The organism is Streptomyces sp. NPDC003379 (assembly GCF_053589195.1).
Genome location: NZ_JBSFRK010000001.1, coordinates 551,043 through 608,713, shown reverse-complemented (window position 1 = coordinate 608,713; position 57,671 = coordinate 551,043). Strand labels below are relative to the sequence as shown.

49 protein-coding genes (2 of these 49 cut by a window edge) are annotated in these 57,671 nt (G+C 70.8%); 31 read left to right on the top strand and 18 right to left on the bottom strand.

The window, feature by feature from the left end; genetic code table 11:
• The 9 genes from ACWDVB_RS02480 to ACWDVB_RS02440 all read left to right on the top strand — a co-directional run.
• On the top strand, nt 1–62 hold the 3' portion of the coding sequence (locus ACWDVB_RS02480; protein ID WP_451518388.1) for a response regulator. The gene continues 622 nt to the left of window position 1, outside the view; only the last 62 of its 684 coding nucleotides appear in the window; its start codon lies beyond the left edge, outside the window; the stop codon is at nt 60–62.
• A 125-nt stretch (nt 63–187) separates the two neighbouring features.
• Complete coding sequence (locus tag ACWDVB_RS02475; RefSeq protein WP_451518387.1) at nt 188–2,956, top strand: DNA translocase FtsK; 2,769 nt, start codon at nt 188–190, stop codon at nt 2,954–2,956.
• Between the two features lie 186 nt (nt 2,957–3,142).
• The gene (locus tag ACWDVB_RS02470) at nt 3,143–4,045 is read left to right on the top strand and encodes a helix-turn-helix domain-containing protein (protein WP_451518386.1); all 903 of its coding nucleotides are present in this window, start codon (nt 3,143–3,145) and stop codon (nt 4,043–4,045) included.
• A 138-nt stretch (nt 4,046–4,183) separates the two neighbouring features.
• Complete coding sequence (rimO, locus tag ACWDVB_RS02465; protein ID WP_451518385.1) at nt 4,184–5,656, top strand: 30S ribosomal protein S12 methylthiotransferase RimO; 1,473 nt, start codon at nt 4,184–4,186, stop codon at nt 5,654–5,656.
• Nucleotides 5,653–6,354, top strand: coding sequence for a CDP-diacylglycerol--glycerol-3-phosphate 3-phosphatidyltransferase (gene pgsA / locus ACWDVB_RS02460; protein ID WP_451518384.1), 702 nt, complete (start codon nt 5,653–5,655; stop codon nt 6,352–6,354). The genes rimO and pgsA overlap by 4 nt, the downstream gene beginning before the upstream one ends.
• Nucleotides 6,355–6,401: 47 nt before the next feature.
• Entirely contained in the window at nt 6,402–6,950 is a 549-nt protein-coding gene (locus ACWDVB_RS02455; RefSeq protein WP_451518395.1) for a CinA family protein, read from the top strand.
• A gap of 109 nt (nt 6,951–7,059) precedes the next feature.
• A complete protein-coding gene (locus ACWDVB_RS02450) occupies nt 7,060–7,443 on the top strand; it encodes a helix-turn-helix domain-containing protein (protein WP_451518383.1) in 384 nt (127 codons plus the stop codon).
• A 245-nt stretch (nt 7,444–7,688) separates the two neighbouring features.
• Nucleotides 7,689–8,159 (top strand): Dps family protein, encoded by a 471-nt coding sequence (locus ACWDVB_RS02445; protein ID WP_451518394.1) that lies wholly within the window; start codon nt 7,689–7,691, stop codon nt 8,157–8,159.
• Between the two features lie 168 nt (nt 8,160–8,327).
• Nucleotides 8,328–8,627, top strand: coding sequence for a hypothetical protein (locus tag ACWDVB_RS02440; RefSeq protein ID WP_451518393.1), 300 nt, complete (start codon nt 8,328–8,330; stop codon nt 8,625–8,627).
• On the opposite strand, the gene ACWDVB_RS02435 is transcribed toward ACWDVB_RS02440, so the two are convergent.
• From ACWDVB_RS02435 to ACWDVB_RS02425, 3 genes are all read right to left on the bottom strand, one after another.
• Entirely contained in the window at nt 8,575–9,408 is an 834-nt protein-coding gene (locus ACWDVB_RS02435; protein ID WP_451518382.1) for an SDR family NAD(P)-dependent oxidoreductase, read from the bottom strand. The genes ACWDVB_RS02440 and ACWDVB_RS02435 overlap by 53 nt on opposite strands.
• A 92-nt stretch (nt 9,409–9,500) precedes the next feature.
• A complete protein-coding gene (locus tag ACWDVB_RS02430; protein WP_451518381.1) occupies nt 9,501–10,301 on the bottom strand; it encodes an Fpg/Nei family DNA glycosylase in 801 nt (266 codons plus the stop codon).
• Between the two features lie 78 nt (nt 10,302–10,379).
• On the bottom strand, nt 10,380–15,056 hold the full coding sequence (locus ACWDVB_RS02425; RefSeq protein ID WP_451518380.1) for an ATP-dependent helicase: 4,677 nt from the start codon (nt 15,054–15,056) through the stop codon (nt 10,380–10,382).
• Between the two features lie 155 nt (nt 15,057–15,211).
• Between ACWDVB_RS02425 and ACWDVB_RS02420 the strand changes: the two genes are divergently transcribed.
• Entirely contained in the window at nt 15,212–15,487 is a 276-nt protein-coding gene (locus ACWDVB_RS02420) for a hypothetical protein (protein WP_451518379.1), read from the top strand.
• Here the strand turns inward: ACWDVB_RS02420 and ACWDVB_RS02415 are convergent.
• Nucleotides 15,458–16,417 carry a hypothetical protein gene (locus ACWDVB_RS02415; protein WP_451518378.1) on the bottom strand — a complete coding sequence of 320 codons (960 nt, stop codon included), beginning with the start codon at nt 16,415–16,417 and terminating at the stop codon, nt 15,458–15,460. The genes ACWDVB_RS02420 and ACWDVB_RS02415 overlap by 30 nt on opposite strands.
• 79 nt (nt 16,418–16,496) lie before the next feature.
• Between ACWDVB_RS02415 and ACWDVB_RS02410 the strand changes: the two genes are divergently transcribed.
• Entirely contained in the window at nt 16,497–16,691 is a 195-nt protein-coding gene (locus ACWDVB_RS02410; protein WP_451518377.1) for a DUF3046 domain-containing protein, read from the top strand.
• Between the two features lie 173 nt (nt 16,692–16,864).
• The gene (locus ACWDVB_RS02405) at nt 16,865–18,139 is read left to right on the top strand and encodes an AI-2E family transporter (RefSeq protein WP_451518376.1); all 1,275 of its coding nucleotides are present in this window, start codon (nt 16,865–16,867) and stop codon (nt 18,137–18,139) included.
• Nucleotides 18,140–18,179: 40 nt separating this feature from the next.
• Here ACWDVB_RS02405 and ACWDVB_RS02400 read toward each other — a convergent pair whose 3' ends face one another.
• Entirely contained in the window at nt 18,180–19,328 is a 1,149-nt protein-coding gene (locus tag ACWDVB_RS02400) for a winged helix DNA-binding domain-containing protein (protein ID WP_451518375.1), read from the bottom strand.
• Nucleotides 19,329–19,625: 297 nt separating this feature from the next.
• On the opposite strand from ACWDVB_RS02400, the gene recA reads away from it, so the two are divergent.
• The 4 genes from recA (at nt 19,626) to ACWDVB_RS02380 (ending at nt 25,217) form a co-directional block, all read left to right on the top strand.
• Nucleotides 19,626–20,750: a recombinase RecA gene (recA, locus tag ACWDVB_RS02395; RefSeq protein WP_451518374.1), complete on the top strand. Its 1,125-nt coding sequence runs from the start codon at nt 19,626–19,628 to the stop codon at nt 20,748–20,750.
• Between the two features lie 3 nt (nt 20,751–20,753).
• Complete coding sequence (recX, locus tag ACWDVB_RS02390; protein ID WP_451518373.1) at nt 20,754–21,536, top strand: recombination regulator RecX; 783 nt, start codon at nt 20,754–20,756, stop codon at nt 21,534–21,536.
• Between the two features lie 517 nt (nt 21,537–22,053).
• The gene (locus tag ACWDVB_RS02385; protein WP_451518372.1) at nt 22,054–22,674 is read left to right on the top strand and encodes an ArsR/SmtB family transcription factor; all 621 of its coding nucleotides are present in this window, start codon (nt 22,054–22,056) and stop codon (nt 22,672–22,674) included.
• Complete coding sequence (locus ACWDVB_RS02380; RefSeq protein ID WP_451518371.1) at nt 22,671–25,217, top strand: FtsX-like permease family protein; 2,547 nt, start codon at nt 22,671–22,673, stop codon at nt 25,215–25,217. Before ACWDVB_RS02385 ends, ACWDVB_RS02380 begins: the two co-directional genes overlap by 4 nt.
• Before the next feature lie 82 nt (nt 25,218–25,299).
• On the opposite strand, the gene ACWDVB_RS02375 is transcribed toward ACWDVB_RS02380, so the two are convergent.
• From ACWDVB_RS02375 to ACWDVB_RS02340, 8 genes are all read right to left on the bottom strand, one after another.
• Nucleotides 25,300–25,695 (bottom strand): rhodanese-like domain-containing protein, encoded by a 396-nt coding sequence (locus ACWDVB_RS02375; protein WP_451518392.1) that lies wholly within the window; start codon nt 25,693–25,695, stop codon nt 25,300–25,302.
• Nucleotides 25,686–26,237 carry a cysteine dioxygenase gene (locus ACWDVB_RS02370; protein WP_451518370.1) on the bottom strand — a complete coding sequence of 184 codons (552 nt, stop codon included), beginning with the start codon at nt 26,235–26,237 and terminating at the stop codon, nt 25,686–25,688. Before ACWDVB_RS02370 ends, ACWDVB_RS02375 begins: the two co-directional genes overlap by 10 nt.
• A gap of 79 nt (nt 26,238–26,316) precedes the next feature.
• On the bottom strand, nt 26,317–26,364 hold the full coding sequence (locus ACWDVB_RS02365; protein WP_317987190.1) for a hypothetical protein: 48 nt from the start codon (nt 26,362–26,364) through the stop codon (nt 26,317–26,319).
• Between the two features lie 673 nt (nt 26,365–27,037).
• Nucleotides 27,038–28,711, bottom strand: coding sequence for an FAD-dependent monooxygenase (locus ACWDVB_RS02360; RefSeq protein ID WP_451518369.1), 1,674 nt, complete (start codon nt 28,709–28,711; stop codon nt 27,038–27,040).
• A 266-nt stretch (nt 28,712–28,977) separates the two neighbouring features.
• Complete coding sequence (locus tag ACWDVB_RS02355) at nt 28,978–30,000, bottom strand: amino acid ABC transporter permease (protein WP_451518368.1); 1,023 nt, start codon at nt 29,998–30,000, stop codon at nt 28,978–28,980.
• Nucleotides 29,997–30,644 (bottom strand): amino acid ABC transporter permease, encoded by a 648-nt coding sequence (locus ACWDVB_RS02350; protein ID WP_451518367.1) that lies wholly within the window; start codon nt 30,642–30,644, stop codon nt 29,997–29,999. Before ACWDVB_RS02350 ends, ACWDVB_RS02355 begins: the two co-directional genes overlap by 4 nt.
• A gap of 95 nt (nt 30,645–30,739) precedes the next feature.
• On the bottom strand, nt 30,740–31,660 hold the full coding sequence (locus ACWDVB_RS02345) for a glutamate ABC transporter substrate-binding protein (RefSeq protein WP_451518366.1): 921 nt from the start codon (nt 31,658–31,660) through the stop codon (nt 30,740–30,742).
• A 46-nt stretch (nt 31,661–31,706) separates the two neighbouring features.
• Entirely contained in the window at nt 31,707–32,486 is a 780-nt protein-coding gene (locus ACWDVB_RS02340; protein WP_451518365.1) for an amino acid ABC transporter ATP-binding protein, read from the bottom strand.
• Nucleotides 32,487–32,760: 274 nt separating this feature from the next.
• On the opposite strand from ACWDVB_RS02340, the gene ACWDVB_RS02335 reads away from it, so the two are divergent.
• Both ACWDVB_RS02335 and ACWDVB_RS02330 read left to right on the top strand, forming a co-directional pair.
• Nucleotides 32,761–33,450: a response regulator transcription factor gene (locus tag ACWDVB_RS02335; protein WP_451518364.1), complete on the top strand. Its 690-nt coding sequence runs from the start codon at nt 32,761–32,763 to the stop codon at nt 33,448–33,450.
• Nucleotides 33,451–33,465: 15 nt separating this feature from the next.
• On the top strand, nt 33,466–34,881 hold the full coding sequence (locus ACWDVB_RS02330) for a HAMP domain-containing sensor histidine kinase (protein WP_451518363.1): 1,416 nt from the start codon (nt 33,466–33,468) through the stop codon (nt 34,879–34,881).
• Between the two features lie 43 nt (nt 34,882–34,924).
• Here the strand turns inward: ACWDVB_RS02330 and ACWDVB_RS02325 are convergent, their stop codons facing one another.
• Nucleotides 34,925–35,920, bottom strand: coding sequence for a TAXI family TRAP transporter solute-binding subunit (locus ACWDVB_RS02325; RefSeq protein WP_451518362.1), 996 nt, complete (start codon nt 35,918–35,920; stop codon nt 34,925–34,927).
• 139 nt (nt 35,921–36,059) lie between these two features.
• Between ACWDVB_RS02325 and miaB the strand changes: the two genes are divergently transcribed.
• On the top strand, nt 36,060–37,550 hold the full coding sequence (gene miaB / locus ACWDVB_RS02320) for a tRNA (N6-isopentenyl adenosine(37)-C2)-methylthiotransferase MiaB (protein WP_451518361.1): 1,491 nt from the start codon (nt 36,060–36,062) through the stop codon (nt 37,548–37,550).
• 73 nt (nt 37,551–37,623) lie between these two features.
• Entirely contained in the window at nt 37,624–38,367 is a 744-nt protein-coding gene (locus tag ACWDVB_RS02315) for a class III extradiol dioxygenase subunit B-like domain-containing protein (RefSeq protein WP_451518360.1), read from the top strand.
• A 90-nt stretch (nt 38,368–38,457) separates the two neighbouring features.
• On the opposite strand, the gene ACWDVB_RS02310 is transcribed toward ACWDVB_RS02315, so the two are convergent.
• Nucleotides 38,458–38,742 carry an antitoxin gene (locus ACWDVB_RS02310; RefSeq protein WP_451518359.1) on the bottom strand — a complete coding sequence of 95 codons (285 nt, stop codon included), beginning with the start codon at nt 38,740–38,742 and terminating at the stop codon, nt 38,458–38,460.
• Between the two features lie 25 nt (nt 38,743–38,767).
• A complete protein-coding gene (locus ACWDVB_RS02305; RefSeq protein ID WP_451518358.1) occupies nt 38,768–39,079 on the bottom strand; it encodes a hypothetical protein in 312 nt (103 codons plus the stop codon).
• A 182-nt stretch (nt 39,080–39,261) separates the two neighbouring features.
• On the opposite strand from ACWDVB_RS02305, the gene miaA reads away from it, so the two are divergent.
• The 6 genes from miaA to hflX all read left to right on the top strand — a co-directional run bounded on the left by miaA (nt 39,262) and on the right by hflX (nt 47,410).
• Nucleotides 39,262–40,200 carry a tRNA (adenosine(37)-N6)-dimethylallyltransferase MiaA gene (gene miaA, locus ACWDVB_RS02300; protein WP_451518357.1) on the top strand — a complete coding sequence of 313 codons (939 nt, stop codon included), beginning with the start codon at nt 39,262–39,264 and terminating at the stop codon, nt 40,198–40,200.
• 107 nt (nt 40,201–40,307) lie between these two features.
• Entirely contained in the window at nt 40,308–40,769 is a 462-nt protein-coding gene (locus tag ACWDVB_RS02295) for a hypothetical protein (protein ID WP_451518391.1), read from the top strand.
• A gap of 73 nt (nt 40,770–40,842) precedes the next feature.
• Nucleotides 40,843–41,721: a diaminopimelate epimerase gene (gene dapF, locus ACWDVB_RS02290; protein ID WP_451518356.1), complete on the top strand. Its 879-nt coding sequence runs from the start codon at nt 40,843–40,845 to the stop codon at nt 41,719–41,721.
• 142 nt (nt 41,722–41,863) lie between these two features.
• Entirely contained in the window at nt 41,864–44,011 is a 2,148-nt protein-coding gene (locus tag ACWDVB_RS02285; RefSeq protein WP_451518355.1) for a RelA/SpoT family protein, read from the top strand.
• A 135-nt stretch (nt 44,012–44,146) separates the two neighbouring features.
• Complete coding sequence (locus tag ACWDVB_RS02280; protein ID WP_451518354.1) at nt 44,147–45,646, top strand: M1 family metallopeptidase; 1,500 nt, start codon at nt 44,147–44,149, stop codon at nt 45,644–45,646.
• 273 nt (nt 45,647–45,919) lie between these two features.
• Nucleotides 45,920–47,410 carry a GTPase HflX gene (hflX, locus tag ACWDVB_RS02275; RefSeq protein ID WP_451518353.1) on the top strand — a complete coding sequence of 497 codons (1,491 nt, stop codon included), beginning with the start codon at nt 45,920–45,922 and terminating at the stop codon, nt 47,408–47,410.
• 111 nt (nt 47,411–47,521) lie between these two features.
• On the opposite strand, the gene ACWDVB_RS02270 is transcribed toward hflX, so the two are convergent.
• Both ACWDVB_RS02270 and ACWDVB_RS02265 read right to left on the bottom strand, forming a co-directional pair.
• Nucleotides 47,522–48,754 (bottom strand): trypsin-like serine peptidase, encoded by a 1,233-nt coding sequence (locus ACWDVB_RS02270; RefSeq protein WP_451515403.1) that lies wholly within the window; start codon nt 48,752–48,754, stop codon nt 47,522–47,524.
• A gap of 191 nt (nt 48,755–48,945) precedes the next feature.
• Nucleotides 48,946–50,190: a trypsin-like serine peptidase gene (locus ACWDVB_RS02265; protein ID WP_451515404.1), complete on the bottom strand. Its 1,245-nt coding sequence runs from the start codon at nt 50,188–50,190 to the stop codon at nt 48,946–48,948.
• 625 nt (nt 50,191–50,815) lie between these two features.
• On the opposite strand from ACWDVB_RS02265, the gene ACWDVB_RS02260 reads away from it, so the two are divergent.
• The 5 genes from ACWDVB_RS02260 to ACWDVB_RS02240 form a co-directional block, all read left to right on the top strand.
• Nucleotides 50,816–52,357, top strand: a complete 1,542-nt coding sequence (locus ACWDVB_RS02260) for a diaminobutyrate--2-oxoglutarate transaminase family protein (RefSeq protein ID WP_451515536.1) — start codon at nt 50,816–50,818, stop codon at nt 52,355–52,357.
• 98 nt (nt 52,358–52,455) lie between these two features.
• On the top strand, nt 52,456–54,441 hold the full coding sequence (locus ACWDVB_RS02255) for an IucA/IucC family protein (RefSeq protein WP_451515405.1): 1,986 nt from the start codon (nt 52,456–52,458) through the stop codon (nt 54,439–54,441).
• Nucleotides 54,442–54,477: 36 nt separating this feature from the next.
• Nucleotides 54,478–55,272 (top strand): GNAT family N-acetyltransferase, encoded by a 795-nt coding sequence (locus ACWDVB_RS02250; RefSeq protein ID WP_451515406.1) that lies wholly within the window; start codon nt 54,478–54,480, stop codon nt 55,270–55,272.
• Nucleotides 55,273–55,330: 58 nt separating this feature from the next.
• Nucleotides 55,331–57,307: an IucA/IucC family protein gene (locus ACWDVB_RS02245; protein WP_451515407.1), complete on the top strand. Its 1,977-nt coding sequence runs from the start codon at nt 55,331–55,333 to the stop codon at nt 57,305–57,307.
• Between the two features lie 40 nt (nt 57,308–57,347).
• Nucleotides 57,348–57,671, top strand: the beginning of a protein-coding gene (locus ACWDVB_RS02240; RefSeq protein WP_451515408.1) for an ATP-dependent DNA helicase. 1,647 nt of this gene lie beyond the right edge of the window; the window shows 324 of its 1,971 coding nt (coding positions 1–324); its start codon is at nt 57,348–57,350; its stop codon lies beyond the right edge, outside the window.

Sequence of the window (57,671 nt, the reverse complement as noted above, 5' to 3'; positions counted from 1 at the left end):
CTCTTGACGCCCTGGAACCGGGCACCGGCAGCGGCGCCACATCGGTCCCCTCGCAGAACTGACGCGGTACGTCGCCCCGCGGACCCGGTGAGTTCCCGTCAGTTCACCGTCTCCGCAAGGGCGACACGGACGGGTGAAGCAGTGGGCACACGTGTCCGCAGTGGTCGACAACGGTAACCTCACACCCATGGCCTCACGTCAGCCCGCAGCCAAGAAGACGCCCGCGAAGAAGGCGGCCGCGCCGACGAAGGCTCCGGTGAAGAAGGCCGCTGCCAAACCGCCCGCGAAGAAGACCGCGGCGAAGAAGGCGCCCGCGAAGAGGGCACCGGCCAAGAAGGCCGCGGTGCAGAAGCCCGCGTCGGCGCCCAGTCCCACCGGCGGCGTGTACCGCCTGGTGCGTGCCGTCTGGCTCGGCGTCGCGCACGCGGTCGGCGCCACGTTCCGCGGCATAGGGCGCGGCGCGAAGGGCCTGGACCCGGCGCACCGCAAGGACGGCCTCGCCCTGCTGCTGCTCGGCACCGCCCTGATCGTCGCGGCGGGCACCTGGTCGAATCTGCGGGGCCCCGTCGGCGACCTCGTCGAGGCCCTGGTGACCGGCGCCTTCGGCCGCCTCGACCTGCTCGTGCCGCTGCTGCTCGGCACCATCGCCGTACGCCTCATCCGCCACCCGGAGAGGCCCGAGGCGAACGGCCGCATCGTGATCGGCCTGTCCGCCCTGGTCATCGGCGTCCTCGGCCAGGTCCACGTGGCGTGCGGCTCACCGGCCCGCAGCGACGGCATGCAGGCGATAAGGGACGCAGGCGGCCTGATCGGCTGGGGCGCCTCCACGCCGCTGATCTACACCATGGGCGAGATCCTCGCGGTGCCGCTGCTGGTGCTGCTCACCGTCTTCGGGCTCCTCGTCGTCACGGCGACGCCCGTCAACGCCATCCCGCAGCGGCTGCGGCTGCTCGGCATCAAGCTCGGCGTGATCCAGCCGGATCCCGAGGTCGACGAGTTCGGCGGCGACGACGAGCGCTACGACGAGCAGTGGCGCGAGGCGCTGCCCGCCCGGTCCTCGCGCCGGCGCACCGCCGCCCCCGACGCGTACGCCCCCGACCCCGCCGAGGAGGAGGCGCTCACCAAGCGCCGCAGGCCGCGCAGGACCCCCGTACAGCCGGACATGGGCCGGCCGATGGACGCCGTGGACGTGGCGGCCGCCGCGGCCGCAGACCTGGACGGCGCCGTCCTGCACGGCATGCCGCCCTCGCCGCTGGTCGCCGATCTGACGCAGGGGGTCTCGGGGGAGCGCGAAGAGCGCGAGGAGCGGGCACGTACGGCCCCCGTGCCGCCCGCGCGCGCCCAGAACGCGCCGGTGCCCGGCAAGCTCAGGAAGAAGCCGCAGGAGGCCGCTGAGGGCGTCGTTCCGGACCTCACCAAGTCCGCGCCCGACACCCCCCGCGACCTGCCGCCACGCGCCGAGCAGCTCCAGCTCGCCGGCGACATCACGTACGCGCTGCCCTCGCTCGACCTCCTGGAGCGCGGCGGCCCCGGCAAGACCCGCAGCGCCGCCAACGACGCGGTCGTGGCCTCACTGACGAACGTGTTCACGGAGTTCAAGGTCGACGCGCTCGTCACCGGCTTCACGCGCGGCCCGACGGTCACGCGCTACGAGATCGAGCTCGGCCCCGCCGTGAAGGTCGAGAAGATCACGGCGCTGGCCAAGAACATCGCGTACGCGGTCGCCTCCCCGGACGTGCGGATCATCTCGCCGATCCCCGGCAAGTCCGCGGTCGGCATCGAGATCCCCAACACCGACCGCGAGATGGTCAACGTCGGCGACGTGCTGCGCCTCGCGGACGCCGCCGAGGACGACCACCCGATGCTCGTCGCGCTCGGCAAGGACGTCGAGGGCGGCTATGTCATGGCCAACATGGCGAAGATGCCGCACATCCTGGTCGCCGGAGCCACCGGCTCCGGCAAGTCGTCCTGCATCAACTGTCTGATCACCTCGATCATGATGCGGGCGACCCCCGAGGACGTACGGATGGTCCTCGTCGACCCCAAGCGCGTCGAGCTCACCGCGTACGAGGGCATCCCGCACCTGATCACGCCGATCATCACCAACCCCAAGCGGGCCGCCGAGGCACTCCAGTGGGTCGTGCGCGAGATGGATCTGCGCTACGACGACCTGGCGGCGTTCGGCTACCGGCACATCGACGACTTCAACCGGGCCGTCCGCGAGGGCAAGCTCAAGACGCCCGAGGGCAGCGAGCGGGAGCTGCAGGCCTACCCGTATCTGCTGGTGATCGTCGACGAGCTCGCCGACCTGATGATGGTCGCGCCGCGCGACGTCGAGGACTCGATCGTGCGCATCACGCAGCTCGCGCGCGCGGCCGGCATCCACCTGGTGCTCGCCACGCAGCGGCCCTCCGTGGACGTCGTGACCGGTCTGATCAAGGCGAACGTCCCTTCGCGGCTCGCCTTCGCGACCTCCTCGCTCGCGGACAGCCGCGTCATTCTCGACCAACCGGGTGCAGAGAAACTCATCGGAAAGGGTGATGGTCTCTTCCTGCCGATGGGGGCGAACAAGCCCACCCGAATGCAGGGCGCCTTCGTCACCGAGGACGAGATCCACGCGGTGGTCCAGCACTGCAAGGACCAGATGGCGCCCGTCTTCCGCGACGACGTGACCGTCGGCACCAAGCAGAAGAAGGAGATCGACGAGGACATCGGCGATGACCTCGATCTGCTGTGCCAGGCCGCTGAACTGGTCGTTTCCACCCAGTTCGGGTCCACGTCGATGCTCCAGCGCAAGCTGCGCGTGGGCTTCGCCAAGGCCGGACGGCTGATGGACCTCATGGAGTCGCGCTCCATCGTGGGCCCGAGCGAGGGCTCCAAGGCGCGGGACGTTCTCGTGAAACCCGATGAGCTGGACGGCGTGCTCGCCGTGATCCGCGGGGAGGCTCACCCGTAAGAATCGTGAGGCAACCGTTTCCCTTCGGCATACGTCAAGTTGAGCGAGGGACAGGAGAATGTCCACCATCGGGATGTCCGGCCATTCCGATGGCGTACAAAGACCGTCCGTCCGGTTGCCCCACTCTTTCGCGGCCCCCCTAAACTGAACCTCCGGCAGGTGGCTACACGCTCGAAAGGCGCCCCCGTGTCCATCGGCAAATCCCCTGAAGACGACCGACCTTCAGACGACCGCCTCGACCGAACCGCCGGCCCGGCCGACGAGAGCCCGGCCGACGAGAGCCAGGCAAGTGACCGCCCGGCCGACGACCGGCCCTCGATCGGCCACGTCCTGCGGCAGGCGCGCGTCGACGTCGGCCTGACCGTCGACGAGGTCAGCACGTCCACCCGGGTGCGCATCCCCATCGTGCACGCGATCGAGCAGGACGACTTCTCGCGGTGCGGCGGCGACGTGTACGCCCGTGGCCACATCAGGACGCTGGCGCGCGCCGTCGGGCTCGATCCGGTCCCGCTGCTCGCGCGGTACGACGAGGGGCGCGGCGGACGTCCGCCCGGGCCCACGCCGGCGGCGCCCCTCTTCGAGGCCGAACGCATCCGCTCCGACGCGCGCCGGCCGAACTGGACCGCCGCCATGGTCGCAGCGATCGTCGCGGTGATCGGCTTCGTCGGCTTCACCGCTTTCAACGGCGGGGACGACGGTGCCGGGCCGAACGCGGTCGCCGAGGGCTCCGAGCCCGCCACCACCAAGCCCGCCCAGAAGCCCAAGCCCAACAAGCCCGCCGACCCCAAACCCGACCCGTCGGACAGCGCCATCGCCGGTGTGCCGGGCGACAAGGTCACGGTCAAGGTCGCCGCCGCGGACGGCCGCAGCTGGATCTCGGCCAAGGATCACAACGGCCGCACGCTCTTCGACGGCGTCCTGGAGCAGGGCCAGGACAAGACGTTCCAGGACAAGAAGAAGATCGACCTCGTCCTCGGCGACGCGGGCGCGATCCATCTGTACGTGAACGGCAAGCAGGTCGAGAACGAATTCGAGCCCGGTCAAGTGGAGCGCCTCACTTACACCAAGGGTGACCCGGAAGTCGGCTGACCGACGCCCGCGGGGCGGCTGACCTGCGACGCGGCCCGGACCGCGGTGACGTCGGGATGACGTGCCGACGACCGCGGACCGACGGCCGGGTAACCCTGGCGGCCGGGGCCGATCCATGGACGAAGTAGTCTTGAGACCATGCCCGAACGCCGCACCGTCGCCCTTGTCACTCTTGGCTGCGCCCGTAACGAGGTGGACTCGGAGGAGCTCGCAGGCCGCTTGGAGGCGGATGGCTGGCAGCTCGTCGAGGACGCCGAGGACGCGGACGTCGCCGTCGTCAACACCTGCGGCTTCGTCGAAGCCGCCAAGAAGGACTCCGTCGACGCCCTCCTCGAAGCCAATGACCTCAAGGGCCACGGCAAGACCCGGGCCGTCGTCGCGGTCGGCTGCATGGCCGAGCGGTACGGCAAGGAACTCGCCGACGCGCTGCCCGAGGCCGACGGCGTGCTCGGATTCGACGACTACTCCGACATCTCCAACCGGCTGCAGACCATCCTGAGCGGTGGCAGCGTCGAGGCGCACACCCCGCGTGACCGGCGCAAGCTCCTGCCGATCAGCCCCGCGGAGCGGCAGGACGCCGGCGCCGGGATCGCCCTGCCAGGGCACGCACCCGTAGAGCCCCCCAAGGACCTGCCCGAGGGCGTCGCGCCCGCTTCGGGGCCGCGCGCCCCGCTGCGCCGCCGCCTCGGCAGCAACCCCGTCGCCTCCGTGAAGCTGGCCTCCGGCTGCGACCGGCGCTGCTCGTTCTGCGCCATCCCGTCCTTCCGCGGCTCCTTCATCTCGCGCCGGCCCTCCGACGTCCTCGGCGAGACCCGCTGGCTCGCCGAGCAGGGCGTCAAGGAGGTCATGCTCGTCTCCGAGAACAACACCTCCTACGGCAAGGACCTCGGCGACATCCGCCTCCTGGAGACGCTCCTTCCCGAGCTGGCCGCCGTCGACGGAATCGAGCGGGTGCGGGTCAGCTACCTGCAGCCCGCCGAGATGCGGCCCGGACTCATCGACGTACTCACGTCGACGGAGAAGGTCGCCCCTTACTTCGACCTGTCCTTCCAGCACTCCGCGCCCGGCGTGCTGCGCGCGATGCGGCGCTTCGGCGACACCGACCGCTTCCTGGAGCTCCTGGAGACCATCCGGGCCAAGGCGCCGCAGGCCGGTGTCCGGTCCAACTTCATCGTCGGCTTCCCCGGCGAGAGCGAGGGCGACCTCGCCGAGCTTGAGCGCTTCCTGACCGGCGCGCGGCTGGATGCCATCGGCGTCTTCGGGTACTCCGACGAGGAGGGCACCGAGGCGGCGACGTACGACGAGAAGCTGCACCAGGACGTCGTCGACGAGCGGCTCGCGCACATCGCTCGGCTCGCCGAGGAGCTCACCTCGCAGCGCGCGGACGAGCGGCTCGGGGAGACCGTCGAGGTCCTCGTCGAGTCCCTGGACGAGGAGGAGGGCCCGCTCGGCCGCGCCGCGCACCAGGCCCCGGAGACGGACGGCCAGATCCGTCTGACGGGCACCATCGGTGGGGACGGCCTGCAGGTCGGCCGTATGGTCGTGGCAAAGGTCGTCGGCACGGAGGGCGTGGACTTGGTGGCTGAGTGTCTCGAGGAGGCCGGCAGATGACCGGAGTCCCGGCATCCGCGTCAGGCGGTTCCGGCACGCAAGGCGCTCCGGGCGCCAAGCCGGTGCGTGGCGGGAAGCTGGGTGCTGCGGCCGTCAATCAGGCCAGCCTGTGGAACGTCGCCAACCTGCTCACCATGGTCAGGCTGCTGCTCGTACCGGGCTTTGTGATGCTGCTGCTCGGCAACGGCGGTGACGACCCGGCCTGGCGGTCCTTCGCTTGGGCCGCCTTCGCCGTCGCCATGATCACCGACCTCTTCGACGGACACCTGGCACGCACATACAACCTGGTCACGGACTTCGGGAAGATCGCCGACCCCATCGCCGACAAGGCGATCATGGGCGCCGCGCTGATCTGTCTGTCCTGGCTCGGCGACCTGCCCTGGTGGGTGACCGGAGTGATTCTCGGGCGCGAGCTCGGCATCACGCTGCTGCGGTTCTGGGTGATCCGCTATGGCGTCATTCCGGCCAGTCGCGGCGGCAAGATGAAGACGCTCGCGCAGGGCACGGCGGTCGGCATGTACGTTCTCGCCCTGACGGGACCGCTCGCGACACTGCGGTTCTGGATGATGGCGGTCGCCGTCGTACTGACGGTGGTGACCGGACTGGACTATGTGAAGCAGGCCGTTGTACTGCGCAAGCAGGGCATGGCCGAGGAGCGTACGGCGGCGTCGGAGTCCGCCCGGGAGGCCGCGAAGTGACATCCCCCGGACTGTCGGCGGCCGCGGTGTCGGCGAGCGGGCGCGCGGTGTCGGCGAGGGTGCTGCGGCTCCTGGCCGCGCGCGGCGAGACGCTCGCTGTCGCCGAGTCGCTGACGGGGGGACTGGTGGCCTCCGAGATCACGGCGGTGCCCGGGGCCTCGACGGTCTTCCGGGGGTCCGTGACGGCGTACGCCACTGATCTGAAGCGGGACGTGCTCGGGGTCGACGGCACCCTGTTGGACGAACGCGGAGCGGTGGACGCCGAGGTGGCACGGCAGATGGCGGTCGGCGTGCGGAAGGCGCTGGGCACCGACTGGGGGATCGCGACCACCGGTGTCGCGGGGCCCGAGGCCCAGGACGGCAAGCCCGTCGGGACCGTCTTCGTGGCGGTCGCGGGGCCCGGTACGGACAGCGTGCGTGGTTACGCCCGTGGCGGAGCCGAGGGGAAAGTGGCCGCTCTGCGGTTGAACGGCGACCGCTCGGAAATCCGTATGGAGAGTGTACGGAGCGTGCTCACGCTGCTGGTGGAGCAGCTGGCAGGCGAACCTGCCGGGAACGGGCGGGCACAGGATACGGAACAGAACGGGGGGAATTGATGTTTGCAGCCCTGAGTGAACACGACATCGCTCCCCGCACGGCCGCCGCACGAGGCGGTACGGTGGGGCGTGAAGGATGCGGCTACGCGGTCCGAGGAGGGAGCCACCGATGATTCTGCTCCGTCGCCTGCTGGGTGACGTGCTGCGTCGGCAGCGCCAGCGCCAGGGCCGTACTCTGCGCGAAGTCTCCTCGTCCGCCCGAGTCTCGCTCGGCTATCTCTCCGAGGTGGAGCGGGGGCAGAAGGAGGCATCCTCCGAGCTGCTTTCCGCGATCTGCGACGCGCTTGACGTACGGATGTCCGAGCTGATGCGGGAAGTGAGTGACGAACTGTCGCTCGCCGAGCTGGCCGAGTCTGCAGCAGCAGTCACGGAACCGGTGCGTGCGCCGGTTCGCCCGATGCTCAATTCCGTCTCCGTCTCCGTGGCCGGTGTGCCACCGGAACGGGTGACGATCAAGGCGCCCGCCGAGGCGGTGGACGTCGTCGCGGCGTGACGGCCCTTCTTGGCTGAGAGCGCCGCCCATGCGTGTGAAGGTCCCGACCGGGTACTCGGTCGGGACCTTTTGCGTTTCCGGAAAGGACAGATGCCTTGTGACGGGCGTTCTGTGACGGACGTCCTGTGTAGGAGTACTCAGAGGGGATAGAAGAGCCCTTAAGTCAGCTTAATCAGCCGTATCGGGCTATTTATGCCATGGTTGATGAGGGTTTCTCTCGTTCGTCGATGAGTTGGAGGAGACAGATGTACGTCGCCAAGAGCCCCCTGTCCGACGCGGACCAGAAGACGGTCTCGGAGGCGCTGCAGGGCGCGCTGGTGGACCTGGTCGACCTGTCGCTGGTGGCCAAGCAGGTCCACTGGAACGTCGTCGGACCGCGTTTCCGTTCCGTACATCTGCAGCTCGACGAGGTCGTCGACACCGCGAGGCAGCACTCCGACACGGTGGCGGAGCGCGCCTCCACGCTCGGTGTCTCGCCCGACGGGCGCGCGGCGACCGTGGCGCAGAGCAGCGGCATCGGCAAGGTCCCTGAGGGCTGGATCAGGGACTCGGACGCGATCGGGGTACTCGTGGACGCGCTCGGCGCGGTGATCACGCGCTTCCGTGAGCGGATCGACACGACCGGTGAGGCGGACCCGGTCAGCCAGGACATCTTCATCGGGATCACGGCTGACCTCGAGAAGCATCACTGGATGTTCCAGGCCGAGAACGGCTGAGTCGACCTTTGCCGTTGCCGTCTGTGGCCCCTTTTGGCGCGCCGCAGCGCGCCCCCGTAGTGCTTCCGATGCTGGTGGTGCGCCCTCCCGGCGGGTGAACCCGGGCGTTTAGCGTCGATCTCGCGTCGACGGGAGGTGACAGCCGTGACAACCGTGAACGTGACAGCCGTGACGTGGCGGGTGGTGCGGTGGGCGCCTGTCGTCGGGATCGGCGCGGTGTGGTGGTGGGGTGTGCTGCGGCTGGCTTTCGCGCCCGACGCGGGGGCCCTGGAAGGGGCGGTCGCCGCCGGGGGGTGGGGGCTGAGTCTGCTTCCTGTGCACTGCGTGCCGAAGTCGCGGGCTGTGGGGGCGGCGAGGGCCCGGCGGTCAGGGGGTGAGCTTGAGAGGCGGGCACGAGGGGTGGGGCGGGGGCTGGCTACCAAGGCATGGCGACGCCGCCGTTGGGGCGGAGGATCTGGCCCGTCGTGAAGGACGAGGCGTCGGACGCGAGGTGCAGCACGGCGTGTGCGATGTCATCCGGTTCGCCGACGCGGCGCAGGGGAGACATGCGCGTCATGATCTCTTCGGTGTGGGCTGGGGCTCGGGCCGTGGTTTGGGCTTGGGCTTGGCCTTGGATTTCGGCGGGCGTTTCTTGTGTGTCGTGGCGGGCCGTCATGGGCGTGCGGATCCAGCCCGGCGCCACGGCGTTGACCCGGATGCCGTGCGGGCCGACTTCCGTGGCCAGGGTTTTGGTGAGCTGCACGACGGCGGCCTTCGAGGCGCCGTAGCAGAGGAGGCCGGGGCCGCCGGTGTCCACCGCTCCTGAGGCCATGGTGATGATGCTGCCGCCCTTACGGGCGTCGATCATGGCGCGGGCTGCCGCCTGGCAGGCGTAGAGAACGCCTTTGAAGTTGATGTCCAGGACGCGGTCGAGGTCTTCGTCGCGGGTCTCCAGGACCGAGCTGCTGTGCATGACTCCGGCGATGGCGGCCATGATGTCGAGTCGGCCGTGGGGTGCGGTGGTTGTGGCGGTTGTGACGGCCTGGTCTATCTGTTCCTTGTCGGCGACGTCGAGTCGGTGGGTGTGGGCCGCGCCGCCGGCCGCCTTGATGAGCGTCGCTGTCTCGTGGAGGCCCTGGGTGTCGCGGTCGGCGCAGTGGACGGTGGCTCCGGCCTCGGCCAGGAGCAGGGCCGATGCGCGGCCGATGCCGCTGGCGGCGCCGGTGACGAATGCGGTGCGTCCGGTGAGGTCGTACGCCTTGACGGGCATGACGGGACGGTACGGCCGGACCTGACGGGGCGTCAACTGGTTGGTGTGGACGCGGGGCCCGCCGTGGTGCGGGCGTGGCGGAGGCAGCCGTGTCAGGGGGTCGGGCCCTGCTGGCAGGTGGGGCACCAGTAGGTGGGGCGGCTGCGGGAGCCGTCTCCCTGCTCCGCCACGCGGATCGAGGTGCCGCAGCGCAGGCAGGGGCGGGGCGCGCGGCCGTACACGTACAGGCGCTGGCCGGTGCGGGGGCGGCCGGTGGTGGTGCGGGAAGGCCGGTCGCGGTTGGCTTCCAGGAGCTTCTTGGCGAACGCGGGGAGGCGGGTCGCCGTCTCCTCGGGCAGTTCGCCCACGGGGAGCCAGGGGGTGACGCCCAGGAGGAAGCAGAGCTCGCTCTTGTAGATGTTGCCGATGCCCGCGAGGTTGCGCTGGTCCAGCAGGGCTTCGCCGAGGGGGCGGTCGGGTGTCGCCCGGAGGTTGCCCAACGCGCGCTCGGGGTCCCAGTCGGGGCCGAGGAGGTCCGGGCCCAGGTGGCCCACGGCCTTGCTCTCGTCGGCGGTGCGGAGCAGTTCGAGGACGGGCAGGCGGTACCCGACGGCGGTCTGCTCGGCGGTGCCGAGGATGGCCCGGATCTGGTGTGCCGGGCCGCCGCGCCAGGGCTCGCCGGAGGCGTACACCCGCCAAGCGCCGTCCATGCGGAGGTGGGAGTGCAGGGTGAGGCCGCCCTCGATGCGGGTGAGGAGGTGCTTGCCGCGCGGGGTCACGTCCAGGACGGTGCGCCCGGTGAGGTCGACCGTCGCGAGCTTGGGCACGCGAAGGTCGGAACGCGTGAGGGCATGCCCGGCGAGAGCGCTGTGCAGCCGCCGGGCCGCCTGGTGGACGGTGTCTCCTTCGGGCATGGGTCCAGGGTGGCATGGAGGGGGGTGGGGCGGGGGCACGCGTGTGGGCACGTTGCCCAGCGCCCGGGGCGGGCACCGTTACACGCGCAGTCGCAGGCCCCGTGGGGTGGCGTGGAAACCGGCTCCTTCCAGGAGGGGGGCGAAGGGGGAGGTCAGGGCGGCGGCGCCGTTGACGCGCTCCACGGTGACCGTGCCGAGGGAGCCCGCTCGGGCGGCTGCGGCCAGGGCCCCGGCGGCCGCGTGCAGGCGGGGATCCTCGGTGACCGGTTCCTCGGGAACGCCGGGCCAGGCGAGGAGTGTCTTGCCGCCGCGCTCCATGTACAGCGTCAGTTCGCCGTCGACCAGGACGACGAGGGAGCCCGCCTTGCGGCCGGGCTTGTGGCTCGCGCCGGTCGGGGGCTCGGGCCAGGGCAACGCGGCGCCGTACGCGTTGGCGGGGTCGGCGGCGGCGAGGACGACGGTGGCCTGGGCGTCGGAGGGGCGTGAAGTGCCCGTACGCTCCCGCGTGTTCGCCGTGGCGCGCAGGCGGTCCACCGCGCCGTCCATCGCGAACTGGGCCGCGCCGAGCCCTTCCACCACGTAGCCCCGCCGGGCCTGGCCGCTGTCCTCGAAGACGGACAGGACACGGTACGTCGCCGAGAAGCCGCCCTCGACACCTTCGGCCGCCACCGCACCACGGGTGACCACACCGTGCCGGTCCAGGAGGGAGCGGGCCAGGGCGTGCGCGCGCACCGTCAGGTCGGACTCGCGCGGCGGAAGCAGCGACCAGCGGCCCGCGACCGTCGGCGGGCCGCTGCGGGAGGCGGTACGGGCGGCGGCGGTCAGCGTGCCGTAGCGCCCGCGCGGGATGCCCCGCTTGGCGCGGTGGGCCGTGGCGCCCGCGGTGCGGCCCGAGCCGAGGAGCGAGCGCATCGGGCTGAGCGTGTCGTTCGTGAGCCGTCCCGACCAGGCCAGCTCCCAGATGGAGTCGGCCAGTTGGGGGTCGGAGGCTTCGGGGTGGGTGGTGGCGCGGACCTGGTCGGCGATCTGGCGGAAGAAGAGGCCGTACCCCCCGGAGAGGGTGTCCAGGACGGACTGGTGCAGGGCGGTGAGTTCCAGGGGATGCGGGGGCGGCAGGAGCAGGGGTGCAGTGTCCGCCAGGTAGAGGGAGACCCAGCCGTCCTTTCCCGGCAGGGATCCGGCGCCGGCCCAGACCACCTCGCCGGCCGCGGTCAGCTCGTCGAGCATGGCGGGGGTGTAGCCGGAGACCCGCGACGGCAGGACGAGCTTTTCGAGCGCGGATGCCGGGACGGTCGCCCCCTGCAACTGCTCGACGGCGCGCGCCAGGCCGTCGATGCCTCGCAGGCCATGGCCGTCCAGGTGCTGCCACTGGGGCAGGAACTGGGCGAGCGCGGACGGTGGCACCGGCTCCAGCTCGTGCCGCAGGGCCGCCAGGGATCGGCGGCGCAGGCGGCGAAGGACCGCGGCGTCACACCACTCCTGGCCGATGCCCGCCGGGTGGAACTCTCCCTGTACGACGCGGCCGTTCCCCGCGAGGCGTTGCAGCGCGCCCTCCGTGACCGCCGCTCCGAGGCCGAAGCGGGCGGCCGCGGTGGCGGACGTGAACGGGCCGTGCGTGCGCGCGAAGCGGGCCAGGAGGTCGCCGAGGGGGTCCTTGACCGGCTCGGTGAACGCCTCGGGGACGCCCACCGGCAGGGCCGTGCCGAGGGCGTCCCGCAGGCGTCCCGCGTCCTCGATCGCCGCCCAGTGCTCGGCCCCGGCGATCCGGACCCGGATGGCGCGGCGGGCGGACGCCAGCTCAGCGGCCCACTCGGGCTCCGCACCGCGCTCGGCCAACTCGGCCTCGGTGAGGGGTCCAAGGAGGCGCAGCAGGTCGGCGACGCCTTCGGAGTCCTTGATCCGACGGTCCTCCGTGCGCCACTGGAGCTCCTGCTCCAGCTCGGCGAGGACGTCCGCGTCGAGCAGTTCGCGCAGCTCCGCCTGGCCGAGGAGCTCCGCGAGCAGATGGGAGTCCAGGGAGAGGGCCGCCGCGCGCCGCTCGGCCAGCGGCGAGTCACCCTCGTACAGGAACTGGGCCACGTACCCGAACAGGAGCGAGCGGGCGAAGGGAGAGGGCTCCGGAGTGGTGACCTCGACGAGGCGGACGCTGCGGGACTCGATGTCGCCCATCAGTTCCGTGAGGCCCGGTACGTCGAAGACGTCCTGGAGGCACTCCCTGACGGCCTCAAGGACGATCGGGAACGATCCGTACTCGCTCGCCACTTCGAGCAGTTGCGCGGCGCGCTGGCGCTGCTGCCACAGGGGGGTGCGCTTGCCGGGACTGCGGCGCGGCAGCAGCAGGGCGCGGGCGGCGCATTCCCGGAAGCGGGAGGCGAACAGGGCCGAGCCGCCCACCTGGTCGGTGACGATCTGGTTGACCTCGCCCTTGTCGAAGGCGACATCGGCGGCCCCGATGGGGGCCTTCTCGGCGTCGTACTCCATGGCGGGCTCGGCGGGGTCCTGGTCGAGCAGGTCCAGGCCCATCAGGTCGGCGTCGGGCAAGCGCAGCACGATACCGTCGTCGGCGTGCATGACCTGCGCGTCCATGCCGTACCGCTCGGTCAGACGGGCACCCAGGGCGAGGGCCCACGGCGCGTGCACCTGCGCTCCGAAGGGCGAGTGCACGACGATCCGCCAGTCGCCCAGCTCGTCGCGGAACCGCTCCACCACGATCGTGCGGTCGTCCGGGATGTGACCGCAGGCCTCGCGCTGCTCCGCGAGGTACGTCAGGACATTGTCGGCGGCCCAGGAGTCGAGCCCCGCGGCGAGCAACCGCACGCGCGCGTCCTCCCGCGAGAGCGCGCCGACCTCCCGGAGGAACGCACCGAGCGCACGGCCCAGTTCAAGCGGGCGCCCCAGCTGGTCGCCCTTCCAGAACGGCAGGCGGCCGGGGACACCGGGAGCGGGGGAGACGAGGACACGGTCACGGGTGATGTCCTCGATGCGCCAGGAGCTCGTGCCGAGCGTGAAGACGTCACCGATCCGGGACTCGTACACCATCTCCTCGTCGAGCTCTCCGACGCGGCCGCCGCCCTTCTTCGGGTCGGCGCCGGCGAGGAAGACCCCGAAGAGTCCGCGGTCGGGAATCGTGCCTCCGGAGGTGACCGCGAGGCGCTGTGCGCCCGGCCGCCCGGTGACCGTGCCCGCCACGCGGTCCCAGACCACGCGGGGGCGCAGCTCCGCGAAGGCGTCGGAGGGATAGCGGCCCGCGAGCATGTCCAGGACGGCCGTGAACGCGGACTCCGGGAGCGAGGCGAAGGAGGCGGCCCTGCGGACCACCGTGAGGAGGTCGTCGACCTGCCAGGTGTCGAGCGCGACCATCGCCACCAGCTGCTGGGCCAGCACGTCCAGAGGATTGGCCGGGACGCGCAGAGACTCGATGGCGCCGGTCCGCATCCGCTCCGTGACGACGGCCGCCTGGACCAGGTCGCCTCGGTACTTGGGGAAGACGACTCCGGTGGAGACCGCGCCCACCTGGTGGCCCGCGCGGCCCACACGCTGCAGACCGGAGGCGACGGACGGCGGCGACTCGACCTGCACGACCAGGTCGACCGCGCCCATGTCGATGCCCAGCTCCAGACTGGAGGTGGCGACCACGGCCGGCAACCGGCCTGCCTTCAGATCCTCCTCGACCAGCGCGCGCTGCTCCTTGGAGACCGAGCCGTGGTGGGCGCGGGCCAGGACCGGTGGAGCGCCCTTGGCGGCGCCGGACTCTGCCATCATCTCCGCGGGCGAGTGGTGCTCGGGGAGGGCCTCACCGGTCGCTCGTTCGTACGCGATCTCGTTGAGGCGGTTGCACAGGCGCTCGGCCAGGCGGCGGGAGTTGGCGAAGACGATCGTCGAGCGGTGCGCCTGGACGAGATCGGTGATGCGCTCCTCGACGTGCGGCCAGATCGACGGGCGCTCGGCTGCCGCGCCCGTGCCGTCTCCGGAGTCGGCGACCGGGGAGCCGCCCAACTCACCGAGGTCCTCGACGGGGACGACCACCGAAAGGTCGAACACCTTGTCGGACGGCGGCTGGACGATCTCCACCTTGCGCTTGGGGGAGAGATAGCGCGCCACCTCGTCCACCGGCCGCACCGTCGCCGACAGGCCGATGCGGCGCGCGGGCTTCGGCAGCAGCTCGTCGAGCCGCTCCAGGGACAGCGCGAGATGGGCGCCGCGCTTGGTGCCCGCGACGGCGTGCACCTCGTCGAGGATCACCGTCTCGATGCCGGTGAGCGCGTCCCGGGTGGCCGAGGTGAGCATCAGGAAGAGCGACTCGGGGGTGGTGATCAGGATGTCCGGCGGGCGGGTGGAGAGGGCGCGGCGCTCGGCGGGCGGAGTGTCGCCCGAACGGATGCCGACGCGCACCTCCGGCTCGGGCAGGCCGAGGCGCACGGCTTCCTGGCGGATGCCGGTCAAGGGGCTGCGCAGATTGCGCTCCACGTCGACCGCGAGGGCCTTCAGCGGTGATACGTACAGCACCCGGCAGCGCTTCTTCGGGTCCGCGGGCGGCGGCGTCGAGGCCAGCTGGTCGAGCGCGGCCAAGAACGCGGCCAGCGTCTTGCCGGAACCCGTCGGCGCGACGACCAGCACGTCGGCACCCTCGGAGATCGCCCGCCACGCACCGGCCTGGGCGGGGGTGGGCGCGGAAAAGGCCCCCGTGAACCAGTCGCGGGTCGCGGGGGAGAACTCGTCGAGGGCGCTGTGGGCACCGGACGCGGAGCTGACCATGACCCCATCGTGCACCCCGCCACTGACAACGGCGTCGACCTGCGGAAATGGCATTGCGCGCAGGTCGCAGAATGGAGGCATGGCGGGTTCGGCGGAGCGGGCCTGGCACCGGCGGCACGGCGAGCTGCCCGGCGTCGACCTGTTGCGGCCCCGCTGTGTCCGCCCGCTGTGTCGGCGAGACGCTCGCGGCCGACACCCTCCTGCGGGTGGGGGTGACCCGGCTGCTGCGGGCGGCGATGACCCGGCTGCCGCGGTGGAACGGCGGGCGGCTGCCGGAGCGCGCCGCCCTTGGGGAGCGCCTCGCCGATCCGCCGAGCCTGGAACGGCTCACCGCCGCCGCGGGGGCCGGTCACGGCCGGGCTGCGGGCGCTGACGGGCTGGGCCGGCGACTGCCGGACCCGTCAGGTGATGGGCCGCCCGTAAGCCCGTAGCGTGCGCAGCGCCTCGATGGTCACGATCGGACGCGACTCAAGGGCCGTACCCGGTGCCCACTGGCGCCACCGGACGGGCCAGCCGCCGTCCTCCTGCTGTTCCCGCGCCAGGAGGTCCAGCGAGCGCCCCATCTCGGCATCGGTGAACCACGCGCGCGCGAGTGACTCGGGGGTCTTCGCGAAGTCGTGCGCGAAGTGGTGCTCACCCGGCGCGTATCCCGGGGACACCGGATACGCGTCCAGGTCGTCCGGGTCCAGCGCCGCCAGACGCTGCTCCCGCACGAGGCGTCCGAGGCGGTCGGCGGCGGCCTGCGCGCGGGAGCGGTCGGGCGCGCCGTCGAGGAAGGCGACGGCTGCCTGTACCTCGTACGGATGCGACTTCCCGAGCGATTCGACGGCCGCCCAGCAGAAATCCGTGGCCCGGAAGAGCCAGGCGTGCCACACCCCGTTGCGGTGCAGCAGCCCGACCACGGGCCCAGTGGCCAGCAGATCACTGGGCGGATTGTCAAGGATCGGCACGAACGGCGCCGAAGGGTAGCCGCGCTGGCTTGGATGGACCGCCGGGAGGGCGCCCTCGGGCGTCGACACCGACGTCAGATAGCGGCACACGCGCTCCATCCGCTGCCCGCCGCAGCGCCGGATCGAGTCCAGGATCCGCAGCGCGTGCCCGATGTGCAGCGGCTGGGCCACAGGGCCGCGCAGATCGGGTTCGAGTGCGTACCCGTACCCGCCGTCCGCGGTGACGTATGCGGCAAGGGCGGTCTCCACAGCGTCCGCGGCCCGGTCGCCGCCATCGAGGAAGTGGTACGCGAACCGCCGCTGCTCGAGGACGCGCGCGGTGAGCCAGACGAAGTGCTCGGCGCGGGCGACCGGGGAGGACGCCGCGTCGGGGGAGGGCACTGGGTCGGGGGATGCTCCGGTTTCGGCCATGTTCCGACCGTAGGACGGAAAGCGTTCTCGACAAGCCCCCTGCGCCCGGCTGCACTCTCAGGGGCGCGATACTGGAGGCATGCGGTTGACGGTCTTCTGGCAGCGAATGGCGGCTCACTTCGGAGCGGGGTACGCCGACTCCTTCGCGCGCGATCACGTGATGACGGAGCTGGGCGGCCGTACGGTCCACGAAGCGCTGGACGCGGGCTGGGAAGCCAAGGACGTCTGGCGCGCGGTCTGCGCGGCCATGGACGTACCGGCCGAAAAGCGCTGATTGCGGACTGCCCTACGGGCCGCTCTGCAGCGGGCTCTACGGGTCGCTCTACGGGCGGCTTGTTGTCGTCGGAGGGCGCCACGCGCGCGTAGGCCGCCGCAAGATTGTGCGCAGCCCGTCCCAAGATGCGGGGTCGGCGACCGATTGTCGGCGGCGTGGGTGAGACTGACCCCGTGGCACCCACAGACGAGACCGCGCAGGTCACCCAGGACATCGCTCCACTCGGCACGACGCCGCCCGCGCGGCCCCCCGCCGGGGCCGAGGCAGGGCACGGCGCCCGCATGCCGCGCTGGCTGCCGCGTGCCATGGTGCTCGCCCTCGCGCTCATCGCCTGCTTTCAGCTCGGCAGTTGGGCCTTCCACCAGCTGACCGGGCTGCTGATCAATGTCCTGATCGCGTTCTTCCTGGCGCTCGCGGTCGAGCCGGCGGTGAGCTGGATGGCCGCGCGCGGGCTGCGCAGGGGCTTCGCCACGTTCATCGTCTTCATGGGCGTCGTGATCGCGAGCGCGGGCTTCGTCACGCTGATGGGGTCGATGCTCGCGGGCCAGATCGTGGACATGGTGGAGGACTTCCCCGACTACCTCGACAAGGTCATCAGCTGGATCAACCAGACCTTCCACACGGAGCTCTCCCGCGTCGAGGTGCAGGACAGCCTGGTCCACTCCGACTGGCTGCGGAAGTACGTGCAGAACAGCGCCAGCGGCGTCCTGGACGTCTCCGCGCAGGTCCTCGGCGGTCTCTTCCAGCTCCTGACGATCCTGCTGTTCTCGTTCTACTTCGCGGCCGACGGCCCGCGGCTGCGTCGCGCGCTGTGCTCGGTGCTGCCGCCCGCCAAGCAGGCCGAGGTGCTGCGCGCCTGGGAGATCGCGGTCGACAAGACCGGCGGCTATCTGTACTCGCGCGGGCTGATGGCACTCATCTCCGGGGTCGCCCACTACGTCCTGCTCCAGGCGCTCGATGTCCCCTACGCGCCCGTGCTCGCCGTGTGGGTGGGCCTGGTCTCCCAGTTCATCCCCACCATCGGCACGTATCTGGCGGGCGCCCTGCCGATGCTGATCGCCTTCACGGTCGATCCCTGGTACGCGCTCTGGGTGCTGATCTTCGTAGTGATCTACCAGCAGTTCGAGAACTACGTGCTGCAGCCCAAGCTCACCGCCAAGAGCGTGGACATCCACCCCGCGGTCGCCTTCGGGTCGGTCATCGCGGGGACGGCACTCCTCGGCGCGGTCGGAGCGCTCATCGCCATCCCGGCCGTCGCGACCCTGCAGGCCTTCCTCGGGGCGTACGTGAAGAGGTACGACGTCACGGACGACCCCCGGGTGCACGGGCACCGGCGCCGGGTCGGACCATCCCTCCTCGCGCGCGTGCGACGCGCGTTGCGCGGGCCGAACCACCCGGGGGCGGCGGCGGAGTCAGAGACACGGCCGAAGCCGGACGAGCGCCGGTAGGACCGGACGGGCGCCGGTAGGACCGGACGGGCGCGTCTGTTCAGAGCGGCAACAGCGGCAGCAGTCGAACCTCGGCCTCGGGGAGCTTGGCCCACCAGTAATGGTGGCGGCTGTACACCTTCGTCTCGCGGCCGGCGAGGAGCGCGGTGAGGGAGCGGGCCTCCGCCGCGAGCCCGTCCCAGGTCTCGGGCGACAGGGAGTGGAAGGCCGTGGCCTCGATCGCGCCGTCCACCTGCCGCCACACCCCGGCGACATGGCCGTCCACCAGCAGGGTGGGCAGCACGTCGCCGTTGTTCCGGATCACCAGGGGGCGGTAGGCCGGGGGTATCACGCGGCTGCGGTCGGCGTAGGCCAGCAGAACGCTGTCCCACATCGCCATGAGCCGGGGTGGTGCGGGGGTGTCCGCGGCCGGGCGGGAGGCGCCCGGAAGGTCGAACAGCGTGCTTCCGTCCGGCCCCTGGAGCTGCTCGACAACGCCGTCCAGAGCGCGCAGCGCCTCACGTACGGGAGCCCGCTGCACCATGGAGAACTGAGCCACGTCTGCCACGGACGCGGGGCCGAACCCCTCCAGATAGCGCAGGACCAGGGCCCGCAGTGCGTCCGGTACCGCCGCTCGCCCCGCGAGCAGGGGCCCGGCCCCGGCCGCCACGAAAGACGGCCGGACGCCGAACGACCACGGCGCGTCGGTCGGCGCGTGGTGCAGCGGCGCATACGCCTTCAGCCCCCACCACGCCCCGCCCGCCTTCTCGGCGCCGAGCCGCTCCGCGACCCATGCCCGCAACTCGGCCGAGGTTCGCGGCCGGGCGGCGAAGGCCAGCAGCTCCGGCACCATCTCCTCGGCGTCCGCGGGCGTCAGGCCCGCGGCGGCGAAGCGGTTGCCGAGCCGGGAGCCGTACAGGGTCGGCTGCATCGCCCCGCGGAAGTCCTGGTAGTCCTCGGCGTGTACGGCGTGCAGGGTGATCCGCATGAGGGTCGCCTTGACCAGCGTGCGCTTGGCGAAGGCGGTGTCGAGCTCGGCAGGAGCGAAGCTCTTGAGTCGGTTCCAGAGCGCGAGATACGGCGAGGCCGGGTGCTGCGCCTGCAGCGCGACCACGCGTCGTATCCCGTCCTGGACGGTCAGCGGCTCACGCTCCAGCAGCATCTGACGGCTGAGGGTGGCCCGGTTGAGTTCGCCCGCGGTGATCTTCACAGCGCAGGATTCTGCCCCGCTCCACCTCGCCCCAGCCAGTGCTTGGGCTGTCCCGGTCTCCGCCGCCCCGAGGGCGGTGTCGAGCTTGACACTGAAATCGAACATCCATTCTTATGGGGTGTCCGGCGGTGATTTTCCGGGGGTGCGGGAGGTGATCCCTGGCACGCTTCGGCGGATTTCGGTGAGGGATGGCCTCGAGTTATCCACAGGCTGGACGGGCGTCGGGGCGGATTGTCAGTGGCAGGCGTTAGCGTCTTTGACGTGAAGCGATCGACTCAAGCAAATCGGGTGGAACCCATGGCAGGAACCGACCGCGAGAAGGCGCTCGACGCCGCGCTCGCACAGATTGAACGGCAATTCGGCAAGGGCGCAGTGATGCGCATGGGCGAGCGGCCGAACGAGCCCATCGAGGTCATCCCCACCGGGTCGACCGCGCTCGACGTCGCGCTCGGCGTCGGCGGCATCCCGCGCGGCCGTGTGGTGGAGGTGTACGGGCCGGAGTCCTCCGGTAAGACGACCCTCACGCTGCACGCCGTGGCCAACGCCCAGCGGGCAGGCGGCGCGGTGGCCTTCATCGACGCGGAGCACGCCCTCGACCCCGAGTACGCGAAGAAGCTCGGCGTCGACATCGACAACCTCATCCTGTCCCAGCCGGACAACGGTGAGCAGGCTCTCGAGATCGTCGACATGCTGGTCCGCTCCGGCGCCCTCGACCTCATCGTCATCGACTCCGTCGCCGCCCTGGTGCCGCGCGCGGAGATCGAGGGCGAGATGGGTGACTCGCACGTGGGTCTCCAGGCCCGTCTGATGAGCCAGGCGCTCCGGAAGATCACCAGTGCGCTCAACCAGTCCAAGACCACCGCGATCTTCATCAACCAGCTCCGCGAGAAGATCGGTGTGATGTTCGGCTCCCCGGAGACCACGACCGGTGGCCGGGCGCTGAAGTTCTACGCCTCGGTGCGGCTCGACATCCGCCGTATCGAGACCCTGAAGGACGGCACGGACGCGGTGGGCAACCGCACCCGCGTCAAGGTCGTCAAGAACAAGGTCGCGCCGCCCTTCAAGCAGGCCGAGTTCGACATCCTCTACGGCCATGGCATCAGCCGTGAGGGCGGCCTGATCGACATGGGCGTGGAGAACGGCTTCGTCCGCAAGGCGGGCGCCTGGTACACGTACGAGGGCGACCAGCTCGGCCAGGGCAAGGAGAACGCCCGTAACTTCCTGAAGGACAACCCCGACCTCGCCAACGAGATCGAGAGGAAGATCAAGGAGAAGCTGGGCGTCGGCGTGAAGCCCGAGGCTCCGGCCGCCGAGCCGGGCACGGACGCGGCGGGCACCGCCCCGGCCGACGACGCCGCCAAGACGGTGCCCGCGCCGGTGGCCAAGGCCACCAAGTCCAAGGCCGCGGCGGCCAAGAGCTAGTCCGTGACGCGACGAACCGACTGGACGGACCACACCGTCCCCGAAAGCCGCCCCGGCGCCGCGGGGCGGGGCCACGGGGATGGTGTGGATCAGGACGGCGTCGGCCAGGGCGATGGCCGCGGTTTCCGGGAGGGCGACAGGGCCGGCTTCGGGGGCGATGGCGGCAACCGGGACGGCGGCACCGGCCGGAGCGGCGGGCGTCGTCGGCGGCGTGGCGGCTTCGGTGACCACCAGGACAGCGGCCCCCCTTCCTCGTCGAGGGCCGAGAAGGGGGAACCGCCGACGGGGGATCCGGCTGAGCGGGCGCGGGCGATCTGTCTGCGCCTGCTCACCGGTACCGCGCGTACGCGCAAGCAGCTGGCCGACGCGCTGCGCAAGCGGGATATCCCCGATGACGTGGCGGAAGAGGTCCTCTCCCGCTTCGAAGAGGTCGGCCTGATCAATGACAGCGCCTTCGCGGACGCCTGGGTGGAGTCCCGCCACCACGGCCGGGGCCTGGCCCGCCGGGCGCTCGCCCGGGAGCTGCGGACCAAGGGCGTGGAGTCCACGCTGATCGACGACGCCGTGGGGCAGCTGGACTCGGAGCAGGAGGAGGCGACCGCGCGCGAGCTGGTCGCCCGCAAGCTCCGCTCCACGCGCGGCCTGGACCGGGACAAGCGGCTGCGCCGCCTCGCGGGCATGCTCGCCCGCAAGGGTTACGGGGAGGGCATGGCGCTCAGAGTGGTCCGGCAGGCCCTGGAGGAAGAGGGCGAGGAGACCGAGGACTTGGGGTACGAGGCGTTCTGAGCGGGCCGCTCCCACGGGGGTGGGGCGGCACCCAGAACGATCCACGCATCCCAACGGGCGCTCCGTGGGGTGGGGGTACCCCCCCTGCGGAGACGCCGGGCCGCCGCAGTGCACAGGAATGTGTGCACAGACGACTGTGTACGCATGGCACAGGAACCCGGCACGACTGATGCGGCGCAGGCCCATGACTCGGCCTCCGCCTCCGCCTCCGCCTCCGCCTCCGCCTTGGACATGGGCTCGGGCTCCGGCCCCGCCTCAGGACCGGCACCGGCCTCGACGCCGGTCGCGTCGGCGGACCCGACGCGGGCAGCGGACCCTGGCCAAGGCTCCATCACGGGCCGTGGCCCGGAGGTGGGTACGGCGGCCCCCGCCACGGCCCCTGCCCCGCAAAAGACCCCGGCTGCCCACGCCCAAGCGGTTCCGGAGAAGCTTCCAGTCTCAGCCTCAGCCACGGAAGAGGGGGAACCTCCGGAAGGGCCCCCGGCCCCGCTTCCCAGAAGAGCTGACCGACCTCAGCGTGCTGAAGGCTCTCGCGCAGCCTCGGCGGCAGCAGATGCTGCAGCACCTCACCGTGCACGGCCCGGCCACCTCGGCGACGCTCGCCAGGGCCCTCGGTCTCAACACCGGGGCCACCAGTTACCACCTGCGTGAGCTCGCCCGCTATGGCTTCGTCGAGGAGACGCCGGGCTCCGGGCACGGGCGCGGGCACGGACGCGAGCGCTGGTGGCGGGCCGTCCCCGGCGACCGGCGCTTTCCGCCGCGCAGTCGGCAGAGCCCCGGGACGCGGCTCGTCATGGACGAGCTCAACCATCTCTCGTACGCCGCCGACCTCGACCTCTTCGAGCAGTCGCAGCGGGAGACAAGTGCCGAACTCGGCGAGTGGGCCGACGCGTTCCCGTACTCGCGCGGCACGATCCGGCTGACCCTCGCCGAACTCCGTGAGTTCTTCGAGGAGTACATCGCGCTGCTCAACCGCTACAAGCGCCCCGACACCGACACTCCGGTCGGCGCGCGCACGGTGCTCACGCGCTTCCTGGCCTTCCCCACGCCCTCCAGGCCCACGATGCCCTCCAAGCCCATCACGCCCGCCGCTCCCGCCGCGCCCTCCGACAGCCGAAAAGAGACCGAGCCCTCATGATGCTGCGTTACGCACTGCAGACAGTCAGGGACCGCAAAGGCGGATTCCTGGGCGCCTTCCTCGCACTGATGTGCGCAGCCGCACTGATCACGGCATGCGGCACTCTCTTGGAGACCGGCCTGCGCGGCACCATCAAGACCGAGCGCTACGCTGCCGCGCCCGTGATCGTCTCCGCCGACCAGAACGTCCACCAGACCACGGTCAAGCACAAGAAGGGCAAGACCAAGGTCAAGCACAAGGCGAAACCGATCGCGGAACGGGCCTGGTTGTCGGCCGAAGGCATAGCGGACCGGCTCAAGAAGACTCCGGGCGTCCGCACGATCGTGCCCGAACTGACTTTCCTCGCCCAGCCGATGGCGCCCGCCGCCGCGCGAGACGTCGACAGGCCCGCCTACGGACACGCCTGGAGGTCCGCCGCCCTCACCCCCTTCCGTCTCGTCGACGGCAGCGCCCCGCGTGCGGCGGGCGACCTCGTCATCGACCGTGATCTCGCCGACCGCGCCGGCCTGACGCCCGGCGACCGGCTCACCGTCCAGTCGACGCAGGGCCCGCGCAGCTACCGCATCACCGGCATCGCCGCCCCTCAGAACGGTGCGCTCGCCCACCAGACCTCGCTCTTCTTCTCCTCCAAAGAGGCCGAGAGGCTCGCGGCGCACCCCGGAAAGGTCACCGCTTTCGGCGTCGTACCGGATGAGGGCACCGACGTCGCTGACCTGAAGCAGGCTGTCGCACGTGCCCTGGACGGCACGACAGCGCAGGTCAGCACGGGTGACGATCGTGGACCTGTCGAGTTCCTCGACGCGGCGGGCGCCCGCGTCAAGCTCGTCAGCATGGGCGGCGCCATGGGCGGCACATCGCTCCTCGTCGCCGTCCTCGTGGTCGTCGGCACCTTCGCGCTCTCCGTCCAGCAGCGCCACCGCGAGCTCGCCCTGCTGCGTGCCGTCGCCGCGACACCGAAGCAGATCCGCAGGCTGCTGGGGCGCGAGGCGCTGGTCATCGGTGCCGCGGCGGGCGTCATCGGCTCGCTCGCCGGAATTCCGCTCGGCGGCTGGCTGCATGGCCGGTTCGTGGGCACGGGGGCCATCCCGGCCACCCTCGAACGCGCCGTCAGCGTCTTTCCGCCCTTCGTCGCCGTCGCCGCGACCCTGCTCGGCGCCTGGGCCGCCGCCCGCATCGCGGGCCGCCGGATCGTCCGGATCCGCCCGGCCGAAGCCCTCGCCGAGGCGCGGGTCGAGCGGGTCCGGCCCGCCTGGAGCCGCGTCGTGGCCGGACTGGTCCTGCTCGTCGGAGGCATCGTCCTGGTCGCCGTGCTGAGCATCCTGCACACCGAGGCCGCGTCGACTCCCGTGACATACCTGGCCGTTGTGGTCTTCGCCTGCGCCATCGCACTCCTCGGCCCGTTCGTCGTCCGGGCGGCGGCCACGCTGCTGCGTGGTCCGCTCCGGCTGAGCGGCCCGGCCGGCAAGCTCGCCCATGCCAACCTGCGCGGCAACGCGGCCCGGATGGCCGCCGCCGTCACCCCCCTCGCCCTCCTCACCGGCATGACCTGCACCGTCCTCTTCGTCCAGCCCACCCTGGGCGACGCAGCTCGCGCCGAGGCGCGCGACGGCATCCGCGCGAACTGGGTGCTCGCCACGCAGGGACCGGGCGTTCCGGCGCAGGCCGCGCGTGAGCTGCGTACGACCGAAGGCGTCGAGGCCGCCACCGAGGTCGTACGCACCACCGTGCGCGTAGGGCTCGACAAGTACCCGGCGCAGGGCGTCACACCGGAGGGCCTCGCCCGGACCTGGGACCCGGACGTCACCGCCGGTTCCCTGAAGGGCTTCGGCGAGGACAGCGTCGCCGTCAGCGAACTGGCCGCCGACCGGCTCGGTCTGAAGCCGGGCAGCACGCTCAAATTCACCCTCGGAGACGGCACGAAGGCCGAACTCACCGTCCGTGCCGTGTACGCCCGCGGGCTCGGGTTCGGCGATCTGACCATGGCGCACGGTCTGGTCGCCCGCCACGTCGACAACCCGCTCGCCGCCACGGTCCTCGTCAAAAGCGACCGTACACAGCAACAACTCGCGGCGGCCGTCGAGAAGTTCCCGGGCGTACGGGTTCTCGCCCCGGCCGCCGCCGACGGACTTCAAGCCGAGCGCCAGCAGGCCAACGCCGAGGTGAACCACCTCGCCATGGGCCTCGTCCTGGCCTTCACTGCCATCGCGGTCGTCAACACTCTCGCGATGTCCGTGTCCGAGCGCATCCGCGAGTTCGCGATGCTCCGGCTCGCGGGCGCCACGCGCCGCCAGGTACTGCGGATGCTGCGCACCGAGGCGCTGTCGGTCCTTCTCATCGGCACGGCACTGGGCAGTGGGGTGGCGCTCGCCGTCCTGTCCGCGTTCAGCGTGGGCATGACGGGCAGCGCGGCACCGACGGTCACTCCGCTGGTGTACGTGTCCGTGGTCGCCGTCGCCGGACTGCTCGCCCTGGTGGCGACCGCGCTTCCGGGCCGTGCCGCCCTGAGGCCGCTCCCGGTCACGGTGGCGACAGCGAAGGAATAGGGAAGTAAGGGGCAGTACGCAATGGTGGGCGCCCCTTACCTGAGGGGCACCCACCCTTGGTTTACAGGGCCATCGCGCGCGTTCACACCGTGACCGGAAGCCCCGCCGTACGCCACGCCTGGAAGCCGCCGACGAGGTCGGTCGCGTGGCGCAGCCCCAACTGCCGCAAGGAGGCGGCCGCGAGGCTCGACGCGTACCCCTCGTTGCAGATCACGACGACGCGTAGCGCGTGACCGGTGGCTTCCGGGGCGCGGTGGCTGCCCTGGGGGTCGAGGCGCCACTCCAATTCGTTTCGTTCGACGACCAGCGCTCCGGGGATCAGTCCGTCGCGTTCCCGCAGTGCCGCGTATCGGATGTCGACCAGCAGGCCGCCGGCCTGGGAGATGGCGTACGCCTCCCGGGGAACGACCCGGTCGAGGTCGAGCCGTACGCGCTCCAACAACTCGTCGATGCCAATCGGCTGTTCACTCACTGCCAGTCCTCCGGGCGCTCCACGGACTCCAGGCGGAGCACGTCGCCGGTGCGGCTGTAGCGGCGGATCCGTGGCAGGGGTGGGTAGTAGGCGTGTACGGAGATGGCGTGTTCGGTGGGCGACTCGTTCAGCACCTCATGCACGTGGTTGCGGCCGAAGGCGCGGCCCTCGCCAGGCGTCAACTCCCTTTCGCGGTCGACGTCTCCGGTGAGCTCCAGGGTCTTCCAGCCGTCGGTGGGCAGGCGTACGGCGAGCGCGTTCTCCTTGAGGGTGCCCGCCGCGGTGAGGAACGCGCCGATCGACTCCGCGTGGTCGTGCCAGCCGGTGCCGGTACCCGGCGGCCAGCCGATCAGCCAGGCCTCGCTGCCACCGGGCCCCTCCAGGCGCACCCAGGTGCGGCCCTCCGGGTCGAGCGGCAGGGAAGCGATCAGCTCGGGGTCGGCCGCACTGCGGCGGACGAAGTCGAGGAGTTCGGCGGCGCTGGGGGCGGCGGGCGCGGTGGAGCGCTCGGACGCGGGCGCGGTGGAGGAAGGGGTGGAGGCAGACACGGATACCGTCCTGGAAGTTCGCGGAAGAGCACGCGAGCAGGCCGGGAGGCGGCGCTCAGCGTGCGGGGAAGAGGCGAATTCAGCAGGACGGGTGACACACGCAGCCTGCGTAGCGGACGAGGTCCATATGGACCCTCCGCCACAGGCGCACATCGGTGTCGGTCACGATCCGGAGTAGACCATGGAGGTCGGGGGAGGTCAACTCCTGCGCGTCCGCTGCCGACGGGGACCTCGACGGAGGCAGCCGTGCGGGGTGAGCCAGACCCCGGGATACGTCCACCGACCCACGCCGGCAGCGGTCCGCGCGCCCGCCGCCAAGCAGACGCTCACCGGCCCGCTGGGAGCGAACCGCGCCCCGCCACCGGACTCGCGCCTACCAGCCCACGCCGACAGCCGTCCACGCACCCGCCGCCAGGCATACGCTCACCGGCCCGCTGGGAGCGAACCGCGCCCCGCCACCGGACTCGCGTTCACCGACCCACGCCGACAGCCGTCCGCGCGCCCGCCGCCAGGCAGACGCTCATCGGCCCGCCCCGGGGAGCGGGGCTGCCCCGCCACCGGACTCGCGCCTACCAACCCACGCCGACAGCGGACCTCGCCCACGACGTGGGTCAGACGTTCACCGGCCCGGCCCTGCCACCGGGCTCGCGCCTATCCACCACGCCGGCAGCGGACCACCACCCGCCGCCAGGCAGACGCTCACTGCCCCCCACCAGCAGCGGACGGCTCCCCGCCACCGGGCACACGCTCATCAAGCCCATCCCGCCCCCACAGAACCGAGCCGCACGCACGCATGCCCCTCACTTCGCCGGCCGCGCCGCCCGCGCCCCCGCGGCGCTTCCCTCCCCGCCCCCCGGAACCGCGTGGCCGACGGGCTCCGTATCGGCGGCCCCCTGCTCATGCCCCGTCGGCTTCGGGCCCCCCACCGCCGCCTCGGTCGCCGCGTACAGCTCGGCCGGGCGGACACCGGAGAGTGCGGTGACCAGGCGCCCGTCGGGGCGGACGAGCAGGACCGAGTGCGCGCCGGCCCCGGGGTAGCTCTCCGCGACGAGCAGCTCGGCGGGATGCGGCAGTGCCGCGACGGCCGCGGCGAGCCGCGGCATGATCCCGGCCGTCACCCAGTGCCGCCGCTCCCACACCATGGTGCCCGGCGCGACCAGGACGACGAGGAAATGGCCGAACCCGAGCCGCTCCCGCAGCTGCACGAAGGACCCGTCGGGCGCGGTCACCCGCACATCGGTGACCGGAGCGCCCGGCTCCGTCGCCACCGCCACCTCGGACTCGGACGGGGCGGGCGCCAAGGGGGAGCCCGCGTACGACGAGGGCGCCCCGAGCGGCCCGCGCCCCACGTGGCCGTCCGTGAGGAGCGCGTCGTGCCCGCGCGCGGTCCCCGGCACGTAGGAGCGCAGACCTTTGCCGCCGCGCAGGACCGGCAGCGACTGGTCGGCGGCGCGCAGTCGTGCGGCCACACCGGCCCGCCGCTCGGTCTGGTAGCTGTCGAGCAGCGGATCGTGCGCGCCGTGGTGCCAGGCGAGCGCCAGCTTCCACGCGAGGTTGTCCGCGTCCCGGAGCCCCTCGTCGAGCCCTTGGGTGCCGAGCGCGCCGAGCAGATGCGCGGCGTCCCCGGCAAGGAAGGCACGGCCGACCCGCCACCGGCGGGCGAGGCGGTGATGGACGAGGTGCACGCCCGTGTCGAGCAGTTCGTACGGAGGTGTGGAACCCCCGCACCAGCCCGCGAGGGTCTCCCGGATCCGCAGGACAAGGGCATCGGGCGTCACCAGCTCACCCCGCGGCGGCAGCAGCCAGTCGAGCCGCCACACTCCGTCGGCGAGCGGGCGGCCCGTCACCTCGATGCCTCCGCCGCGCCACGGAGGCATCCGATGCAACAACGCCTCACCCGCCCACGGAAGTTCCGTCCTCAGCGCCGCCACGGCATGTCGCTCGACGGCCGTACGACCCGGAAAGCGGATGTCGAGCAGCTTGCGCACCGTCGAGCGGGACCCGTCACAGCCCACGAGATAACTGCCCCGCCACCACGTGTCCTTCCGCCCACGCGCGTGGGCGGTCACCCCGGAGGCGTCCTGCTCCAGGGAGTCGAGCTTGCTCTCCACCGCGAGTTCGACGAGCCGCTCGGAGGCGATGGCGTCGCGCAGCGCGCCGGTCAGGACGTGCTGCGGCAGATGCAGCGGGGCAGGAAACGCGTCACCGAAGGAGAGTTCCCGCATCACTTGCCTGCGCCGCAGGGACCGCCAACTCGTCCAGCGCGCGCCCGATTCCGTGTCACCGAACGAGCGCCCCACGAGCCGTTCCACGAAAGCAGCGGTGTCCTCGCGGAGCACGACCGTCCGCGCGAGGCGCTGCTCGTCCTTGCCGGGCCCTTCGTCGAGGACCACCGTGGGCACCGAGTGGCGGGCGAGGGCGAGGGCGAGGGCGAGGCCGACGGGGCCCGCGCCGACGACGATCACCGGGTCCACGGCGCACGCCCTCCGGCCCAACGGGATCCGAGGGTCCGGGCTGCCCGGAAGCGCTGGACGTACGTACAGGAACTGGCAGTTGGAGCCCGGTGCACGATCACAGAACGTATGCAACCCATTGCCGGTGCTTGCGTCAAGTGACGATGGCAGTGGCGTTCACCAGGAAGTAAGAGTGAAGTGGCGCGACGGGAGAAGGAATCGGGCCCGGGGAAACAAGTGTGGGGAGCGGCACCTCGGCCGCCCCCCACACTTGTGTCGACGTCAGGTCAGTTGGACTTCCCAACCGTGCCGTTGGAGTCGTCGTCCGGACGCCCGGATCCATCCTCGGTCCGCCCGGTCCCCGCTGAGGGCTCCGCGGCACCTGCCGCACGCTCCACAGCGCCCACCGCGGGCTCCGCAGCGACCTTCGGGCCCAGCGGCGTGGCCGCGTCCAGCACGCCCGGCGCCTCCGCGGGCTCCGCTGCGGCGGCCACGACGATGCCCGTCTTGGCGCGGCGCCCGCGCTTCTCGATCCAGGTGGCGAGCGACGAGAGCGCCAGACAGAGCGAGATGTAGATGACACCGAAGACGGCGACCGTCTGGACGAACGGGTACGTGCCGTTCACCGGAGTGTTGTTGGCGATCAGGCGGGCCGAGTACAGCAGCTCGGGGTAGAGGATCATGAAGCCGAGCGAGGTGTCCTTGAGGGTCACCACGAGCTGGCTGATGATTGTCGGCAGCATGGAGCGCACGGCCTGCGGGAACAGGATGCTGGCCATGACCTGGGTCTTGCTCAGGCCCAGGGCGTAGGCGGCCTCCCGCTGGCCCTTGGGAACGGCGTTGATGCCCGCGCGCAGCACCTCTGCCTGGACACAGCCGTTGTAGATGGCCAGGCCCCAGACCAGCGCCCACATCGGGGTCATGTCGCCGAGGATGCCGACCCACAGGGCGAAGATCGTGATCAGCAGCGGGATCGACCGGAAGAGGTCGATGAAGATGACCGAGGCCCAGCGGACGAGCCGGTGGTCCGAGAGCCTGCCGACGCACAGCACGACCGCGAAGACCAGCGAGAAGACACCGGCGAGCGCGAAGACCTTCAGGGTCGCGAGGAGCGCGTCGAAGATGTTCTGGCGGATGCCGGAGTAGTTGAAGATGTCCCACAGGGCGCTGTCGAACTCGCCCTTCTCGTTGAGCCGCAGCACGACCCAGACGATCAGGCCGAGCACCGCCGCGGTGCCGACGATCGAGTAGACCCTGTTGCGGACCTTGGCCTTGGGGCCCGGGGCGTCGAAGAGAACGCTGGCGCTCATCGGGCGACCTCCATTCGGTGCTCCAGCAGCCGGAAGGCGCCATTGATGGCGTACGTGATGATCAGGTAGGCGACCGTGACCCAGACGAAGATCATCGTGATGTCGTAACCCTCATTGCTGAGGGTCTTGGTGACGTTGAACAGATCGACGTTGTCGAAGCCGCCCGCGATCGCCGAGTTCTTGGTCAGCGCGATGAAGATCGAGCCCATCGGGGCGATGACCGCGCGGGTGGCCTGGGGGAGCACCACTACCCGCATCACCTGGGTGAAGTTCATGCCGATCGCGCGAGCCGCCTCGGCCTGCCCCATCGGCACGGTGTTGATGCCGGAGCGTATCGCCTCGGCGACGAAGGACGAGGTGTAGAAGCCCAGCGCCACGACCCCGAGCACGAAGGAGTTCATGTCCGGGAACAGGATCTTCGGAAGGATGAAGAAGGCCACCAGGAAGAGCAGCGTCAGCGGGGTGTTCCGGAGGATGTTGACCCAGAGGGTGCCGAAGATGCGCAGCGGCGGGACCGGGGAGACCCGGAAAGCGGCGATGATCACGCCGAGCACCATGGCGATGATCCCGCTGACCACGGTCAGCTCCACGGTGCCGATGAACCCCTCGCGGAACAGCGACAGGTTGTCGGTCAGTACGTTCATGAATTCTCCGCGAGAGGGCGGTCGGGCGGCGATGGGCTCACAAGACGCCCCGCCCCGTACGGACGTGTCGGCCGTACGAAGCGGGGCGCGGGGTCCTACTTCGGGTCGGTGAAGGCCGGCGGGTCCTTGTACTCGGAGCCGGACTTGCCGATGGTGGCGTCGAACGCCTTCTTGTAGTCGCCGTTCTCCTGGTGCGCCTTGATGGCGTCCGCGACGGCCTTCTGGAGCGCCTTGTCGCCCTTCTTGAGGCCGACACCGTAGGGCTCGTCGGAGAAGGGCTTGCCGACGACCTTGAGCTTGCCCGGGTTCTGCGCCGCGTAGCCCATCAGGATGGCGTCGTCGGTGGTGACGGCGTCGACCTGGTTGTTGAGCATCTGCGCCACGCACTCGGAGTACTTGGACAGCTCGGTCACCTTGGCGCCGTACTTCGGCTTCTTGATGTTCTGCAGCGGCGTGGAGCCGACGATGGAGCAGACCTTCTTGCCGCGGACGGTCTCCGGGCCCTTGATGTCCTTCTCGTCCTCGCGGACCAGCAGGGAGGCACCGGCGTGGTAGTACGGCCCGGCGAAGTCGATCTGCTTCTTGCGCTCGTCGTTGATCGTGTACGTGCCGATCATCAGGTCGACGTCGCCCTTGGAGACCGCGGTCTCACGGGCACCGGAGTCGATCGTCTTCCACTCGATCTGCTTGGCCGAGAAGCCGAGGTCCGCCGCGATCATCTTGGCGATCTCGATGTCGAAGCCGGAGTAATCCTTGGTCGACTGGTCCTGGAAGCCCAGGTACGGCTGGTCGGCCTTGGCGCCGACGACCAGCTTGCCGCGCTTCTTGGCGTCCTTGAAGACGGACGAGTCGACCGAGACGTCCTTCTTGACCGTGTAGCTGAGCGCCTTGGTGTCCTTGCCGTCCGAGCCCTCCGGCTTGTCGCCGGCGGAGCCCTCCTTGCCACCGCAGGCGGTGGCGGTCAGCGAGAGCGCTGCGACGGCCGCTGCGACGGCAACGGACTTACGGAGCTTCATGGGGAACATCCTCTGTTTCGACTGGAGTTGAGACGGCGTGGGAGCCTCAGTGTTTAAGGATCTTCGACAGGAAGTCCTTGGCCCGGTCGCTGCGCGGGTTGCTGAAGAACTGGTCCGGCGTGGCCTCTTCGACGATCCGGCCGTCCGCCATGAAGACGACGCGGTTCGCCGCGGACCGGGCGAAGCCCATCTCATGGGTGACGACGACCATCGTCATCCCGTCGCGGGCGAGCTGTTGCATCACCTCGAGGACCTCGTTGATCATCTCCGGGTCGAGCGCCGACGTGGGCTCGTCGAAGAGCATCACCTTGGGGTCCATCGCCAACGCGCGCGCAATGGCGACACGTTGCTGCTGACCGCCGGAGAGCTGCGCGGGGTACTTGTCGGCCTGCGAGGCGACGCCCACGCGGTCCAGCAGGGCGCGGGCCTTCTTCTCGGCCTCCGCCTTGCCGGTCTTGCGCACCTTGGTCTGGCCCAGCGTCACGTTCTCGAGCACGGTCTTGTGCGCGAAAAGGTTGAACGACTGGAAGACCATGCCTACGTCGGCGCGGAGACGGGCGAGTTCCTTGCCCTCCTGGGGCAGCGGCTTGCCGTCGATCGAGATGTCTCCCGAGTCGATCGTCTCCAGGCGGTTGATGGCGCGGCACAGGGTCGACTTGCCGGACCCGGAGGGGCCGATCACCACGACGACCTCGCCGCGGGCGATGGTCAGGTCGATGTCCTGGAGGACGTGCAGAGCGCCGAAGTGCTTGTTGACGTTCTTCAGCACGACCAGGTCGTCCGCCCCGGGCGGTATGGCGTCCTTGGTCACCGATACTTCGGTCACGGCTTGTTGCTCCATCCTCCTCGGTTGGGATGGACAGTAATAACCCAGCGCGACCAGCGTCATTACATCTGAGGGGAAATTGAGCATAACGATCCGGCCGCAACCGGACACACCGTGTGAAGAGGGTCCACCGTGTGCGTACCGGCTGGATAACGGAACGTGTCCGTGACCCGAACCCTCTTGACGCGGTCCTTATCCATCGGCGTGGATGCCTTGGTGCGTATGCGCGACTACCGGCCACGAGGGAACGACGGATGAACTGGAGGGGGCCCGTATGAGACTGCTTCTTGTAGAGGACGACGATCATGTGGCCGCCGCCCTGTCCGCGATCCTGGCCCGGCACGGCTTCGACGTCGTGCACGCCCGGAGCGGCGAGGAGGCGCTGCAGGCACTGCTGCCCGCGCAAGCGCCCCCCTTCGGAGTGGTGCTGCTCGACCTGGGCCTGCCCGACCAGGACGGCTACGAGGTCTGCGGCAAGATCCGCAAGCGCGGCTCGATACCGGTGATCATGGTGACGGCCCGCTCGGACGTACGTTCCCGGATACACGGCCTCAACCTCGGAGCCGACGACTACGTAGTGAAGCCGTACGACACCGGAGAGCTCATCGCCCGCATCCACGCGGTCATCCGGCGCCCCACCCCCGGCGGCGCGACAGTGCCGGGCGACACCAAGCTGCGGCTCGGTTCCGTGCACATCGAACTGCCCACCCGTCAGGTCAGCGTAGAGGGTTCGGTTGTCCAACTGACCCGCAAGGAGTTCGACTTGCTCGCGCTCCTCGCCCAGCGCCCCGGAGTGGTCTTCCGCCGCGAGCAGATCATCAGCGAAGTGTGGCGTACCAGTTGGGAAGGGACGGGGCGCACGCTGGAAGTGCACGTGGCGTCCCTGCGCTCCAAACTGCACATGCCGGCGCTCATCGAGACGGTACGAGGCGTCGGCTACCGCCTCGTCGCCCCGGCCACGTAGCAAGAGCGAGGACAGGTGCACTCCCGCCTCCTCCCGCTGCTGATCGTCCTCATGGCGGGCGTGCTGCTCGCGCTCGGCTTCCCGCTGGCCGTCAGCGTCGCGGCAGCGCAACAGCAGAAGGTCGTCGTCGACCGGATCGACGACACGGCGCGCTTCGCCTCCCTCGCGCAGTTCGTCACCGAACGCCCGACGGGCTCCCGGGTGAAGGGCGGCACGGACGAGCGCCGCGAGACGCTGCAGAAGGAACTCGACGACTACTACGACGTCTACGGCATCAGGGCGGGCGTCTTCTACCGCGACGACGGCCCGATGGCGCACGCCCCGGCCACCTGGTACCTGCCCGCCAAGGGGGACGTCCGCGGTGCCTTCCAGGAGGCACTGCGCTCCCGCGGCAGCCACGACCCCGAGCAGGTGTGGCCGTGGCAGCGGGGCCGCCTCGCCGTCGCGTCCCCGGTGATCAAGGACGGGGACGTCATCGCCGTAGTCGTCACCGACTCGCCCACAGGACGCATGCGTTCGAAGACGCTCCAGGGATGGCTGCTCATCGCCACAGGCGAATCGGCGGCCATGCTCCTCGCGGTCGGTGCCGCCCTGCGGCTCACCGGCTGGGTGCTGCGCCCGGTGCGGGTCCTGGACGCCACCACGCACGACATAGCTACCGGACGCCTCAAATCACGCGTCGCGGCCGCGGGCGGTCCGCCGGAACTCAGACGCCTGGCCCGGTCGTTCAACGAGATGGCCGACAACGTCGAGGACGTGCTCGAACAGCAGCGCGCCTTCGTCGCCGACGCCTCGCACCAACTGCGCAACCCCCTCTCCGCCCTGCTCCTCCGCATCGAGCTCCTCGCCCTGGAACTGCCCGAGGGCAACGAGGAGATCGCCTCGGTCCGCACCGAGGGCAAGCGCCTGGCCCAGGTCCTCGACGACCTGCTCGACCTGGCGCTCGCCGAGCATGCCGCGGCTGACCTGTGCCTCACGGACATCGGCGAACTGACGGCCGAGCGGCTCGCCTCCTGGCGGCCGCTCGCCGACGAGCGCGGCGTACGGCTGACAGGCGAGTGCCCGGCGACCACCGGCTGGGCCGACCCGGTCGCCCTCTCCAGCGCGCTCGACGCGGTGGTCGACAACGCCCTGAAGTTCACCCCCGAGGGAGGCGAGGTCCATGTGACGGTCTCCGCCGGCAACGGGACGACGACCGTCGTGGTCGCCGACGGGGGACCCGGCCTGACCGAGGACGAGCTCGCCCGCGTCGGCGACCGCTTCTGGCGCAGCAACCGCCACCAGAACGTGAAGGGCTCGGGTCTCGGCCTGTCCATCTCGCGCGCCCTGCTCGCGGCGGGCGGCGGCTCCATCGCGTACGCGCGCAACGAACCGCACGGGCTGAAGGTGACCGTCAGCGTCCCCCGTAGCGAGCCGTCCGCGGCGGCCTGACGGCAGGGATCAGCGCTCGACGCTCAGGATCCGCCGGTCCGGCTCACGGCTTGACCGAGCGGTAGTAGCGGCGCGCCCCGTCGTGCAGCGGGAGGGGATCGGTGAACAGCGCGGTTCGCAGATCGACCAACTGGGCCGCATGAACTTCATCGCCGATGTGATCGCGGCTGTCGATCACCGTACGGGTCAGCCCGGCGGTGAGGTCGGCGTCGGCCCGGTCCGTGGTGACCAGGAGGTTCGCCACCGCCAGGGTGGGCACCGCGGAGCCCTGCTGGGCCTCCGGATAGGCGTCGGCCGGCATCGTCGCGGCCCGGTAGTAGCGCGAGGCGCCGCCCTGCTTGTGCAACCTGTCGACGAGGTAACCGAGCTTGACGAGGCGGATGTCCATCTTCTGCGAGAGCACACGCACGGAGGTGGTCGGCAGACCGCCCGACCAGAAGAAGGCGTCCACGGAACCGCGCTTCAAGAGGTCCGGCATGGTGTCGATGCCCGCCGACACCGGCTCGATGTCCGCGACCGGGTCGAGGCCCGCCGCGTCCAGCACCCTGTCCGCTATCAGCCGCACACCCGAGCGGCCCTGCCCCACGGCCACACGCTTGTTCCGCAGATCCTCCACGGAGTGGATGTCGGAGCCCCGGGGCACCACCAGCTGGACGTAGTCGTCGTAGAGGCGCGCGCAGCCCCGCAGACGGTCCGCCCCCGGAGCGCCGTCGAGGCGGTACGTCTCGACGGCGTCGGCGGCCGCGATGGTGAAGTCGGCCTCCCCCGTGGCCACCCGCTGGATGTTCTGCTGCGACCCCTGGCTGTTGAGGAGGTCCACGTCCACCTTCGGCATGTCCTGCGAGATCGCCGTACGCAGAAGCTTTCCGTACCGCTCGTACACACCGTTCCGCACGCCTGTGCTGAACGTCATCCGGCCACTCGGAGAGCTCTCGCCCACGGGAAGCAGCCACCACACCAGCAGCCCGAACACCACGAGCGCCGCGGCCGAACCCTGGAGGGCGCGGCGCCTGCTGATACGGGGGAGTGCCTGGAGCATGCGCGCGATCCTGCCAGCCCACTCACCGTGATGACCAGGGGCGAGGTCACACCGCGCCGCCCTGAGGGCCGCTCCGAGGCGCTCCCTTCGGACATCGCCGGACACGCGCGCGTGGCGACCCCGTACTCTGGGGGGCGAGATGAGCGCGAAGACTTACGAGGTGCGCACCTACGGGTGCCAGATGAACGTCCATGACTCCGAGCGGCTCTCCGGGCTGCTGGAGGACGCCGGCTACGAGCGTGCGCCCGAAGGAGCCGACGGCGACGCCGACGTCGTCGTCTTCAACACGTGCGCCGTGCGCGAGAACGCCGACAACCGTCTGTACGGCAATCTCGGCCGCCTGGCGCCGATGAAGACCAAGCGTCCAGGGATGCAGATCGCCGTCGGCGGCTGCCTCGCCCAGAAGGACCGCGACACCATCGTCAAGAAGGCGCCCTGGGTCGACGTCGTCTTCGGTACGCACAACATCGGCAAGCTGCCGGTCCTCCTGGAGCGCGCTCGCGTCCAGGAAGAGGCACAGGTGGAGATCGCCGAGTCCCTGGAGGCGTTCCCCTCGACGCTGCCCACCCGCCGCGAGAGCGCGTACGCCGCGTGGGTCTCCATCTCCGTCGGCTGCAACAACACCTGCACCTTCTGCATCGTCCCCGCCCTGCGCGGCAAGGAGAAGGACCGCAGGACCGGCGACATCCTCGCCGAGATCGAGGCACTCGTCGGCGAGGGCGTCTGCGAGATCACGCTCCTCGGGCAGAACGTGAACGCGTACGGCTCGGACATAGGCGACAGCGAGGCATTCAGCAAGCTCCTGCGCGCCTGCGGGAAGATCGAGGGCCTGGAGCGCGTGCGCTTCACCTCCCCGCACCCCCGCGACTTCACCGACGACGTCATCGCCGCCATGGCCGAGACGCCGAACGCGATGCCGCAGCTCCACATGCCGCTGCAGTCCGGCTCGGACCCGGTCCTCAAGGCGATGCGCCGCTCGTACCGCCAGGAGCGCTTCCTGGGGATCATCGAGAAGGTCCGCGCCGCCATGCCGGACGCGGCCATCTCCACCGACATCATCGTGGGCTTTCCCGGGGAGACCGAGGAGGACTTCGAGCAGACGATGCACGTGGTCCGAGAGGCCCGCTTCGCCAACGCCTTCACCTTCCAGTACTCCAAGCGCCCCGGGACCCCGGCCGCGACCATGGAGGGGCAGATCCCCAAGGAGGTCGTCCAGTCGCGCTACGAGCGTCTGGTGGCCCTCCAGGAGGAGATCTCCTGGGAGGAGAACAAGAAGCAGGTCGGCCGCACCCTGGAGCTGATGGTCGCCGAGGGCGAAGGCCGCAAGGACGGCGCCACGCACCGCCTCTCCGGCCGCGCCCCCGACAACCGCCTGGTGCACTTCACGAAGCCGGACACCAAGGTGCGCCCCGGTGACGTCGTGACGGTCGAGATCACCTACGCCGCCCCGCACCACCTGCTCGCCGAGGGCGCCGTGCTGAAGGTGCGCCCCACGCGCGCGGGCGACGCCTGGGAGAAGCGGAACGCCGAGGCGGCCGCGAAGCCCGCGGGCGTCATGCTGGGCCTGCCGAAGATCGGCGCTCCCGCACCGCTGCCGGTGGCGACGGGCAGCGGCTGCGGTTGCGACTGACCCAGGGGCCGGTCATCCAGTAGGCGACTGATCCCGGGCCCGGTCGTCCAGTAGGCGCGTTACTCTGCGGATCATGCTTGTCGCCGCAGCCGTCTGCCCTTGTCCGCCCCTGCTCGTCCCCGAGGTGGCCGCGGGAGCCGCCCCTGAACTGCACGCCGCGCGCGCGGCGTGCACGGACGCCATAGGGGTCCTCGCCGCCGCCAGGCCCGACCGGCTCGTCGTCGTGGGCCCCGCCGAGGCGAGCGGCCGCGGACCGCATCCGCAGGGCGCGCGTGGTTCTTTCCGGGGCTTCGGGGTGGACCTGGACGTACGGCTCGGATCTGCCGATGGCGATGGCGATGGCGATGGAGACGGCGACGGCGAGGCCGCCGAGCGCGAGCTTCCGCCGTCGCTCGCCGTGGCCGCCTGGCTGCTCGGGCGCACACAGTGGTCGACCGCCCCACTGGAAGGTCTCGGGGTGGGGGAACCACTTGCCGCCGAGCGGTGTATTCAAGTCGGGGGTGAGATCGGGGCACGGGCCGACCGGGTGGCCCTGCTGGTGATGGGCGACGCCAGCGCGTGCCGCACGCTGAAGGCGCCGGGCTACCTCGACGAGCGGGCGGCCGACTTCGACGCGGAGATCGGACGTGCCCTCGGCGCGGCCGACGTGGCGGCGCTGAAGGCGCTGGACGCGGAGCTGGCGTACGAACTGAAGGCGGCGGGACGTGCCCCCTGGCAGGTGCTCGCCGGGGCGGCCGACGGTGCGGCACTGAGCGGCGAGCTGCTCTACGAAGACGCGCCGTACGGCGTCGGGTACCTCGTGGCCGCCTGGTCCTAGCGGAAAGCCGCCTGGCCCGGCGTGCGGGGCACCCGGACACGCGGCGACGGCCGCGAAGCGGGATGCTTCGCGGCCGTCCGCCGGTGCGGTTCAGGAAGCCGGAGGGGGCGACGGGGATGTCAGGGACGACGGCGGTGTGGCGCCGCCGTCCGCGTCCTTGCCCTGGTCCGGCCCGGCGAGGCGGTCGACGGCGTTCTTCGCCTTGCCCGTTCCCGCCTGAATCTTGTCGCTGTACTTGCCCTTGGTCTTCTCGTCGACGACCTTCGCGGCCTTGTCGAGGCCCTGGTCGATCTTGTCCCCGTGCTGCTGCGCGAGGCCGGAGACCTTGTTCTTGGCAGGGGCGAGCTTGGCCTTCAGCTGGCCCAGGAAGCCCATGGATTCACCTTCCCTCGCCGGGGAGCTACTTGCGGGCGCCCTCACCGGCCTCGTTGTCGGCCGCTTCTCCGGCGGACTGCTGCTTCGGAATGTCCACACCCTCTGCCGCGCTTTCCGCCGCGCCCTCCTCTGCGGCCTCCGCGGGCTTGTCCTCGGCAACGCTCTCGGCGTCCGTGTCGGCCTTGGCCGCGGGCTTCGAATCGGTGGAGGCCTCGGCCGGTCCGGCCGACTCCCCGGCCTCTTCCGGCTCGGCCGTCAGAGTGGCGGCAGCCGCCTCGGCCGTCGACGCCTCTTCGTTCTCGTTGGCCTTCCGGCGAAACCTTGCAAAAACACCCATATCTACTCCATACGTTACTCGTGTGGGCGAAATCCCGCGGCGCCCGGTGCGTCCCATTGCGTCGCCCGGGCTGTCGGTCCTCGAAACCGGCGGCCGGAACCTCGCAACAGGCAACGACCTGAAAGCCGTGCCGTCACGTAGCTCGTTCGGGAAGTACGCGCCGGGTTTGCGAGACTGGTGCGGTGAGTAGTGCAGCTCCCGCCCCGCGGGTCATCGCCGTCGTCGGTCCGACCGCAGCAGGAAAGTCCGATCTGGGCGTTTTCCTCGCTCAGCGTCTCGGCGGCGAAGTCGTCAACGCCGACTCCATGCAGCTCTACCGAGGGATGGATATCGGCACCGCCAAACTGACGCCCGAGGAGCGCTGCGGCGTCCCCCACCATCTCCTCGACATCTGGGACGTCACGGAGGCGGCCAGCGTCGCCGAGTACCAGAAGCTGGCCCGCGCCGAGATCGACCGCCTCCTGGCCGAGGGACGTTGGCCGATCCTGGTCGGCGGCTCCGGGCTGTACGTCAGGGGAGCCGTCGACCACCTGGAGTTCCCCGGCACGGATCCCGCCGTACGGGCCCGCCTGGAGGAGGAGCTCGCCCTGCGCGGCCCCGGAGCGCTGCACGCCCGCCTCGCCGCCGCCGACCCCGGAGCCGGCCAGGCGATCCTGCCCAGCAACGGCCGCCGGATCGTCCGCGCCCTGGAGGTCATCGAGATCACCGGCAAGCCCTTCACCGCCAACCTGCCGGGCCACGACTCCGTGTACGACACGGTCCAGATCGGCGTCGACGTGGCCCGCCCCGAACTTGACGAACGCATCGCCACGCGCGTGGACCGCATGTGGGAGGCGGGCCTGGTCGACGAGGTACGCGCGCTGGAGGCGCGGGGGCTGCGCGAAGGGCGCACGGCATCGCGCGCGCTCGGCTACCAGCAGGTACTCACCGCGCTCGCGGGGGAGTGCACCGAGGACGAGGCACGTGCCGAGACGGTGCGCGCCACCAAACGCTTCGCGCGCCGTCAGGACTCGTGGTTCCGGCGCGATCCGCGGGTGCACTGGCTCAGTGGGGCCGTGGCCGACCGCGGGGAACTCCCGGCACGCGCGCTGGCGTTGGTCGAACGACCGGTCACAGCCTGATCACGTGATGGCATCGGGACGCTCCGGCGGTCATCCGGGCACCTGACACCGTGCCATCATCGACCATCGATCGACCGGTGGAGTCCGAAGTAGGAGGGCGCGTGGCGATGGAGGCCGGCCCTCGTGACACCGCGCATGACGGCGGAGAGCAGCTGAGTCCCGACGGTCCCGACGAGGTCGGTGGCGGCGTGACGGACGACGGTCCCGGTGCGGACGAGATGTCCCCGGAGGCCGAGGTCGAGGTCGAGCTGCGTCCGCAGCGAAGACTGCGCATCTGGCAGCTCGCGCCGATCGTGATCCTCGCCGCCGTCGGTTCCCTGATGTTCGCCTTCCCGCTGGCCTTCGAGTTCGGCGACGGCGGTGCGGTGGTCGCCATGCTCGGACTGCTGCTCAGCTGCTGCGCCGCCGGCTGGGGGATGATGGCCGCCCGCCGCGTGGGGCACACCTGGCCCGGACTGCCCGAGCGGGGCTCCGGGCGCCGTCCGGACTGGCGGGTCGTCTCCGCGTACGCCCTGATGTTCCTCGGCGTGGCGGTCCTCGCGGTGTGGCGGGTGGCCCGGCTCCGCTGAGGCCGCCCTGGCGGACCCCATATCACCGGCACCGCGCGGACCGAGTGTCGTACCCACCCCGTACGATCGAGGAATGAGCACGCGGATCGCCTTCCTCAAGGGGCACGGGACCGAGAACGACTTCGTGATCATCCCGGACCCCGACAACGCCGTCGAGCTGCCCCCGGCCGCCGTGGCCGCCCTGTGCGACCGCCGCGCGGGCATCGGTGGCGACGGCCTCCTGCACGTCGTACGCTCCGCCGCCCACCCCGAGGCCCGTCATCTCGCTGACCGGGCCGAGTGGTTCATGGACTACCGCAACGGCGACGGGTCGATCGCCGAGATGTGCGGCAATGGAGTGCGCGTCTTCGCCCGGTACCTCCAGCACGCGGGGCACATCGGCGAGGGCGACCTGGTGGTGGCCACCCGCGGCGGCGTGAAGACCGTGCACATCGCCAAGGCGGAAGCCGGCGGCGAGATCACCGTGGGAATGGGCAAGGCGCTGCTCCCCGGAGAGGACGTCACCGTCTCGGTCGCGGACCACCAGTGGCCCGCGCTCAACGTGAACATGGGCAACCCACACGCGGTCGCCTTCGTGGACGACCTCTCCGAAGCGGGCAACCTCCACGAACCCCCGCTCTTCAGCCCCGCCTCCGCCTACCCACAAGGCGTCAACGTCGAATTCGTCGTCGACCGAGGCCCGCGCCACGTCGCCATGCGCGTGCACGAGCGCGGGGCGGGCGAGACCCGCTCGTGCGGGACGGGCACGTGCGCCGTGGCCGTGGCCGCGGCCCGCAAGGACGGTGTGGACCCGTCCGTCACCGGAGCCCCGGTGACGTACACCGTCGACGTTCTCGGAGGACGTCTGGTGATCACCGAGCGGCCCGACGGCGAGACCGAGATGACAGGCCCGGCCGTGATCGTCGCCGAAGGCGAGTTCGCGTCCGAATGGCTCGAAACGGCAATCGCATGAACTGTCGCTCGAATGGGTGATCCGTTTCACGCTCGGCGAGAGGCGGTCAGTGCCGCGTGATGGGCTCGGTAGCATCAAGCACCGGCCCGTACGGAGTACGCCACCGTCCGTTCACCGCCGGTCGAAGCAGCCGGAGGTGCCCATGAGTGCGGAGGCCACGAACCCTGCCACGCCCGTCCCCGTGACGTCGGGGGGCCAGCGCAGGCGCGGCCGCGCCCGCCTCGACCTGCGCAGGCTCGGCAGAGCCGCCCTGCTGGGGCCCGCCACCCGTGACCGTCTCCCCGACGCGATCGGCCATGTGGTGGAAGCCCACCGGGCCCACTACCCCGACGCAGACCTTGAGCCCCTGCGCCGTGCGTACGTCCTCGCGGAGTCCTCGCACCGCGGCCAGACGCGCAAGAGCGGCGAACCGTACATCACCCACCCCCTCGCCGTGACCTTGATCCTCGCCCAGCTCGGCGCGGAGATCACGACCTTGACCGCGTCCTTGCTCCACGACACCGTCGAGGACACGGACGTGACGCTCGCCCAGGTGCGGGCCGAGTTCGGTGACGACGTGTGCTACCTGGTCGACGGCGTCACGAAACTGGAGAAGGTCGACTACGGAGCGGCCGCCGAGCCGGAGACCTTCCGCAAGATGCTCGTCGCCACCGGCAACGACGTGCGCGTCATGTCGATCAAGCTCGCCGACCGGCTGCACAACATGCGCACTCTCGGCGTCATGCGCCCCGAGAAACAGGCCCGCATCGCCAAGGTGACCCGGGACGTGCTCATTCCGCTCGCCGAGCGCCTCGGCGTACAGGCGCTCAAGACCGAGCTGGAGGATCTCGCCTTCGCGATCCTCCACCCGGAGGAGTACGCCGAGGTCCAGGCCCTCATCGCCGCCGACGCCGCAGGTGCGGGAGACCCGCTCGGGGACATCGCGGGCGAGGTTCGCGGAGTGCTGCGCGAGGCGGGCATCGCGGCCGAAGTCCTCATCCGGCCACGGCACTTCCTCTCCGTCCACCGGGTGCGCCGCAAACGCGGCGAGCTGCGCGCGTCGGACTACGGCCGCCTCCTCGTGCTCGTCAACGAAGACGCGGACTGCTACGGAGTCCTGGGGGAACTGCACACCTGCTTCACCCCGGTCGTCTCGGAGTTCAAGGACTTCATCGCCGTACCGAAGTTCAACCTCTACCAATCGCTGCACACCGCCGTGGCCCGCTCCGACGGTGAGGTCGCCGAAGTCCTCATCCGCACGCACCAGATGCACCAGGTCGCGGAGGCCGGCGTCGTCGCCCTGCGCAATCCCTACGCTCCTCCTTCGGAGGAGCCTTCCGACCGGGCCGACGACGAGCGCGTGGACCCGACCAGGCCCGGCTGGCTCTCCCGGCTCCTCGACTGGCAGCAGGCCGCCCCCGACCCGGACACCTTCTGGTCGACGCTGCGTGAAGATCTGGCCCAGGACCGCGAGATCGCCGTCTTCCGGCCCGACGGCGGCACACTCGGCCTGCCCGCCGGAGCCAGCTGCGTGGACGCCGCCTACGCCCAGTACGGGGAGGACGCGCACGCCTGCATCGGCGCACGCGTCAACGGTCGCCTGGCGACGCTCAGCACGGTCCTGCGGGACGGTGACACGGTGCAGCTGCTCATGGGCCAGGACGCCACGTCGGGGCCCTCACGCGAGTGGCTGGACCACGCCCGCACGCCCGGCGCGCGCATCGCCATCCGGCGCTGGCTGACCACGCATCCGGCGCCCGCGGCACCCGCCCCGACGCCGTCCGGGCAGCGGCAGCCCCAGCAGGCGCCGGTGGCGGGGCCCCGCCCGGAGGCATCCGACACCCCGCGCCCCGCCGCCCCGAGCGCCGTGGTGGACCGCGAGGGCGCGAGCGTGCGGCTCGCGGGTTGTTGTACGCCGGTGCCACCCGACGCCATCACCGCGTTCGCCGTGCGCGGAGGCGTGGTGGCCGTCCACCGCGTCGGCTGCCCCTCGGTGGAGCGCATGAAGGAAGTGGGGCGCGCGGAGGTCGGCGTGCGCTGGGGGGACACCGCGGAGTTCCGGGTCACCCTGACCGCTGAATCGTTCGGCCGTGCCCATCTGCTCGCCGACCTCACCGAGGCGATCGCTCTGGAGGGCGTCGCCATCGTCTCCGCGACCGTGGAGCCACCGACCCAGCAGCGCGTACGCCATACGTACACGCTCCAACTGCCGGACGCGGCGCACCTCCCAGGGCTGATGCGGGCGATGCGCGCCGTGCCGGGCGTGTACGACGTGAGCCGCGCCCAGCATCCGGCGGCCGCGGTCAACTGAAGCGGTTCGGTGGCCCTGACCGGCTGAGGCCGACCCGGGACCGCGGCCCATCAGGTGGGCCCCACAGCGACTCGTTCGAGTGGCCCGGCGCGCGCCGTCGCACCGCCGGAGGCGCACGCTGATAGCGGTAAGTTCATGCTGCTCACCCCTCGGACCACGGCCCCGCGGCCAAAAGCCCTCCGCGCCGCCCGCATCGCCGCGGCGCTGATCGTGGCGACCGCGTCCGCCGCCCTCGTCGCGGCGAGCGCGCCGTCGCCGGTCACCCCGCTCGGCATCGGCGACCCGCTCTTCCCGCACCTGGGCAACCCCGGGTACGACGTGGAGTCGTACGACATCGCCTTCGCCTATCGCGGAGACAACCGCAAGCCGCTGGACGCCGTCACCAAGATCGACGCCCGGGTCACAGCGCCCATGGAGCGCGTGAACCTCGACTTCGCGCACGGCAAGGTCCGCTCCGTCGAGGTCAACGGCGAGGCCGCCCGCTTCGAGAGCAGCGGTGAGGATCTGGTCCTCACGCCGTCCGCGCCGGTCGGGTCCGGCGAGCGGCTGCGGATCACCGTCCGGCACACCAGCGATCCCTTGCCCTCCAAGGACGCCCAGGGCGGCTGGGTGCGGACCGGTGACGGGCTCGCCATGGCCAACCAGGCGGACGCCGCCCACCTGGTCTTTCCGTGCAACGACCACCCTTCGGACAAGGCGGTGTTCACGTTCCGCGTGACGGCCCCCAAGGGGCTCACCGCCGTCGCCAACGGTCTGCCGGTCGGCGAGCCCCACCATGGCGGCCGAGCCACCACCTGGGCGTACCGCACGCACCACCCCATGGCGACCGAGCTGGCACAGGTGTCGATCGGCCGCTCCACCGTGCTGCACCGCGAGGGCCCGCACGGCCTTCCCGTACGCGATGTGGTGCCCACCAAGGACCGCAAGACCCTGGAGCGCTGGTTGAAGAAGACGCCCGGCCAGATCAGCTGGATGGAGAAGAAGGTCGGCCGCTACCCCTTCGAGACCTACGGCGCCTTGGTGGCCCACGCACGGACCGGCTTCGAACTGGAGACACAGACGCTCTCTCTCTTCGAGAGAGAGCTCTTCACCCGCCCCGAGTACCCGGAGTGGTACGTCGACACGATCATGGTGCACGAACTGGCGCACCAGTGGTTCGGCGACAGCGTCAGCCCGCAGGCATGGTCGGACCTCTGGCTCAACGAAGGCCACGCCACCTGGTACGAGGCGCTCTTCGCCGAGGAGAAGGCGAAGCGGCCCCTGAAGGACCGGATGCGGAACGCCTACCGTCGGTCGGACGGCTGGCGCGTGGCCGGCGGACCGCCCGCCAGGCCCAAGGGGGCCGCCCCCGGGCAGAAGATCAGCATCTTCCGGCCCGTCGTCTACGACGGCAGCGCCCTGGTGCTCTACGCCCTGCGCCAGGAGATCGGGCACCGGGCCTTCGACCGGCTTGAGCGGCAGTGGGTCCGCACCTACCGTGACGGCAACGCGACGACCACCGACTTCGTACGGCTCGCCTCGCGGAACGCCGGGCGTGACCTGGGTGGATTCTTCGACGCCTGGTTGTACGGAGCGAAGACGCCGCCCATGCCGGGGCACCCGGACTGGCGTACGGCGGCGCCGGAGGGGAAATAATCTTCCCAGGCGGAAAAACACGGATGACGAGACGGGCCGTGCCGTGCAACCATCTTCAGGTCGACGACACGGTCGGCCTGAGCTCGGGTTCGGGTTCGGGTGTGAGTCCGGGCTCCGGGGCATCCCCTCGGGGACATCTCAGGGTCGGCCCGGGCGGCTCCCGGGAATCTCCGGGTCGCACCAGGCGTTGACGACTGTGACGGATGACGCATCCGCCCGAGACGGATCAGGCGTCCGTCCGCATTTCCATCGACGTATCGACGTAAGGATCCAATGACCTCCTCTTCTTCCCCTTCCCAGGACGCACAGAGCTTCGCGCAGAACTACCCCGAAGGTCTCCGGGCCGATGCCCTGATGGAAGAGGACGTCGCCTGGAGCCACGAGGTCGACGGAGACCGGGACGGCGACCAGCTCGACCGCTCCGAGCGTGCGGCTCTGCGCCGCGTCGCCGGACTCTCCACCGAGCTCGAGGACGTCACCGAAGTCGAGTACCGACAGCTCCGTCTGGAGCGTGTGGTGCTCGTCGGCGTGTGGACCTCCGGGACGGTTGACGATGCGGAGAACTCCCTCGCCGAGCTGGCGGCTCTCGCGGAGACCGCGGGTGCTCTCGTGCTCGACGGCGTCATCCAGCGCCGAGACAAGCCGGACCCGGCGACGTACATCGGCTCCGGAAAGGCCTTGGAGCTGCGCGACGTCGTGCTCGAGACCGGAGCCGACACCGTTGTGTGCGACGGTGAGCTGAGCCCCGGCCAGCTGATCCACCTCGAAGACGTCGTCAAGGTCAAGGTGGTCGACAGGACCGCCCTGATCCTCGACATCTTCGCCCAGCACGCCAAGTCCCGAGAGGGCAAGGCGCAGGTCGCCCTCGCGCAGATGCAGTATATGCTGCCGAGGCTCCGCGGCTGGGGTCAGTCGCTCTCCCGTCAGATGGGTGGCGGCGGCGGTGGCGGCATGGCCACCCGCGGCCCCGGTGAGACCAAGATCGAGACGGACCGGCGACGGATCCGCGAGAAGATGGCGAAGATGCGCCGTGAGATCGCGGAGATGAAGACGGGCCGCGACATCAAGCGGCAGGAGCGCCGGCGCCACAAGGTACCTTCGGTCGCCATCGCCGGATACACGAACGCGGGCAAGTCCTCGCTCCTCAACCGCCTCACGGGCGCGGGCGTGCTGGTGGAGAACTCACTGTTCGCCACCCTCGACCCGACCGTGCGCCGGGCCGAGACCCCGAGCGGCCGGGTCTACACCCTGGCCGACACGGTCGGGTTTGTCAGGCATCTGCCGCACCACCTCGTCGAGGCGTTCCGCTCCACGATGGAGGAGGTCGGCGACTCCGACCTCATCCTGCACGTGGTGGACGGTTCGCACCCGGTGCCGGAGGAGCAGCTGGCCGCCGTGCGCGAGGTGATCCGTGACGTGGGCGCCACCGACGTGCCCGAGATCGTGGTGATCAACAAGGCGGACGCGGCGGACCCGCTGGTCCTCCAGCGGCTCATGCGCAACGAGAAGCACGCGATCGCGGTCTCCGCGCGCACCGGTGCCGGTATCGAGGAGCTTCTCAGGCTCATCGACACCGAGCTGCCGCGGCCCGAGGTCAAGATCGAGGCCCTCGTTCCGTACACGCACGGCCAGCTCATCTCGCGCGCGCACGCCGAGGGTGAGGTGCTCTCCGAGGAGCACACCGCCGACGGCACACTGCTCAAGGCGCGGGTGCACGAGGAGCTCGCCGCGGAGCTCAGCCCGTACGTGCCGGCCGCCCACTGACCGCAGCCGCACGCGACCAGCGCGGTTCGGCTCAGCCATGGCGAAGGCTCGCCCCCCTTTCGAAAGGGGGGCGAGCCTTCGCCATGGCATGTGTCTGTATGTATCGCGCGGCTACCGCGAGCCGTACTTCTTGCTCATCATGTCGTAGACCTGCTCGGCACCCTTGCCCAGCTGCGGTCCCGCCAGCCACGTGTTCTCGGCCGGGCCGATGGAGGTGTTCGACACGAGCTCGGTCTTGTCGCCCACCACACGGAACCAGCCGCCGCCGGACGAGCCGCCGGTCATGGTGCAGCCGATGCGGTACATCGTCGGCAGGGCCGGCGACAGCGAGAGACGGCCCGGCTTGTCGACGCACTTGTGCATGATCAGGCCGTTGTACGGAGGAGCGGCCGGGTAGCCCCAGGCGCCCATCGAACTCACGCTCTGCGTGGACGGAGTCGAGAAGTCGACATCGAGAGCGTTGCCGACGGTCTCCTCCAGGGACTTGCCGCCCTGCTCCGGCTTCACGTGCATCACGGCGTAGTCGTACGTCGCCCCCGCACCGCCCGTCGGGCCGCCCTCGTTGATCCACTCGTTGGAGGTCGAGACCCAGTCCGCCCAGTACTGGCCGTAGGGGGCGATCTCCTGCGGGGCCGCGTTGCCCAGCTCGGCCTCGGACTTGCCGAGGTCGTTGTAGGAGGGCACGAACGCGATGTTGCGGTACCAGCCGCCGCTCTTGCCGGCGTGCACACAGTGGCCCGCGGTCCACACGAGGTTGGACTTGCCGGGGTTGCGGGGGTCCTTCACGACGGTGCCGGAGCAGACCATCGAGCCCTCGGGGGAGTCGAAGAAGATCTTGCCGACGGGGGCGGCGTTCTCGTGGTACGGCGTCTTCTCGGGCTTGGCCCTGACCGGGGTCGGCTCGGGGTCGGTCGCGCCCTGGTCGGCGGTCGCGTCCTTCACGGCGACCGTCTTCTTCGGGTCCTTGGCCTTCTGCATCCGCTCGGGCTTCCAGAGCCCGGCGATGACCGGGTTGACGAAGTCCTTGGACTCGCGCAGCCAGTCGTCCTTGTCCCAGTTCTTCCAGGCGCCGTTCTTCCACTTGTCCGGGTCGATGCCGTGCTTCTTGAGCTTGTCGGCGAGGTCACCGGGAAGCCTGGAGTCGGAACCCCCAGATCCCTCGGAACCGTCGGAACCGGAGCTGTCGGCTCCCTGGGAGGCGGCGGTGCCCGGCTTGTCGCTCGCCTTGTCCTCGCTCGGACCGCAGGCCGTGGCGGTGAGCGCCAGGGTCGCGGCGAGTCCCGTTGCGGCGAGTGCGGCGCGCCGCCCACGGCTGCGTGCGAAAAGCGCACGAGTGGAACGCATGGTGCTGTTACCCCCGATAGAGCGTGTAAGCGCGTGATCGCGCATAGCGCGTATTTGCCATGTACGTGTCATGTGCGGGCCCGGGAGAGTCCGGGGAACTCCGCGTGGACACAACACCTCACTATGCCTGTGAGGTTGGGGATGAACGGCGGCGGGGTCGTGAAGGTTTCCGGCGACCCCGCCGCGGCCGACTACTGGTCGGCGAACTTCTTGCTGACCGCGCTGTAGATGCCCTTGGCCTCCTTGCCCAGCCGCGGACCGGCCAGCCAGCCCGCCGTCACCGGACCGATGGAGGTGTTCGACACCAGGGCGGGCTTGCCGTCCTGACCCTGGGCGACCCAGCCGCCGCCGGACGAACCGCCGGTCATCGTGCAACCGATGCGGTACATCGTCGGGTCCGGCTTGGTGAGCGAGAGCCGGCCCGGCTTGTCGGCACACTGGAACAGCTTCTGGCCGTCGAAGGGCGACGCCGCGGGGTAGCCGGTGGCCGTCATGGTCTTGATCTGGGGCACCGCCGGAGCGTCGAAGTCCACCGGGAGCGCCGAACCGACGGTCTCCTCCAGCGACTTGCCCTCGCTGCCCTTCTCGGGCTTCACGTGCATGACGGCGAAGTCGTACGGCGCGCCCTTGCCGCCCGTCGGACCACCCTGCTCGATCCACTGGTCGGAGGTCTGCGCCCAGTCACCCCACCAGACGCCGTACGGAGCGACCTCGTCCTTGGGGGCGTTCTGCAGCTCCTGAGCCGACTTGCCGCCGTTGTTGTACGAGGGGACGAAGACCATGTTGCGGTACCAGCCGCCCTTGGCGCCGGCGTGCACACAGTGGCCCGCGGTCCACACCATGTTGGACTTGCCCGGGTTGGCCGGGTCCTTGACGACGGTCGCGGAGCAGACCATCGAACCCTCGGGTCCGTCGAAGAAGAGCTTGCCCGACTCGGCCGCCCGATCGTGGTACGGCGCGTTCACGGCGGCCGCCTCCACGGGCTCGGGCGTCGGATCGGTGACGCCCTGGTCACCGGAGATGTCGTTGTCGTCGACGCTCCGGTCCGGGTTCTTGTCGGCGTCCCGCATCCGGTCCGGGTCCCACAGATCCTCGATGATCGGGTTGACGAACTCGCCGGCCTCGCGCAGCCAGTCGTCCTTGTTCCAGTCCTTCCAGGCGCCGTTCTTCCACTTGTCCAGGTCGATCCCGTGCTCCTTGAGCCGGTCCTGGAGGTCCGCCGGGATCTGGATCTTGTCGTCGCCGGCGCTGCCGCCCTCGCTGTCACCGGGCTGCGACGACGACGAGTCGCCACCGGCGTTGTCCTCGCTGGGCCCACAGGCCGTGGCGGTCAGTACGAGCGCCGCGCCGAGCGCGACCGCGGCCGCCACGGGGGAGGTTCTGGTGCGCGCGCTCCTCCCGCTGCGGGCGGTGAAGAGCGGACGTATGGGTCGCATCGTGAGATTCCCCCTGGGCCTCGAAATCGTTCCTCAGTGCTGGACACCCGGGTGCGGAACACCCGTCGCACACCGATGCGGGCTCCCGTGAACCGGGAGCGGCGCACCTGTCGCTGGTGAACGGCCCCCCACACTATGCCGGTGCCGTTGGGGACGGCCGACAGAAGGGCAACGGTTCCGTCACGGCAAGGATCTTCCGATAACCCGTGATCCTGCGGGGTCGCCGTCGTTGGTACGTACGGGGGAGGCGCGGCCTGCGTTCATCTCCCCTGCCAACTCGCCTGCACGTTCGGCTACATGGGGCTCCCAAATTCCGGGAGTCACACCAGGCCGGACGTACTTGTCCACAGCGGGAGGACCAACAGTCGTGGCCGTGACCGAGCCAGCGCCCGCGGCGGTGTCCGCAGCACGTTCCGTAACGCAGTCCGCGCCTTCTGCGTCGTCTGTGCCATCGGCGCCTTCCGTGCCGTCTGCGTCATCTGAGCCTTCTGCGACGTCTGTGACTCCTGCCGAGGCGCGGGGCGAGGGACGAAGCGAGGGGCGGGGGAGGGCGGGCGAAGAGGCGGTTACGGACGCGCCCCCTGCTGAGCACTCTGTGGCGAAGGCCGCGCGTTCCGGCGCGAAAATCGCGGATGCCTCGACGAAGGCCGCGCACTCCGCGACGCAGGAGGGCATCCTGCGGCGGCAGTCGGCACGCGAATCGGCGGCGCGCACCTATGCGCGAGCACTGCCGATCGTGCCGGTGCGGGCGCGCGGCATGACCATCGAAGGCGCCGACGGAAGCCGCTATCTCGACTGCCTCTCCGGTGCCGGAACCCTCGCCCTCGGTCACAACCACCCTGTGGTGCTCGAAGCCATCCGGAAGGTCCTCGACTCGGGGGCGCCGCTGCACGTCCTCGACCTGGCCACACCCGTCAAGGACGACTTCACCACCGAGCTGTTCAGCACGCTGCCGCGCGGCCTCGCCGAGCATGCGCGAATCCAGTTCTGCGGCCCGGCCGGGACGGACGCCGTGGAAGCCGCGCTGAAACTGGTCCGCGCGGCCACCGGTCGCGACGGGATGCTGGCCTTCACCGGCGCCTACCACGGCATGACGGCAGGGGCGCTCGAGGCATCCGGCGGCGCACAGGACGTACGCGTGGCGCGCCTCCCCTATCCACAGGACTACCGTTGCCCCTTCGGCCTCGGTGGCCCCAGTGGCGCCGAGCTCTCCGCCCGCTGGACCGAAAGTCTCCTGGACGACACCAAATCGGGCGTACCGCTTCCAGCTGGCATGATCCTCGAACCGGTGCAGGGCGAGGGCGGTGTCCTCCCAGCACCGGACGCCTGGCTGCGCCGGATGCGTGAGATCACCGCGGCCCGCGGCATCCCGCTCATCGCGGACGAGGTGCAGACGGGCGTCGGGCGCACCGGCGCCTTCTGGGCCGTCGAACACAGTGGCGTCGTGCCGGACGTGATGGTGCTCTCCAAGGCGATCGGCGGCAGCCTGCCGCTCGCCGTCGTGATCTACCGCGACGACCTCGACGTCTGGCCACCCGGAGCTCATGCAGGCACCTTCCGCGGCAACCAACTCGCCATGGCCGCGGGCGCTGCGACCCTCGCGTACGTCCGTGAGAACGGCCTCGCCGAACGCGCCGCCACGGTCGGCGCCCGCATGCTCGCCCAACTCCGCTCCCTGGCCGCGTCCCACCCCTGCGTCGGAGAGGTCCGCGGCCGGGGCTTGATGCTGGGTGTCGAACTCGTCGAACCTGCCCCGGCCGCGCGGGGCGGGAGCCCGGCCAGTGAGAGGAAGGGGCCGGACATCCGCAGGGAGGGGGGCGACCCTGGAGCGGCGGTCGGCGCCGCCGCGAGTGGCAGCGGCGACAGCCGGGACAAGAACTTCGAGGGCACGTCGGCCACCACCCACGCGGGCACCGCGAACGACCCGCTCGCCGAGGTGGTGGAACCCCTGCCGTCCCTCGCCCGCCCTCGTCCCCCGGCACCGCAACTGGCCGCCGCCGTGCAACGGGAGTGCCTGCGCCGCGGACTCATCGTCGAACTCGGCGGCCGCCACTCCAGCGTCGTACGACTCCTCCCTCCTCTCACCATCACCGACGAACAGGCGGCCGCGGTCCTCGACCGCCTCGCCGACGCGCTGGCCACCGCGGCGCGTACCCACCACGGATAGCCAAGACGGACCCGGGCCGCCCCCGCGGCCATGAGACGCCGGGCACGCCCCGGCCCCATCGCCACACGGAGCCCGTACAAACTCACAAGGAACCCCTCTTGAACGCCACCCCCGCATCCGAAGGCCGCCCCCACCCGCACGCCCCAGGGGCATGCGGCACGCAATCCTCACTGGTGGCGGAGTCCGGTACGGTCCCCCGGCAGAAGGGTGGCGGCCAGGAGGCCGAGCACCTGCGCGGCACGTCCACGGACCTGCTGGAGCACCCTGACCCGCACATCGCCGCGCAGGCAGCAGCCGTCGAGAACCTCCTGCGCTGCTGGGTAAGAGAGAACAACCTCCCGGCGCCGGACCACGGCGTCCTGCGCATCCCCCTCCACGCCAGCGGCACGGCTCTGCTCATCCCCGTGCACTACTGGTCGGCCACCGGCTGGCACCGCTTCGGCCTCCCCTACCTGGAGGACGGCCCGGCCAGCGCACCTCCCGTCGACGCGGTCACGGTCGCGGCCCTCCTCGGCCGCGAAACGGCCCGCCGCGACGCGGAACCGGTGACGAGCGTTCCGGCGGCGGCACCCGAGGATCCGCCGACCGTAGGCAAGCCGGCAGGCTCGGTCCCCCCGCCACGGGCCGGTGACGGCGCAGACCTGGTCGGCCGGGTCGCCGACTCCGTCCGCCGTACCGCCGAGTTCATCGCCGACCGTCGCGCCAGCCCAGGCGACGAGCCCGACCTCTTCCTCTCCGCCGAACAGTCCCTGCTCCTTGGCCACCCCCTGCATCCGACCCCCAAGAGCCGCGAGGGCCTTTCCGACGCCGAGTCGCGCCTCTACTCACCGGAGCTGCGCGGAGCCTTCACGCTGCACTGGCTGGCCGTCGACCCCTCCGTGCTCGCCTCGGACTCGGCCTGGACGGAGCGCGGCCGCACGGTCCCGGCCGACCAGCTCACCGCCCGCCTGGCCGGACCGGAACTGCCGCTGCCGGACGGCCGCGTCGTCCTCCCCGTCCACCCTTGGCAGATCCGTGAACTCCGACACCGCACCGCGGCAGCCGAACTCCTCGACGCGGGGCTCCTCCAAGACCTCGGGTCTCACGGAACCCCCTGGCACCCCACTTCCTCCGTACGCACCCTCTACCGCTCCGGCGCGGCCGCCATGCTCAAGCTCTCCCTCGGCCTGCGCATCACCAACTCCCGTCGTGAGAACCTCCGCAAGGAACTTCACCGCGGCGTCGAGGTCCACCGGCTGCTGCGCAGCGGCCTCGCCGAGAAGTGGCAGGCGGTCCACCCCCGCTTCGACGTGGTCCGCGACCCGGCGTGGCTCGCTGTCAACGGCCGTGACGGCGCACCCGTGGCCGGGCTCGACGTCATGATCCGGCACAACCCCTTCGGCCCCGGTGACGATGCCACCTGCGTCGCCGGGCTCGTCTCGCCCAGGCCCTCGGCGCTGTCCGCCGGCCAGGACCGTCGCTTGATGCGGTCCCGGCTCGGTGAGACCGTCACCAGGCTGGCCGGACGGACCGGCCGCCCCCGAGGAGCCGTCGCCACCGAGTGGTTCCTGCGCTACCTGGAGAGCGTCGTCCGCCCCGTGCTGTGGCTGGACAGCGAGGCGGGCGTCGCCCTTGAGGCGCACCAGCAGAACACGATCCTGCTGCTCGACCCCGACGGTTGGCCCGTGGGCGGCCGATACCGCGACAACCAGGGCTACTACTTCCGCGAGTCACGGCGTGCTGAACTCGACCGACGGCTCCCCGGCATCGGCAGCCACAGCGACACCTTCGTCTCCGACGAGGTGACCGACGAGCGGTTCGCCTACTACCTCGGCATCAACAACGTCCTGGGCCTGATCGGAGCCTTCGGAGCCGAACGGCTCGCGGACGAACGGCTGTTGATCGCCGCCTTCCGGCGCTTCCTCGGTGATGTCGCATCCGGCCCCGACCGATTGCGCACCTCGCTGCCCACGACGCTGCTCGACTCACCCGTGCTGCGATGCAAAGCCAACCTGCTGACCCGGCTGCACGGACTCGACGAGCTCGTCGGCCCGGTCGACACCCAGTCCGTCTACGTCACCATCACCAACCCCCTTCATCCCTGAGGAACATGCCCCACCACTTCTGACAGGAGCGACGCCGTGCCTCCCACCGATGCGAGCACCGACGCCGGGACCGACTCCACAGCCCCCGGCGCCGACGGCGCAGACACTCTCGACCTGCGCCTGCCCGACGAGCTTGTCGCCTTGCTGGCCGAGGGCGAAGAACGTGCTCCGCGGGCAGCTCACATCGGCCACCCGGAGCACGCGCCGGACCGTGTGCCGCACGACGTGCCGGACCACCCCCCAGGCGTTGTAGCGGCGGAAGACCTCCTCGACAGCGTCGCCGACTGGGGGCCGGCCGCCACCGCCGCTGGTGTCTTCCAGCTCGTGCCCGTCCGTCTCGAACGCGACCTCCCTCTGATCAGCCGTTGGATGAACGACCCCGCCGTGGCCGCCTTCTGGGAACTCGCGGGCCCCGAAGCCGTCACGGAGGCCCACCTGCGCCCTCAGCTGGACGGAGACGGACGCAGTGTGCCCTGTCTTGGCGTGCTGGAGGGCAGGCCGATGAGCTACTGGGAGATCTATCGGGCGGACCTCGACCCGCTGGCCCGTCACTACCCTTCGCGCCCGCACGACACCGGAATCCACCTCCTCATCGGTGGTGTCGTCAACCGCGGCCGAGGCCTGGGCACTTCGCTGCTCAGAGCCGTCGCCGACCTCGTGCTCGACCACCGCCCCGCGTGCGCACGCGTCATCGCCGAACCCGACCTGCGCAACACCCCCTCCGTCTCCGCATTCCTGAGCGCTGGCTTCCGCTTCTCCGCCGAAGTGGATCTGCCCGACAAACGGGCGGCGCTCATGGTCCGTGACCGGGCCCTGCGCCCAGTGCTCTGACCTGATCACTTTTGGTACACCGCTCGACCCGATCCGGTTCCCTCCCTGAGGAGTCCCCGTGCCGAATCCGTCCGACAGCCCGATTTCCCATCCCTTCGCCGCGCTCTACGACCCGCCCGAACTGACCCAGGACAGATGGCGCGAGGCCGGACGTCGTCTGCTCGCCAAGATGATCGGCGAGTTCGCGTATGAGGAGATCATCCGACCCGTGCCGGTCATAGGGTGCGAGCCGGACACGTACCGCCTCCACCTCGAACCGGCCGAGCCCGACGGGGCCGACCGGGCCCACGAGGCTTTCGGAGGCCCCGAGCCGGCCAAGGCTCCCGGCTCGGCAGAGACCACCAAACCGGCAGGGCCCCCCACGCCCGACACCCCCGACAACGGCACCTCCGGCAGTGACCAAAGCGCCACCTGTCTCACCTTCCGCGCCCGCCGAGGCTCGTACGAGGGCTGGCATGTGGACCCGGCCAGCCTGGCCCTGGCCGAGGGCGGCGCGGCAGGACTCGCCTTCAGCGACCCGGTGCGATTCCTCGCGCTGGCCCGCCGGACCCTGGGCCTCGACGGCGCCACCCTCGGTCACCTGATCCGCGAGCTCAGCGTCACGCTCTGCGCCGACGCCCGGATCGGCCACACCGCGCTCGCCGCGCCGCAGCTCGCCGACCTCGGCTACGCGGAACTGGAGGGGCACCAGGCCGGCCACCCCTGGCTCGTCCTCAACAAGGGACGCATCGGCTTCTCCGCGAGCGACATCGGCCACTGGGCGCCCGAGGCCCGTCGCTCCACGACGCTCCCATGGATCGCCGTCCACACCGACCTCGCCGTGTACCGAGGCATCACAGGACTGGAAACCGCGCCGCAGCTCTACGCCCGCGAGCTCACCACCGTCACCCAGGAGTCCTTCGCGGACTTACTCCGCACGCGCGGACTCGACCCCCAGGAGTACTTCTACCTTCCGGTGCACCCCTGGCAGTGGGACGAGGTCGTGCTGCCGCTCTTCGCTCCCTCCGTCGCCGCGGACGCCATTGTTCCGCTCGGTAGCGACGGCGACCTGCGCCTTCCGCAGCAGTCCATCCGCACATTCCTGAACGCGTCCCGTCCCGACCGGCACACCGTGAAGCTGCCGTTGTCGGTCCTGAACACACTGGTGTGGCGCGGTCTGCCGACTGAGCGCACGGTCGCGGCGCCCGCCGTCACGGCGTGGATGCACGCCCTGCGCGACGCCGACCCCTTCCTGCGCGACGAGTGCGGGGTGATCCTGCTCGGCGAGGTGGCATCGGTGGCCGTGGAACACCCGGTGTACGACAGGCTGCCCGAAGTCCCTTACCAGTACAGGGAACTGCTCGGCGCCATCTGGCGTGAGCCGATCACCCGTTACCTCGCCCCCGACGAACGCGCACGCACCCTTGCCTCACTGCTCCACACCGATCCGAGCGGCAAGGCCTTCGTCGCGGAGCTCGTGGAACGCTCGGGACTGTCGCCCACCGTATGGCTGCGGCGACTGTTCGCCGCCCTGCTGCCCCCGCTGCTGCACTTCCTGTACCGCTACGGCACCGTGTTCTCCCCTCACGGGGAGAACGCCATCGTCGTCTTCGACGACAAGGACGTGCCCGTCCGGCTCGCGGTGAAGGACTTCGTCGACGACGTGAACGTCAGCGCCGCACCGCTGCCCGAGCACGACTCGATGCCAACCGATGTACGCGACGTCCTGCTCAGCGAGCCGCCCGGATTCCTCACCCAGTTCATCCACTCCGGCCTTTTCGTCGGGGTATTCCGCTATCTGGCACCGCTGTGCGAGGAAAAGCTGGGTGTCCCGGAGGCCGACTTCTGGGCCGCGGTGCGCGCCGAGATCCTCCGGCACCAGGCGCGCGCCCCGGAGCTGAAGGAGCGGTACGAGATGTTCGACCTGCTCACACCCCGTATCGAGCGGCTGTGCCTCAACCGGAACCGTCTTCTCCTCGATGGGTACCGTGACCGCCCCCAGCGCCCTCATGCCGCCGTGCACGGGACCGTACCCAACCCCCTCCATCAGCCTTGATCGCGGGTTTGTCAGTGGGGCACCGTAGGGTGGTCGCGCTATGACGAAGCCCTCCCTCCCCGAGCTCCTGCACGCCGCCGTCACCGCTGTCGGCGGCACGGAACGCCCTGGCCAGGTGTCCATGGCCGAGACAGTCGCCGAGGCGATCGACGACGGCTCACACCTGCTGGTCCAGGCCGGTACCGGCACGGGTAAATCCCTCGGTTACCTTGTGCCGGCCTTGGCGCACGGGGAGCGCGTGGTGGTCGCCACGGCCACGCTCGCCCTGCAGCGCCAGCTCGTGGAGCGGGACCTGCCGCGCACGGTGGAGGCGCTGCATCCGCTGATGCGCCGCCGCCCCCAATTCGCGATGCTCAAGGGCCGC

Bases quoted from the DNA above. Each gene is read 5' to 3' on its own strand.
- ACWDVB_RS02475 (WP_451518387.1), top strand. From the start codon at position 188: ATGGCCTCACGTCAGCCCGCAGCCAAGAAGACGCCCGCGAAGAAGGCG.
- rimO (WP_451518385.1), top strand. From the start codon at position 4,184: ATGCCCGAACGCCGCACCGTCGCCCTTGTCACTCTTGGCTGCGCCCGT.
- pgsA (WP_451518384.1), top strand. From the start codon at position 5,653: ATGACCGGAGTCCCGGCATCCGCGTCAGGCGGTTCCGGCACGCAAGGC.
- ACWDVB_RS02450 (WP_451518383.1), top strand. From the start codon at position 7,060: ATGATTCTGCTCCGTCGCCTGCTGGGTGACGTGCTGCGTCGGCAGCGC.
- ACWDVB_RS02445 (WP_451518394.1), top strand. From the start codon at position 7,689: ATGTACGTCGCCAAGAGCCCCCTGTCCGACGCGGACCAGAAGACGGTC.
- ACWDVB_RS02435 (WP_451518382.1), bottom strand. From the start codon at position 9,408: ATGCCCGTCAAGGCGTACGACCTCACCGGACGCACCGCATTCGTCACC.
- ACWDVB_RS02430 (WP_451518381.1), bottom strand. From the start codon at position 10,301: ATGCCCGAAGGAGACACCGTCCACCAGGCGGCCCGGCGGCTGCACAGC.
- ACWDVB_RS02425 (WP_451518380.1), bottom strand. From the start codon at position 15,056: ATGGTCAGCTCCGCGTCCGGTGCCCACAGCGCCCTCGACGAGTTCTCC.
- ACWDVB_RS02415 (WP_451518378.1), bottom strand. From the start codon at position 16,417: ATGGCCGAAACCGGAGCATCCCCCGACCCAGTGCCCTCCCCCGACGCG.
- ACWDVB_RS02410 (WP_451518377.1), top strand. From the start codon at position 16,497: ATGCGGTTGACGGTCTTCTGGCAGCGAATGGCGGCTCACTTCGGAGCG.
- recA (WP_451518374.1), top strand. From the start codon at position 19,626: ATGGCAGGAACCGACCGCGAGAAGGCGCTCGACGCCGCGCTCGCACAG.
- ACWDVB_RS02380 (WP_451518371.1), top strand. From the start codon at position 22,671: ATGATGCTGCGTTACGCACTGCAGACAGTCAGGGACCGCAAAGGCGGA.
- ACWDVB_RS02355 (WP_451518368.1), bottom strand. From the start codon at position 30,000: ATGAGCGCCAGCGTTCTCTTCGACGCCCCGGGCCCCAAGGCCAAGGTC.
- ACWDVB_RS02350 (WP_451518367.1), bottom strand. From the start codon at position 30,644: ATGAACGTACTGACCGACAACCTGTCGCTGTTCCGCGAGGGGTTCATC.
- ACWDVB_RS02345 (WP_451518366.1), bottom strand. From the start codon at position 31,660: ATGAAGCTCCGTAAGTCCGTTGCCGTCGCAGCGGCCGTCGCAGCGCTC.
- ACWDVB_RS02335 (WP_451518364.1), top strand. From the start codon at position 32,761: ATGAGACTGCTTCTTGTAGAGGACGACGATCATGTGGCCGCCGCCCTG.
- ACWDVB_RS02325 (WP_451518362.1), bottom strand. From the start codon at position 35,920: ATGCTCCAGGCACTCCCCCGTATCAGCAGGCGCCGCGCCCTCCAGGGT.
- miaB (WP_451518361.1), top strand. From the start codon at position 36,060: ATGAGCGCGAAGACTTACGAGGTGCGCACCTACGGGTGCCAGATGAAC.
- ACWDVB_RS02315 (WP_451518360.1), top strand. From the start codon at position 37,624: ATGCTTGTCGCCGCAGCCGTCTGCCCTTGTCCGCCCCTGCTCGTCCCC.
- ACWDVB_RS02310 (WP_451518359.1), bottom strand. From the start codon at position 38,742: ATGGGCTTCCTGGGCCAGCTGAAGGCCAAGCTCGCCCCTGCCAAGAAC.
- ACWDVB_RS02305 (WP_451518358.1), bottom strand. From the start codon at position 39,079: ATGGGTGTTTTTGCAAGGTTTCGCCGGAAGGCCAACGAGAACGAAGAG.
- ACWDVB_RS02295 (WP_451518391.1), top strand. From the start codon at position 40,308: ATGGAGGCCGGCCCTCGTGACACCGCGCATGACGGCGGAGAGCAGCTG.
- dapF (WP_451518356.1), top strand. From the start codon at position 40,843: ATGAGCACGCGGATCGCCTTCCTCAAGGGGCACGGGACCGAGAACGAC.
- ACWDVB_RS02285 (WP_451518355.1), top strand. From the start codon at position 41,864: ATGAGTGCGGAGGCCACGAACCCTGCCACGCCCGTCCCCGTGACGTCG.
- ACWDVB_RS02280 (WP_451518354.1), top strand. From the start codon at position 44,147: ATGCTGCTCACCCCTCGGACCACGGCCCCGCGGCCAAAAGCCCTCCGC.
- hflX (WP_451518353.1), top strand. From the start codon at position 45,920: ATGACCTCCTCTTCTTCCCCTTCCCAGGACGCACAGAGCTTCGCGCAG.
- ACWDVB_RS02270 (WP_451515403.1), bottom strand. From the start codon at position 48,754: ATGCGTTCCACTCGTGCGCTTTTCGCACGCAGCCGTGGGCGGCGCGCC.
- ACWDVB_RS02265 (WP_451515404.1), bottom strand. From the start codon at position 50,190: ATGCGACCCATACGTCCGCTCTTCACCGCCCGCAGCGGGAGGAGCGCG.